Below are 51,091 nucleotides of genomic sequence, written 5' to 3'. Positions count from 1 at the left end.
GTGATTGGTTTGCAGTAACGCCAATGTTTGATTTTGCTCAAGTCTTCTGCCCAAGGGAAATGCAGACTAAAACGATAGCCGTGCAGCCTCGCACGTTGATCGCGCCATGCAGTACTGAGCTACCGGCCGATCCGTAACGGGTGACCGGATGAAGTCTCGATATTTTGGGAGCTGCTGTCATGAAGTCGATGCCTTTACAGATACTCCTGCTCGCTCTTTCGGCCTGTGTGTTGCCACTTGCCGTGAACAGTGCGGAATCCGAAGTTACCGCCATTGATATCCTCCTGGAACCGGACGCCACGATGCTCCAGCACGCGCAAGCGGTGAACGACCGCCTGCTGAAAGTATTTCCGAAAGGCTTTGCGCTCGATGCCACGCACCGTCCCCACATCACGTTGGTACAGCGTTTTGTTCCTACCGAGAATCTCGACAAAGTGTATGCCGCCGTCGACAAAGTCTTCGCCAGCAACAATGTGACCCGCCTCAAGCTGGAAGCTGTGAAGTACTACTACATACCGGACAAGGACCTCGGCCTGTCGGGCATTGTCATCCAGCCGACTCCAGAATTGATCAAGCTGGAAACGCAAGTGATTGAGGCTGTAACTCCATTCACGGTCAACACCGGTACTTCCGCGGCGTTCGTCACTGGCGACGTTCCTGAAGTTCTACCGGCCTTGATCACCTATGTTTCGGACTTTGTGCCGAAGTCGTCCGGCGACAATTTCCATCCGCACGTCACGACCGGTCTTGCCCCCAAAGAGTACCTGGACAAGATGGCCGCCGAGCCGTTTGAGCCGTTTACGTTCTCGCCGGCAGGTGCGGCGGTTTACCATTTGGGGCACTTCGGCACAGCTGCGGTAAAACTCCACCAGTTCGATCTGAAGCCTTGAGCGAATACCCAGGGAGCTCATCATTGGCGGGCACCGTGACAGCTCCTTTAGCCCATCAACGCCATGTGCCTCGTAGCGTGCAAGCCATTTGTCCAGCGTAGGCCGACTGAGCCCGTAGTGACGGGCCAGTTCGCTTTTGGAGTAGCTGCCTTGCAGCCAGTCGCCTATGAGTTTGATTCGTTGATCCATCGGGGACTCTCGATTCCAGGACATGGTCAGGCACCTCCTGACCGTATTTCACACCTGTAAAGGATGTCTCCGGTTTAAAACGTAAAGGATGTCCCCGGTTTCTACCCGGGCAAGCCCGCTCCCACTGGGCGTGGTGTCGTTCTTGAGTGTTGGGACGGCACAAGCTCCTGTGGGAGCGGGCTTGCCCGCGAAGGCGGCGGCACAGATGAAATGCTGTAAATCTCGCCTGGTAATCCCTCAAGCCGTGGGCGGCAGCTCGCGTGTGGAGCGCTGCAAAGGGTTGTGGGACTCGCCATCTGGAATCGACAGCGTCGCGCACAATCCGCCTTCCGGTCGGTTGACCAGGGTGATGCGTCCGCCCAGCCGGGTGGCGATGGTGTTGACGATGGTCAGGCCCAGTCCGGCGCCGTGAGCATTGCCGCGACTGTAGAACCGTTCGAACAATCGCCCGCGATCCGCTTCGTCGATGCCCGGGCCTTGATCCTCGACGCTTAGCATATAGAAACCGTCCACCTGGCTTAACTGCACGGTAATGACGCCGTGTTCGGGGGAAAAGTTGGCGGCGTTGCTGATCAGGTTGTTCAGGGCGATGTCGATGGCGGAGGCGTCCGCTACCACTTTAAAGGGGCGGTCGGTGACGTCAAAGGCCAGCTCAAGGTTCTTGCTCAGCAGCCAGGGAGTGAGCTGGGCCAGGCTGTCGCGCACGGTTTCGGCCAGGTCAATACTGGTTAACACTGGTGCCAGGGCTTTGGGCTCCAGGCGCGCCATGGTCAGTAACTGATTGACCAGGCGGCTGGTGCGGTCGACGCCGGCCATCAGAAATTGCAAAGACTCACGGCGCTCCTGTTCGGTGCCGGCCTCCAGCAGGTTTTGTGCATGCACGCGCAACACGGCCAGAGGCGTGCGCATTTCGTGGGCGGCATCGGCGATGAAGCGTCGTTCGCGGCCCAGCACTTCCTGAATCTGCGCGAGCATGCGGTTGAGCGCCGCTTGCATTGGCTCCAGCTCACTGGGCAACGGGTTCAGTTGCAACGGCTCCAGCGAACCGCTGTGACGCGCGCGCAGGGTCGCTGCCATGTTTTCCAGCGGCTTGAGGCCCCAGCCGATGGCCATCCAGATCATCGCCGCCAGGATCAGGCTGCCCAGTACATTGGGCCAGAGGGTATGACTCACGATCCGGTCCACCAGGTCCGCACGCACATCGTCCAGTTCGCCGACCCAGATCCTCAAGTCATTTTGTTTATCCAGCAGCAGGAACGCGCGCCAGTGGCGATTGTTAAGGTCGACCACGTCACTGAATCCGGGGGTTGCCGGCGGCGAGCTGAAGGAGGGTGCGCTCGCCGTGTGCACCAGCACTTCGCCGTTGTGGCTCCAGACCTGAAAGGCCAGTTTGGATTCATAGGGATGGCCATCGACCCGGGGTTCCGCTTCGCCCAGCGCCTTGTTGAACGCCTGGTACAGATCGGCGTGTTGCTTGCCGGCCATCGGCATGCGCATCACGCCCTGCAATAGCCGGGCGTTCTGGGCCAGTTGGGCATCGTAGACTTCGGCGATCTCGTGATTGCTGTCGTGCAGGTTGAACAAGCTGATCACGGCCACCCCCACCAGCATCAGGCCAATGATCAGCGTGAGCGTGCGGCGGCGGATCGACGTCATCGACGCTCCTCCACCAAATAACCGACACCGCGAATGGTGCGGATCAGGTCGGTGGAGAATTTTTTGCGCAAGTGATGGATGTGCACTTCCAGGGTGTTGCTTTCAGCTTCCTCGTTCCAGCCATACAGCAATTGCATGAGGTGATCGCGGGTTATGACCCGGCCTGGTGGCGAGAGCAATTCGTGCAGCAGTTGGTATTCCTTGGGGGTCAGCGCCACAGGTTCGCCCTGGTAACTGACTTGCTGGGTGCCGGGGTTCAGGCTGATGCCGGCGTGTTCGATCAATAGTTGGGCGCGACCGGCACTGCGGCGCAACAAGGCCCGCAGGCGCGCTTTCAGTTCGGCGAGGTCGAAGGGCTTGATCAGGTAATCGTCAGCCCCGGCATCCAGCCCGGCAATGCGGTCTTCGGTCGCGTCCCGAGCGGTGAGGATCAGCACCGGCAGGTTGGAACCGCTGTCTCGCAAGCGCCGCAACACTTCAAGCCCGTCCATGCGCGGCAGGCCGAGATCGAGCACCGCCAGGTCAAAGTTTTCGCTGAGCAATGAATGCAGGGCGCTCGCGCCGTCCTGCAGCCAATCGACGGTGTAGCCCTCTCGGCCCAGGGCTTGATGGATGCCTTCGCCCAAGGCCACGTCGTCCTCGATCAGTAATAAGCGCACACGAACTCCTGTCAGTCGAGTTTCTTGTTGATGTCCATCAGCAACGCTGCGATCTCTTTGCGCCGCCCCGCATCGGCGGTTTCCCGGCCTGGCCTTGGTTCGGCCTGCAATGCTTTTTGCAGCGAGGTCCGAGCTTCGGCGTAACGTTTTTGACGGTAAAGGTGATCGCCCCAGAAGTACAGACTATCGATGCCGGTCGGGTTGAGTTGCAAGGCCTGCTTGAGTAACTGTTCGGCCTTGTCCGAGTCGCCGAAACCGATGGGCTAGCTCGGTACACGGTCATACAACGCGAATTTTTTCAGGGTTCGAGATTCTCGTTATCGGGCTTGTGACTCAGGCGTCGAATCAGTGGCAACTGCTTGCGCAAGCCTCGATCTACCAGATGCGGCAGCAGGCTGTTGAGGCGTACGAAAAAGCGTTCCGGCCAGCCCAGGTACAAGTCGCGGCGGTCACCGGCGATCGAATGAATCACGGCGGATGCGACGGTTTGCGGGTCATCGACGTTGGCCTTGAGCGCATCATTCAGAGCCTGCGCCGCCGGGCTGTTCATGCTTGTGCGGGTGGCGCGCGGGGCGACATAGAGCACGCTGACCCGGGTGTCCGCCAGTTCCCGGCGCAGGGCTTCTGAAAACCCGCGCAAGGCAAATTTGGTGGCGCAATAACTGGCGTAACCGGGGTAGCCGATCGAGCCGTAAGTCGAGCCGACGTTTACTACCATCGCGCTGTCGGCTTGCTTGAGCAGCGGCAGCAAGATTTTGGTCAGGCAAATGGGCGCGCCAATGTTCACCGCCAGCATGGCGTGGATGTCGCTGTCCTCCAGCTGTTCGAGCATGGCGAAGTGGTTGACCCCGGCGGCGTTGATCAGCAGGTTGATCCCGCCGATGGCTTCGGCCGCGCTCAGCACCTTGCGCCGGTCGGACAACACAGTCAGGTCCGCGCCGATCCAGCACAAGTGCTGCGGATAACGTTCAATCAAGGGCGTCAGTGGTTCCTTGTGCCGAGCCACCGCCAATACCCGGGCGCCGCTGGCGCACAGCGCGGTGGCGATTGCCAGGCCGATGCCGCCACTGGCGCCGGTCAATACCACGCGAGCCTCAGACAGACGCACGCAGATTCTCCCCGTTACGCGGCAAGCCACGGAACATGTCGGTGTAGAGCGTGTACACCACTTTGGAGGCGTGAATCACGGCGGCCTGGTCGGCCGGGTCTTCGAGCGTGTTCATCAATCGGCGATAGGTCTGCATGTGTTCAATGTCCAGAGCGCCATGGGAGCTGAGGTAGCTGAAGGCGCTTTCGGGCAAGTCCAGCCGTTCGCGAATGCTGCCCGCCGCGTGGGTGGCCAGGGCGATGCTGGTGCCTTCCAGCACGTTTACCATGCCGAACAGGCCGACCGGGTTATCACGGGCGATCAAGTCGTAGAGATAGCTGACCATCAATTCGATTGGCAGGCCCGGCTGGCCATCGCGTACGGCGTTGCGGTCTCCACCGCAGGCTTCGATATCGTCGAGCACCCACTGTTCGTGGCCGTATTCATCCTCGATGTATTCGCACACCGCTTTGCGCAGCCATTCCAGGCGCGTTGGCAGACGCGCCCCGCAAGCCATCATCAACGGCACGGTGTGGCGCACGTGGTAATAGGCTTGCGTCAGAAAGGCCCGGTAGCTTTCCAGGCTGACCCTGCCTTCAAGGGCGTCGAGAATGATCGGCAGGTTGAACAACGTGTGGCGTTCCTGGTGCGTGGCTTCTTGCAACGTGTCGAAAAAACTCATGATGCGGATACCTCGGGAAATACCGATTCAGACAGTTGCGCCCGGTAACGCTCGACGATGGCGTCACGGCGCGGACGGCCATTGGCGGTGAGCAGGCCATTGGCGGGGGTAAAAGGTTGATCCAGACGGGTCCAGTGATGGACCTGGGCGTAATCGGGCAAGGCCTCGTTGGCCTGGGCCACGGCGGCAGCCAATTCTTCGTCGGTGCAGTCCGGGCTGTGAGGCCAGAGCAGCACATGGTTTTGCGGCATGGCTTCGCCGTAGACGAAGGCCTGGGCAATATGGCGGCGCTGGGTCAATTCGGCCTCGACCCATTCCGGGTTGACGTTGCGCCCGAAACTGGTGACGAATTGATGTTTCTTGCGCCCCTTGAGGTAGAGAAAACCTTCGGGGTCGAACTCGCCGAGATCGCCGGTCGGCCACCATTCATCGGTGTGCGGCGCCTCGCCCAGATAGCCGAGCAGGGTGGAACCCTTGACCAGCACTTCGCCGTCCTCTGCCAAACGAATCTCGAGGTGGGGCAGGGGCCGACCGACACTGCCGGGGCGGCGTGCTTCAGGTCGATTGAGGCACACCACCGAGGCGCACTCTGAAAGGCCGTAGCCTTCGTAAACCGGCACGCCGATCCGTTGTGCGCGATGCAGCAATTCTTCGCAAACCCGCGCGCCGCCGACGGCGGCAAAACGCAACGCGCCGGGGTTGTAGGCTTTCTGTTCGGCGGCGCTGACCAGTAGTTGTAACAACTGCGGCACCAGGATCAGGCTCTCGGGCGCACGGGTCATCAGGCAGCCGAGCAACCGTGGAATATCAACACCGCTGGCTCCCTGAATCCCCAGGGTTTTCTGACTGGGCACGCTCAAGGTTGCACCGGCGTACAGCGCGGCGTAACAACCGAGGTTTTCCAACAGGATCGCCAGCGGCAACAGGGCCAGATGATGCTGTGGATCGGTGGGCGTGCTGGCTTGATACAGTTCGCGAGCGACGGTCAGAAGGCTTTCGGCGCTCAGGCAAACACCTTTTGGTGTGCCCGTGGTGCCGGAGGTGAACGTCAGTTTGGCTGTGCTTTTGGGCATCCGGTCCGGGCCGCTGGACGAGCGGCGCCAGAACGCCCCGGCTTTCTCGTAGCCGCAGGCTAGAAGTTCGGCGTCGAGTTCCGGCTCGGCAATCACCAGCTCGGCCTGGCTCTGTTCCAGGCAATGGCTACGTTGCGCCGGGCTGAAAAACGGCGGCAACGTCAGGCACGTCAGGCCTTCAAACAACACAGCCAGGTCCCAGAGCATGGCTTCGACGCCATTCTCCAGCGCCAACGCCACCACCTTGACGCTTTCATCGCGCAGTCGCTCCTGGCGATACACCACGTCGGCGTACAGCTCGGAGTAATCCACTTTGAGCTGATCGCCCCACAAGGCGATGGTGTTGGGCTTGTGTGCGGCGTGGCTGCGCAGGATCTGTTTGAAACGCTCGGTTTCAGGCGACATGGCTGGAATCCTCGATGGACGTTGGCAGCCCCAGGCGATTGAACAGGCCGATGTTGCGTAAATGGATGAAGCCGGCGCGGATGTTGCCGACGTGCACCCAGGGTTTGCTCTCGTAGTAACTGCCCCAATGCTGGCGCTCATCCCCCAGCCGCTCGGGATCGGCCGCGCAGAGCGTCACGGGTTTCAAGCCCAGGCGATGAAAGCTGTTGACCAGGCCGACGTTGCCGGTGAACGCCACCCATTCCAGGCCGCCCATGGCCAGCAGATAAGTGATGGCGATGATGCTCATACGTGCGCTGCCGGTGTCGCTGGCGGCCAGGTTGCCGACTTCGACAATGCCGGCGCGGTCTACCGGACACTCGGCGGTGGCACTGATCAGTGGCTCGATCGACTCGTCCAGATAACGCTCGAGAAACAAGTCCCCAGCGTTCGCCAGACGCACACCGACCACCGCAGTGAGCGCGCCCGAAACATCGCTCATGCCGAACAGCTCGGGCATGAAATGGCGAATATCGGCACCGTGGGCCTTGCGAAAACGATGCTGGATAAACGCTTCAAAGACAGGACGCTCGATGTCGTCCGGTAACGCCCTGGCCAGATTCATCGGTGGCGTTTCGGCGTGGCCGAAGTGCAGGGGCAGAGGAATATTCCATTCAGAATCAAGCATTGGAAGACGCCTCCCGGGTAGATTTTCGAGGAGTATTGGCGGTGTTTCTTAACGGAATCTGAAGGTGGTATTCGCGGTGTTATCGTCCCGATCTTCAGATTGCCTTAAGACTTCGCGGGCAGGGTGTCGCCCTTCGGTGCGGTAACCCACCGGACCCGGACGCACGAATGACTCGGCAGCCGGCAATAACGTTTTTGAGGCCCTTTATGACCCGCGATTCAGTGACACATCGGTATGGAAAACTCTCGATCACCCTGCACTGGCTGATGCTGGCGCTGTTCGTTGGCGTGTATGCCTGCATCGAGATCAAGGGGCTGCTGCCAAGAGGAGGCGCGTTGAGGGGCTTGTTTTTGGGGCTGCACGGCTTGTTCGGGCTGAGCATTTTTGCGCTGGTGTGGGTGCGTTTGCTTGGGCGCCTGACGCCTCGGCCTCCGATCACGCCGTCACTGCCCAAATGGCAGATGGGGATTTCGCACCTGATGCACTTCGCCTTGTACGGGCTGATGATCGCCACGCCATTATTGGCCTGGCTGCTGCTCTCGGCAGAAGGCAAGCCGATGCCTTATTTCGAGTTCTATCTGCCATCGCTGGTGGCGGTCGATCCGGACCAGGCCAAGCTGTTCAAGCATTGGCACGAACTGCTTGGCAGCGCTGGTTACTGGTTGATCGGCTTGCACGCGGCGGCGGGGCTGTTCCATCACTATTGGGTCCGTGACAACACCCTGACCCGCATGCTGCCGGGCCGATCCGCCGATGTCGTCAATCAGCGTCAGCGCTGATTGCGGATCCGCTGCCGCACCGCTTCTGTGGGAGCGAGCTTGCTCGCGATGGCGTCAGCCCCGACGCCATCGATTTCAGACTGGAAATCGCCGCTCGATGTTTGATGCCTTAAACAGGTTTCAATGCGCACGTTTAAAGACACCCGGTGTTACGTCCCAAGGGCTACAACGTCTTGCGTCGTTACCTACGCGTACGCCAGAATCCGCCGGCTTGTGCGTCTGTGAGGTGGGCTATATCGTTTCTCGGTCACTGAAAAACAGTGATCGGGTTTGGTAGCCCGGTTTCGTATCACGGCGCATAGCATCACCTTTTATGGTGGCCATGCGCGGGGTCCTTTCGAGGGCGCCGGGAACTGATACGACCGGTCTACCAACCTGCGTATGGCCGCCACCTTCGTTTGGTAGCGAGCGTGATGGCTCCCTTTTAAATAAACTCGTATCAGGAGTTTTATCCATGACCAAACCCACACCCAACCCACCGGATACCGATCCGGCATCTCCCTACGAATCCGTCGACTCCTAGAAATTCCACGACGCCGAGCGTGCCCTCGATCACTACTTCAACCCCGGCGCCCACATCATGGCCGCAGCCAACGAGCCCGAGCGCATGTTCCTCGTCAATCCCAAGTACGACACCGAATCCCAGCTGGCCAACGCCAGCGAATCACTGGGCTCGGCCACCACCATGCTCAGCAACTTCGCGGCGTTGCTGGACCACTCACGCCGCAAGACCCTGCTGGGGATTACGCAGGTGGTGATGCTGGGGGAATTGGCGGTGAATCAGGCGTTGGACCAGGTTGAAGTGAAGGAGTAGGGGGCCAAACCCTCTGTGGCGAACGGGTCGTTCGTCGTCACAGAGGGGCGAGTCAATCGACAACCGTATCCATTGGATTTCAGCTGTCAGGTATCGGTGCATCAGCCAAAGCCTGTCTCGACGCCTCGAAAAAATTTGAACCGCTCCTGGACGCGCTCGCCTAATGATCAGCTTGTGGAGAATCGCACAGGCATTTTGCCAATACCGGCACACTCCAAGAGGTGGTCAACGTGGCTAAAGACGAGAAAAAAAGCAAAGGTGAAGCTTCAAACGCCAGCAAGGATTTGAAGGACAAAAAGTCTTCATCGACAAAGAAATCAGCTGCGGCCTCGGCTCTTTCGAAATCTTCCGATAAGAAAGACAAGAAGAAAGATGCCGAGCCAAAGAAATCTGCAAAAAAAGCTGATAGCAAGCCAGAAAAGGCTAAGAAATCAGAGAAGGCAGAAAAGCCGGCGAAGAAGAAAAAGTAACTAAAAAGGGGCGGATTTATTTTCCTCAAAATAAATCCGCCCCCTTACTTTTCAGCGGAACCGGTTTTAACGCTTGATCAGGGAAATCTTGGTGCCCTCGATGCTGATCCCGGCCATTAATCCTTGCTGATCGAAGATAAACGCATACGCGTCGTCCTTCAGCGTCGAGCTGGACAGGTTCTTCGCAACCCCTTCATCAACCACCACAACCGTCGGTCCTACGCCGATTTCCCAACCCTTGGTTTCAGCGACATATTTCACGGCTTTGTCGGTCATCAGGAAAACCACATAGCCATACGACTGGGCGCCTGCCTGTAGCCCCCATGAGCCGCTGACTGAGTTGTAGTAATTCTCTACTTTCTCGCCTTTCATCAACACGCCTTCGCCATAGCTGCCACCGAATACCAGGCCTGCCTTGATGATTTTCGGGAAGACAAGCACAGCCTTGGCTTTTTGCGAGATCGTTTCAGAGAAGGGATTGGACTTGTAGAGCGTATGTAACGCTAGCCGGGATTCGGCATTCAGATCTTCGGCGGTGGCCGCACCCGCCGTGTTGAGGAAACTCGCCGAGGCCAGTGATGCCACTGCGAGGAAGATCGACAGGAAGAAGCGCATTGATTGAGTCATTTGCGTACTCCGACAAGGGAGCATTGGATCAAAGCAGCAGTCCGCGCCTGCGTTGGACAGAACCGAACTCTCTGAACGTTATCCGCCGCACCCTAAAGTGTGTGATTGGCAAGCGTCGCGCTTGAATCGAGCAGACTGAGGGCCTTTGATCAATCGCGATGCCGTCATTGGTTGTGACCACTGGGTGAGGGCCAAGGTTCGTTGTCAGGGGCGCTTGCCGTCTAACTCATCCCTTGCTCTCAGGAAACATGCAGCCGCCACTGCGGACCAGCGTCTTCAACTCTTCGCTCACCTGCGTGGGGTTTTCACTTAATCGAGTAACGAACTCCTCAAGGTCCCGTGCGTACGACATCGAATCGTGCTTCGCGCTCCAAAGGACGATGTTGAGCACGATGGGAATGAGGTCCAGCCCTTTCTCCGTCAGCGTGTAGAAATCCTTGCGCCTGTCGTCGGGGTTGGGTGCCTTCGAGAGAACGCCTTGTCCCTCAAGAAAGGCGAGGCGGGACGCAAGGACATTGGACGCGATGCCTTCTTCCGATTTCAGGAACTGGCCATACGTCTTCTTACCCGCAAAAACGATGTCGCGAATGATCAAGAGCGACCAGCGGTCGCCGAAGATCTCCACGCCATAGTTCACTGCGCAATGGGACCGAATGTCTTCTTTAGATGTGGTTTTCATGGCGGGATCTTAACATCGCTTGCATGGTGCAAGTAAATTCCTGTTATTTGCTTGCGTTTTGCAAGTGAGGCGACCAGCATGATTAGGACATTGAGCGCGAATACCCAGCCGTAAAGGAGATTCCCATGTACGACACAACCAAGTTATCCGAGTTACTCCGGTTCGCACGCGTCGATGCAGGCTCCACCGTCATCGACGTTTACCCAGGCGACGGCGACTGGACCCGTCTGTTCTCCGACACCGTGGGACCAAAAGGACGGGTCTACAGCTTCGTGCCGGCCGAAGTCGCCCACTTCAAGAACGATCCGCTCGGCAGCATGCAGACGCTCGCGAAGGAGCCGGGCCGGGAGAACGTCGAAGCCGTCTGCGCCGACCTCACCGCGATGCCGGAGGTCACGCAACCGGCGGATGTCCTGTGGCTGCACCTGTTCTACCACGATCTCCACACCGCGCTGATGCAGGCGAGGGGCGCCACGGCCGCCGACTTCAATCGAGCCGTCTATGAGCAGCTGAAGCCTGGCGGCTCCTACGTCATCATCGACCACGCCGCCGCCACCGGGGCGGGCGCGAGCGATGCCCAATCGCTGCATCGGATTGAGCCCGCATCCGTTCGCGAGGAGGTGGAAGCGGCCGGTTTCGTACTGGACGCGCAAAGCACTTTGCTCGCGAACAAGGACGATCCGCACTCGATCAAGGTGTTCGATCCCGCCATCAAGGGCGAGACGGATCGCTTCGTCTATCGGTTCGTGAAGCCCTGACAGGTCACGACGCCGTCTTCATGTTTGTCAGTCAAACGGGCCGAAGGAAGGTAGGTGGTAGCAGTCGACCAGGTGGCCCGGACAGGGCCATTCTGGTCGCGAGTTTCTGCCTCGGGAAAGATACATCCGCCATTGCGGACCAGCGCCTTCACCTCTTCGTTGACCTGCCTGGGGCTTCGACTTAGTCGAGCCACCACCCCCTATGATCAAGGGCGACCACCGGTCGCCGAAGATATCCACGACATAGTTCACCGCGCAATGGAACCGAATGTCTTCTTTAGATATTGATTTCATGGGCGATTCTTAACATTGCTTGCATCGTGCAAGTAAATTTCCGAAACTCACTTGCGTTTCGCAAGTGAAAAGATCAGCATGGCTCGTAGGTTGAACGCAGTCGCCGGATCACGCCGGCATTCCTTGAATGGTCAACCCATATCTGTAAGGAAACTGCACATGAGCACTATCAGCATCATCGGCTCAGGTGGCATGGCCGCAGCAATCGGCGGCCTTGCCGCCAAAGCCGGACACACCGTCGAGGTGATGAGTCGTGACGCCGCCAAGGCGCGGGCGTTAGCCGGGCAGATCGGAGCCGGCGCGACGACAGGAGCGTTCGGCGCCGCCCCGGCAGGGGATATTGTGATCCTGGCGGTTCCGTATTCAGCCGTTCTCGACGTGGTGAAACAGTACGGCGAAGAGTTGGCAGGCAAGCTTCTTGTCGACATCACCAATCCCGTCGCCCCTGACTTCAAAAGCTTTGTGACCCCTGAGGACAGTTTCGGCGCGCAGGAAATCGCCAAGGTCGCGCCAGCCGACGCCGAAGTCATCAAGGCGTTCAACACCCATTTCTCCCACGTCCTGGCTGCTGGTCCTGTCGAGGGCCACTCGCTGGACGTGTTCATCGCTGGAGACGGCGCGCAGGCAAAGGCACGCGTCTCGGCATTCATAGAAAGCCTCGGACTGCGTCCGATGGACGTCGGGCCGCTGCTCATGGCGCGAACGCTGGAGCACGCCTGCCTGCTTTCGCTAGGCCTCATTGCCCACTCCGTCAAGCACTCCCACTTCTCAATCGGCGTCAGCCTTCTCGGCTGAGTGCACCCGCAGCACCCTTTTTTATCTCACTGACAAGGAACACCAACATGCGCGTTTTCGTTACTGGCGGGACCGGCCATTCCGGTCCGTACATCATTTCCGACCTCATCGCTGCCGGCCACGAGGTCACCGCTTTGGCACGTTCGGACAGTTCGGCGCAGGCGCTCACTGCGCTCGGCGCAAAGGTGCGTCGCGGTGATCTCGATGATCTCGAGGGGCTCAAGGAGGCGGCTGCAGCCGCCGACGGCGTAATCCACGTCGCGCACAGACAAGATCTGCTTCCGGTCGGCGGGATCGACGCTGTTGCCGCAGCGGAGGTTCAGATCATGCTCGCATACGGCGATGCACTGGCTGGAACGGGAAAGCCGCTGGTCGTGTCGGGCAGCATCGGTTCGCCGACTAACGAGGGTTGGCCGGTTCCTGGGCCGCTCCAGAGCCGACCGGCAACCGAGGAGGACCCGGCTCTTTCTCCGGCTGGCGATCAATACAAGGGCTCCCTGCGGGTTCGGAACATCGTGGAGTTGACTGTAATCGGTCTGGCAGAGCGGGGCGTGCGGTCTTCGGTCGTGCGCATTTCTGAAATCATGCACAGCTCAACCGACAAGGCCGGTTTCCTTCAGGTCCTCATCGGGCAAGCAAAGGAAAAGGGCGTCGTTGGCTACCCCGGCGACGGCTCCAACCGGTGGGCGGCAGTGCATGCCCGCGACCTCGCTACCCTGTTCCGCCTGGCGCTGGAGAAGGGGCCCGCTGGCAGATCCTGGCATGCGGTTGCTGAAGGAGCTATCCCGTACCGCGAGATCGCGCAGGCCATTGGCAGCCGTCTGAACCTTCCCGTCGTACCCATTCCTGCGGACGTAATGATGGGGCCGGGTTTCTTCGGTTTCCTCGCGAATTTGGTGACGCTGGATACCCCGGCGTCGAGCGATATCACGCGCCAGACGCTTGGCTGGACACCAACGCAGCCCGGCCTGTTTGCCGATATGGACAATGGCCATTACTTCCCTGTCGCCTGAGTGAGCTGAGGCTGTTCGCCGGGTCGCAACGAGCCCGGCACCCACGGAATATTAGCCGGGGGAAGCCCGTTCAGAGATGGCAGGCAATACCCCAACTCATTTGGAGATTACACATGAGCACTATCAGCATCATCGGTTCAGGAGGCATGGCCGCGGCCATCGCCGGTCGTGCCGCCAAAGCAGGACACACCGTCGAGGTGGTGAGCCGCGACCCCGCCAAGGCGCAGGCGCTGGTCGACAAGCTCGCAGCCGGAGCGACCACAGGAACCTATGGGGCCGCGCCCGCCGGCGACATCGTCATCCTCGCCGTGCCGTACACCGGAGCGGCGTCGGTGGTGGCCGAGTACGGGGACGCGCTCGACGGCAAGGTGATCATCGACATCACTAACACGGCCTCGCCGGACCTCACGGGCCTCGTTTCTCCCGCCGGCAGTTCTGGTGCGCAAGAGATTGCCAAAATCGCCCCCGCCAGCGCGCATGTCGTGAAGGCATTCAACACCCTTTTCGGCCATGTCCTTGCCAAGGGAGGTCCCCTCGACGCGTTCATCGCCGCCGACGATTTGGAGGCCAAGGCACGCGTTTCGACGTTCATCGAAAGTATCGGGCTACGTCCGTTGGATGTCGGTGGCCTGCACATGGCCCAGACGCTTGAGGCGCTCGGCCTGATGATGATCGGCCTGGCCAAAAACGGCGCCGGCACTTGGGACATCGCCTTGAACGTCGATATCGGTTGAGTCTCCGACACCACGCCCTTCACCGGCAGGTTCACAAGGTATCTGATCAGAACGGACGCGATCAGATACGAGAGAAACGGAGAGATTTCGATGAACGCACAAAAAAATGTCCAGGTTGTTAAGGACTTCTTCACCGCAATGGGCCGCAGCGATAGGCAAGGTCTGCAGGCGCTGACTTCCGAAGACATTGAATGGATCATTCCGGGCGAGTACTGGCCGCTGGCTGGCACGTATCGCGGGCACACGGGATTGGCAGATCTGCTTCAGAAGGCCTCCGAAAAGATGGAAACATCCGTCATGGAGTTCCACGAATACGTGGCGCAGGGAGATCGGGTTCTGGTCCTCGGCTTCGCCAGGGGGAGAATCAAAGCCACGAATAAAACGTGGGAGGACGATTGGGTCTTCGCCATTACCGTGCGAAATGGAAAGCTGACGAACATCCGGGAGTATATCGATACGCAAGCACTGGCGCGGGCTTCCGAGATGGGCGCGGGCTCCAGGCTCTGACCATCGGGATCGATACCACACGACATTATTCCCCAAGTCCGTGAATACGTTTGAACGGCGGCAAAGTTTTGTGCGAAGCGCCAAACAGCAGGTAACTCATTACGCGGAGGATTGATGATGCTGAACAACAAAGAAATCATCAGAGAACTTTACGCAACCGGGGAGTGGTGCGGGGAGCCGCATCAACGTCGAGGACGCTCATCCATTTCCTGCTGCTGCCTCTGACGCAGTAAGCACCAAACGAAAGCCCCCTGAATCGAGAAACTCAGGGGCTTTCGTTTAACCGGATACTCGTCTTGAGAGCGTCTGGTTCTGACATGGACTCAATGAGGGACCGGTCACTCAGACCAGCCGAGCGCCGCCGTCGATGTTCAGCGTGGCGCCGTTCATGAACGTGTTGGTCATCAGGAAAACAGTTGCGGCGCCTGCTTCAGTGGCGGTGCCCACGCGATGCAGCGGCAGCGACTGCTCCCATGCGCTGACGTACGCATCGCGCCCCTCGCCCAAGGCTTTGCTAAAGATGGGGGTGTTGATCGGGCCTGGGGACAGCGTATTGACACGAATGGGCGCCAGCTCCAGGGCCAGGCCACGTGCCAACGCTTCCATTGCTGCCGACGCGGCAGCGAGCACGGCAGTGCCATGAGCATTGGGCCGGTCGGCCAAACAGCCAGAGATAAAGGTGATGGAGCCGTCCTTGGACAACCGATCACCAAGAGCGCGAATGGCGTGCACAGAAGCCCACATCCGCTCTTCAAACGCCCGACGCAGGTAATCGATTTCAGCGTCCATAATCTTGCCCGCCACAAATGTGCCGGCGAGTAGTACCAGATGATCCACGTGCGGGATTTCTGCCAAGGCGGCGTAGATGGCTTCGCTGTGGGTGACATCAGCGGCACGCCAGCCGGCGAGTCCGTGTTTCAGAGCCGCTTGCTCGGCACGCTCGGCATTGGAACCGATCACCGTTACGGATGCCCCGGCGGCTTTGGCTTGAATCGCGGTCGCTAAACCGATGCCGGACGTGCCGCCGAAAATCACCACGGTTTGGCCTTCCAGTTGGGCGGGAAGCGGTTGGGAGTATGCGGTTTGGGTAACAGTGGAATAGCTCATGGTCTATCTCCTTGAGCGCCTTGATGGCGCCGACGGGTAAACACTAAAGGCTCGAGCCAATATTGATAATTAGGGCATATGTCGCTTTACTAGTGCCATGAAGGAACAAATAGGGTTGGACCGCCTGACCGGTCTTATTGCCTTTGCCCGCGCTGCCTCTTTGGGCAGCTATACCGCTGCAGCGCGCGATTTATCAGTATCGCCGTCCGCCATCAGCAAGAGCGTGCAACGCCTGGAGCAGCATTTTGGGCTGAGTTTATTCAGCCGCACCACCCGTTCGCTAACACTGACAGTTGAAGGACGGGATCTGTACGAACGGGCGCTACGGATTCTGCGCGAGGTGGAGGACATCGAGCAGGCCGCAACGGCCTCGCGCGCTGAGCCCTCCGGCACCTTGAAAGTTACAGCGCCACCGCCAATCGGGCTGAACATATTGGCGCCGGCGATTCCCAGGTTTCGCGAGCGCTACCCCAAGCTCACCATCGACCTGCGCTTGGGCGATCAGTTTGCGGACATCGTTGAACAAGGCATCGATGTGGCCGTGCGCGTAGGCAATCTGGCCGACTCACGGCTTATCTCTCGTACGCTGGGACCGCATCGACTTTGCGCTTTTGCCTCGCCAGCCTATCTGGCCAAACGCGGCACGCCGCTGGAACTCAGCGATCTGGCCGACCATGACTGCGTGAATTTTCGCTACCAGAGTTCGGGCCAAGCGCTGCGTTGGCCATTCAGCGTGGGGGACCGAATGGTGGAAATAGCCCCCGACGCATCCATCGTCATCGACGCGAGCGATGCGGTGGCTGCGGTACTTGCAGCGGGCGGTGGCATTGGCATTTCGCCCACCTATGTCGCGGCGCCCTATGTCACTCGGGGAGAACTGAAGCCGCTATTTCCACAGTTCGCGGCCGACCGTTCCTCCATCACGGCCTTGTGGCCAGAAAGCCGCCGGGGAAGCCCGAACGTTAAGGCGTTTGTGGGGTTTCTCAACGAGCTGTTTCCCACACCTACCGCGTGGGACGAGATTGTCGCGAAGGGGTAGGCGTTGGTTTTCTTTTTTTCCAAATATAAACGTCCGTTCTGGCCGAAAATGATCAGTGGTGAGAGTCCGTTTTCGGCCAGAAGCAGTCATCCGATACTGCCACTCTCAGATAACGAGTTGGCGATTGCGGTAGTTGGAGCTAGCCATGCTCGTTGCCCCATCCATGCAACCCGTTTCGTCCTACTGCTCAAGCATCAAACTGCGCCAAACGATCACTGGCGGTTCAACAGACACAACGTCCGGTTGCAGCTCTTCCTGCTTGTGCAACTCTGGCGAAGTCACCCTGGATGATGACTGCTGAAGCGGCAAACGTTGCGCAGCCGGTGCGGTCGACTCATCGAAAGGCGGCGTCTTCATTTGATCGTAACAACGACCTTGCCCTTGGCTCGTCCCTGTTCGACGTACTTCAATGCCTCTGCTGTAGATTCAAAAGTGAAGGAGCGATCAATCACAGGTTTGATGATTCCGGCCTCAATGAGCGCGGTGATCTGTTGCAGTTGAGCGCCATTGGCCCGCATGAACACAAACCTGTAGCCAACGTTCTTTTTACGCGCCTTGTGTCGAATGCCCAGGCTCAGCAGGCGCATGACTTGCTTCAATGGCCAGGACAACCCTTGCTCCTGCGCGAACAGCGCAGTGGGTGGTCCTGAGATGGAAATGAGCTGGCCACCGGGCTTGAGGACCTTGAGTGATTTCTCCAGCACGTCGGCGCCGAGGCTGTTCAACACCACGTCGTAATCGTGCAAGGCACTTTCGAAGTTCTGCTGTGTGTAGTCGATCACCAGGTCGGCCCCCAACGCCTTCACCCACTCGACATTGGCGGTGCTGGTGGTGGTCGCGACAAAGGCGCCGAGGTGTTTGGCAAGCTGGATGGCAAGGGTGCCGACGCCACCAGAGCCTGCGTGAATCAGCACTTTCTGGCCTTTTTTCAATTGGGCTGCTTCGACCAGCACTTGCCAGGCGGTCAGTGCGACCAAGGGGATGGAAGCCGCTTGCGCCATGTCGATATTGGCAGGTTTCAGGGCGATCGCGTTTTCGTTCACTGCTATCAATTGAGCAAACGTCCCGATCCGCGTTTCGGGCGGGCGAGCGTAAACGTTGTCCCCCCGTTTGAAGCGTTTCACTTGCGAGCCAACCTCAACCACGACGCCCGCCAGATCATTGCCCAGTACCAGCGGAAATGAATAGGGCAGGATCAGTTTGAATTCACCTTTGCGGATCTTCGAATCCAGCAGGTTGACGCTGCTGGCGTGAACCTCAATCAATACGTCGTGGGCGCCCACGTTAGGGACGGGCACTTCGCCAATGCGCCCGGTGTTCTTGCCATAGCGATCAATTAGAAATGCCTTCATCGTGGTGCGGCTCTTGTCGGTTGTGAGGAGGGTAGCCGGTGCGTTGCGATATTGCGGTGCCGCGTTGTCAGGCATCGAGGAACGCCAGTGCCTTGGCCACAAAATCAGCGTAGTGCTGGAAAATGCCGCCGTGGCCGGCATCTTCGTAAATCACCAGTTGTGCGTTGGGGATACGCTTGGCCAGCTCAGACGAGTTAACGCTGGGCACCATGATGTCGTTATCGCCGTTGACGATCAGCGTCGGCATCCGCAAGCGCCCGAGGTTTTGAGGTGACTGCTTGCCCCACGCAGTGATGGCCTTCAACTGCCGCAGGAAAGCGCTGGGCGTCGGGCCTTTGTCGCGATTTTTTTTTTCGTGCTTTCAGGCGCTGTAAATACTGCGAGGCGGCTCGACGGCCATTGGTCGTCGACGTGAAGAACAGGTAGAACTTGGGATCGCGCAGGGTCAGCAAACCTTTGAGCATCAATGGCCACGACACCGAGCCGACCTTGTCGATACCGGTGCCGCCGGCCGGCCCGGTGCCGGTGAGAATCAAGCGGCGCACCAATTCTGGCGCTTTCAGGGCGATGTCTTGAGCAACAAAACCACCCAGTGAAAAACCGAGCACATCGACGGTCTCGAAACCCAGCGCGCGAATCAGTTGAATGGCATCGTCTGCCATTTCACCGACAGCCAGTGGCGCAGTTCCACCAGAGCCGCCGATACCGCGATAGTCGGTAGTAATGACGCGTCGTGTTTGTGCAAGGCCATCAATGATCGCGGGATCGAAGTTGTCCAGCACCGCTCCCCAATGGTTGAACAGCACGAGGGGCAAGCCGATCGTGGGGCCGATGTCGCGATAGGCGAAGCGAACGCCGTTGACCGTGATTGACTGGTTCGCCGCGTTGATGAACGACGTCGGCGAGCCAGCGTGGTTATTTGTAAGGGGTGGATTCATTTCTACTCCGGACAGCGGGCCGGATTCGATGTTATGCCTTGCGCCAACATCGAATCCGGCGCGAATGCTCGCTACCACAAGATCACTGTTGGATTTGGTAGCGCTGGGCAACCGCAGCCTGGCGGATTTGCCCCAGCAGTCCCTGGCGTGCGCTCTGCAGGTCATCCCAGCGTTCAGCTTCGTGCAGAGGCGGGATCGTCACCGGTTCGCGACGGTCGAAACCGACCAGTGCGGCATCCACCAGATCGTCCACTTCCATGATTTCGTTCAAGGTGTTGATGTCGATGCCGGAGCGATCCCAGATCTCCGTGCGGGTGGCGGCCGGCAGTACGGCCTGCACGTAGACGCCCAGAGGCGAAAGTTCCAGGCTCAGGCCCTGGGAAAGGAACAGCACAAATGCCTTGGTCGCACCGTAGACCGACATGCCGAACTCAGGAGCAAGACCCACCACCGAACCGATGTTGATGATCGCGCCTTCGCCTGCTTTGGCCATACGTGGGGCAATGGCGCTGGCCAGGCGCACCAGCGCTGTGGTGTTGAGGGCAACCAGCTGCGCGACGCTGTCGGTGCTTTGGTCGATAAAGTTACCGGATAGCGCGGCGCCAGCGTTATTGACGAGGATGCCGATACGGGCGTCTTCACGCAGGCGGGTTTCAACGCTTGTCAGATCGCCGAGTTGGGTCAGGTCCGCCGGAATCACTTCGATAGTGACGCCGTGTTCGTTGCGCAATTGGGCTGCAAGTGCGTCCAAACGTGCCTGGTCGCGGGCAACAAGGACCAGATCGTGGCCGCGTTGAGCGAAGCGTTCGGCGTAGACGGCGCCAATGCCGGTGGAAGCGCCAGTAATGAGAACAGCGGGGCGAGTGCTCATGGGTAATCTCTCTTTCAGGATGTGTGAAACAGAAAGCGCGATCACTGATCGCTCAGTTTGCGGTGGCGCTCGATTCAGCCAACGTCGGGTAGTCGATGTAGCCTGCTGCACCGCCGCCATAGAGCGTGGCGGGATTGAAGGCGGACAACGGCGCGCCACTTTTGAGGCGCTCTACCAGATCTGGATTGCCAATGAACGGGCGACCGAATGCGATCAGATCGGCCTGGTCTTCGGCGAGCCTTGAAGTTGCCAGGTCCAGGTCATAGCCATTGTTGGCGATGTAGGTGTTTTTGAAGCGCTGGCGCAGGGCGCCGAAATCGAATGGCGCCACGTCACGCGAGCCACCGGTCGCACCTTCGACCACGTGTAGATAAACCACGCCGAGGGCGTCGAGTTGCCCGACGACGTAATCGAATTGCGCCTGCGGGTCACTGCTGGATACGCCATTGGCCGGCGACACCGGAGACAAGCGCACACCTGTGCGATCCGCGCCGATTTGATTGACGACTGCCGCCGTTACTTCGAGCAACAGACGCGCACGATTTTCAATCGAGCCGCCGTAAGCATCGGTACGCAAATTGGCGCTGTCCTTGAGAAATTGATCCAGCAAATAGCCGTTTGCGCCGTGAATTTCCACACCGTCGAATCCGGCGGCGACAGCGTTTGCCGCGGCCTGGCGGAAATTGGAGACGATCCCTGGCAGTTCGTTGATGTCCAGCGCCCGCGGCTTGGAGACGTCTTCAAAACGATTGTTGACGAATACTTTGGTGGCGGCGCGCAGCGCAGAAGGGGCCACGGGAGCGACGCCGTTTTCTTGCAGATCAACGTGCGACACGCGGCCGACATGCCACAGTTGCAGAAAGATTTTTCCGCCCTTGGCATGGACGGCATCGGTCACTGTGCGCCAGCCGTCTATTTGCGCCTGCGTGTAGATCCCGGGGGTGTCCTGATAGCCCTGGCCCTGCTGTGAAATCTGCGTGGCTTCGCTGATTAGCAAGCCAGCGCTGGCGCGTTGGCTGTAATAAGTGGCCGCGAACTCGCTGGGGACAAAGCCGTGACCGGCGCGGTTACGTGTCAGCGGCGCGAGGACGACGCGGTTCGACAGCGTGAGGGCGCCAAGTGCGTAAGGGGTGAACAGATTTTGGTCGGTCATCTGGTATGTCTTCCGTGCCCGTTGTTGGAGGTCGGTGGTGCGTGCAATTAGGATGATGATCGAAATCTAAACTGTCAATGATTTTGATTATGACCAACATCTATGTATTATTGGGCACATGATTTCCCAGTGGACATGAGGTATTGCACGTGAGAGTCACCAAGGCCCAGGCGCAGGCCAATCGGGAGCACATCGTTGAAACGGCCTCTGAGTTGTTCCGTGATCGCGGCTTCGACGGCGTCGGTGTGTCGGATCTCATGGCGGCTGCCGGTTTCACCCACGGAGGTTTCTACAAGCATTTCGGTTCGAAGGCCGATCTGATGGCCGAAGCCTCGGCCAGCAGCCTTTCCAAATCGCTGGCAGGTGCTGAATCGCTATATATTCCGGACTTCATTGACGCCTATGTGACGAGGGAACATCGGGACGGACGTGGCAGCGGTTGCACCATGGCGGCGTTGTGTGGCGACGCGGCGCGTCAATCGGATGATTTGAAAGCGACGTTTGCCGAAGGAATCGAGCACACCCTGCAAACACTGGGGGACAAATATCCGACTAGGCCGGATGCCGCGCCGGGTGAGGGAAGAAAGAAAATGATCGACCTGCTGTCTCGTGCTGTTGGTGCGATCATTTTGTCGCGTGCCTGCCCGGGTGATTCCGCGCTGGCGGATGAGATCCTTGAGGTGTGCCGCGCTGAAATGTTTGCTTCGTTGCCGGTCAATGAAGTGGAATCGGTGTAGAGGGATGATTCACTCAAATCGTGGTTTTCGGTAGAACTTCGATTCTGACGCTCAGATCCGAATGTCAACTTTGGGTCAAAGGCTGCGGTTTATGAAGGGCTGCTTCTGGCCGAAAGCGGTCATACGCGCTGGGCATAAAAAAGCGCTATACCGACGGAAAGTTATTCCGCCAATCAAGATCTCAGTTTTTATATTTGAAAAAAACGGGCGCCTTCCGGGCCCGTTTTCATTCTTTTTTCTCTATTTATTCTCTTAGGCCGTTTTAGGTTTCGTTGATATCGACCCAGCACACTCCTGTGACGATCCCCCAATTACCCTTCTCATTAGGCCTGCGCCAGTAAGCCGAAGGTTGGGCTCTCAAATAAGCCAGTGCTTGTTCATAGTCAGCCATTTTGCGCTCGTCTCCTTTGCGCCCTACGGTAAATCCTCCGGCGCTTTTTAACTTGGGCGAGAAGATGGAGCCATCTTTTGCTTTCGGTACCAAGAGAGACGAGGCCACTACTTTTTTGATTCGATTACCTGGTTTTCTTCCTCTAACGGAGTGGTCGTTTCTGCAAGCAATGCGTCGCCGAATCCGAGAATTTCGGCGTAGCGCTTGCGAAGTAAAACGTCCCTCGCGTCCAGGAAATCCCGGAAGCGCTCGATTTTGTAAAGCTCCGGCTCTGCCGGAATCGAATGCTGATCAATGAACGCGGGGCTGCGGTCTGCCAGCCAAACCTCAAAAGCTGTATCCGATTTCTCGATGTTGTCGAGGTAAGGCAACAATTGCAGATTGCTTAACCGGTCTTTTCCGTGAAGGTAAGCGTCCACCTCCGACTCGGGAATACCTTGGCTGAGCAGCTTCACCTTGGTCAGGCTGCCCTGAGGAAAGATGTGATCGACATGGTACTGCGCGGTCCCCCAGCGGGTGTCCGGATGAAGCAGGGATATGGCGAAAAAGCAGGTCCATTCCTGATAGGTCAGAGACAGCAGATCGTCCAGGCTACGAGGGTCGGTGAAATCAATTTGGCTCTGCCTGCGTAAACCGATGAGTAACGCTTGCTCCGGGAAGTCATTGGAGGTGGCCATGCTCTCCTGAATGATTTTTCGTGACTGACTGATGGTCCCGTCGGACGACCCGCCGAATGTACTGGCCAGCAATGCCTTGACGAGCCATCGGTGCATGGCGCGGACGGCTTCTACGTGCCTGGATTCGGTCGAATTGAAACGCATGGAGGTTTGAAAGAAATAATAAGCGATCGGCAATAGAGCGTTGGCGCTTGTCAGTGTCTCGCGGTCAATCCCGAAGTCGTTGGTAAGGCGCACGGTCATTTCGAGGGCGGTTTTGATTCTGTCCCAGTTCTCGCGGATCAGGTCCAGATTTTTTTTGGTGAAATTGGACACCTTGTACGCGTTCGGCAAATCCGAGAGCACCAAACAGGCCTTCATGACCCAGTCTTTGTCGAAGTTGTTGTTGCGGGCCAGACCGGTGTTCAAGTAATCCACAAACCCATAAATTTCTTCTCGTGCGTTGAGATCTCCCCAAGTCGTCGTGATGGTCGACAGCAACAGGTCTGACTTGCTGAGCTTGGTACCGCCTTCATTGGCACGGACAAAAATGTCCAAAACTCGCTCCAGGGATCGACTGGTTTCGGTAAAAAAGGCGATGGATTCGTCCACCCAAATGGCGTGGTAGAGCTTCTTCAAGTTTCGCTCGATGATCTTGCGATCCACACGACTGACGTCTTTCTCCTCCAGGGTTTCCAGAATTTTTTCCAGGTAAGCGTCGAATTGATCCTTGTCCGCAAACTGCATAATGCTGCTTACAGGGAACCAGTGCGCATTTTCTTGATCGGTCGGTGGCGAGGTGAAGAATGATAAGCCGAAGGAGACATCAGATTCGGCCTCCTCGTCGCTGGCATCCTTCATCAAGTCGAGGTATAGATTTTGTCGAACCCAAGAGTCGGGGTTTTGCCAGCGCTTCCCCTTGAGCTTGACCTTGTAACTGCCCCGCAATCCAATCAGCAGGGACGTCAGGCGTTGCTGGCCATCCAGTACCAACGTCAGGTGTTGGTCGTTGATCTTGGCCTCTTCGTTATGGAAGTCGCCAAATTTGAAATCTTCGACAAACTTATAAATGTCGAGCTTCTCAGCTTGTGAAGGATCTATGTCCCAGAACAGAAAAGAACTGATGGGGTAGCCTTTGAGCAAGCTGTCGAACAGGCGAACAATCTGTTCCGGTGTCCATACGTAGGGACGCTGGATAGCTGGCAGATAGTAGTCACGATTCAAGCGGCGGATGACGCCCGCAATGGTGCTGGATTTGTAGGCCATAGTTCGTCCTTGGAGTGCGCGTGAAGCAGAGGGGGCAAAGGGGAAGTTGAAATCCGGGATCGACGTTAGCTCAGGCACTTGAAGGCCGCAACAGAATGAGTTGTGAGAGTGCACATTCATTTTTTCGCTGGTATCGAACTCAATCACCGGTTCTACTTTCGCTACGGCTTGTCTGAGGAACCACTCCTCCTAAGTGCAAGGTCTTACGCAAGCTTAGCGACTCCAAACCGGGTTCATTAGGTAAGGCGACTCCAACGCTTATGGTCTAGTAGCTGTTGTCATCCGGCGACAAATCATCCGTCCAATACCAGCCCCGCCACGAACAACGGAATAAAAACTCTTCAACAAACCCGACACGCATTAATTTTTACATTTTTTGGGCTCGCTTCGGGTTGCGCTACCGACCCGCAGGTCAGCAATCCTCTGGAAGATCAAGCCTACAAAACCGCGCTGGAACAGCAAAAGCAGGCTGTTAGATCCATAACTGTCTACAAGGCAGTGCCAATTGATGCCATCGGCGTCCGACCTATCATGGCTGGAGCCTGCGGTGGTGACACCACAATGAAAGAAGCCAATGCGCCCATCAAAGCTGTTGTTTTGGAGGATGACCATTTGGCCGGACATAATTCAGCTTTTGCAGAAAGCTGGTCGAAACTGTGCGGAGCGTAAAGCCTTCACTTGGGTGCAAGATCTTCTGACTGATGTTTGATGGCTTCAAATGATTTCAGATGCCAGGTGAAGCTTTTGCCCATTATTTTGCTGATCGAACAAAGGAAGCTCCGATGCGTCGCGGCATTCGCAGTATTCCGGCGCGGTTCCACTTCGTTTTTGAGAGATGGCCCGTGAGCCCCAAACCTAGCCGCCAAAAGCAGGATTGGGTCAGTAGAAGAGCGCCCATTTACGCGTCCGCCAAAAACAGATAGGGGAATCCGCAAATGATGAGTAGATGGCAACACATCGCCCAGGTTGGAGAAAGCCAGTTGGGCATTGAGGCTTTGAATTGCTGGCCCGGCTTAAACGCAGTGAATCGGCCCTGGTTTTATAGACACATCCGAGCGGCTGCTCCTGGCCGTTTTCTGCCTGTCGCGGTGCTGCTGAGCCCTCAGCGCCATGGCAGTTACGGGTTACCCCCAAAGGACAGAGTCAAGCGCTGGCGTCATGTCAATTGAGGTGACAGCACAGAACCAGTCACTTCAAAGCTCATCGGCTTTGTGAAATAACACCACCCATGTATTGGTTTAAATCGCGCAAATCCTTAACGCTCCATGAGTGCGGCAATAGCTTTATTCCATTCTCACGCAAGGTTCTTGGGATTAAGTCGCCATTTGGGCGAAGTATTATCGAAGATACAATCACACCCGGATAATCACTTAATCGTTTTTTGAAAGCGGACGTTGTTAGGTTAGGTGTAGGCGGATTGCTTTTATTAGCCAGTGGTCCTGTTGCTTTGAGATCCAATCCGTGGCACATGCTGCATCGCTGTAGATAGAGATTTTTTCCATTAGCATTATCCGCGAAGGATAGTGATGGTTGAGTCAGCGATAAAATTCCTAGCGAAGCGATGAATAACATTTTCATTGTTTTTATCTTCCATGATGGGATCAGCGTCGATTGGACGCGATTTGGAGCGCGGGAAAATATCAGCCATCGCTTCGGTACACACAGTCATTTCTGGTGCCCATTAAACCAACACGTTTTCCCGGCGCATCCAGGTGACATGCGCAGGGCATCCGACTCAGTAATTCTTCAGCATCCTGCTAGGGCCAAAGCATCGCGCTCGGCGAAGATGCTTGCCATTTCCGCCGCGTTCTCGGTTCCCCAGGTACACAGGGGGATGATCGCTTCAGCCAGGCTGCGACCGATCGGGGTCAGCGTGTAGTCCACGCGCGGCGGCACTTCTTTGTAGTCGGTCCGTGCCAGCACGCGGTCGGCTTCCAGGTCCTTCAATTGCTGGATCAGCACCTTGTCGCTCACGCCCGGGATCAAACGTTTGAGTTCGCCGTAGCGCTTCGGGCCGTCGCGCAGGAAAAACAAGACCAGTGGTTTCCACTTGCCCGAGATGATGCGCAGCGTGGCGTTGAGCCCACAACCGGTGTCGCAGATTTCAGAAGTTTTCGTCATTTTTTGATACTTACCAAAAGGTGCATACTTGTCCTTAGGTTATCAGAGCCGCATCCTCGTTCTCAAGCAAGCAATTTCCTGCTTGGGTAAAACTCCAACGAAGGATGCATGACATGACCAGATTGAATGGAAAGACCGCCGTGATCACCGGCGGCGCTACTGGCATCGGCCTCGCCGCAGCAAAGCGCTTCATCGAGGAGGGCGCCTTTGTCTTTATCTTCGGTCGCCGGCAGGAAGCGCTCGACGCTGCTGTAGCCGAACTCGGGCCCAATGCCCGTGCGGTGAAGGGCTCGGTCTCCAATGAGGCCGACCTCGACCGACTTTACGCAGCGGTGAAAGCCGAGCGCGGAACCCTCGACATCGTCTTCGCCAATGCCGGGGCGGGAAGCCCGCTTGCGCTCGGCAACATCACCGCCGAACACATTGATGAAACCTTCGACACCAACGTGAAGGGGACGATCTTCACCGTCCAGAAGGCGTTGCCGCTGATGGGGCAGGGCGGTTCGATCATCCTGACCGGTTCGAGCGCCGGCACTACGGGCGCCCCGGCTTTCAGCGTCTACAGCGCAAGCAAGGCGGCGGTGCGCAACCTCGCGCGGACCTGGGCGGAAGACCTGAAGGGTACAGGCATCCGGGTAAACGTACTGTCGCCCGGGCCGACTGCGACCGATCTCGCGAAGGCAGCGCTAGGCGAGGAAGGCATGAAGGTCTTCGCCTCGATGAATCCGCTCCAACGCATGGCCGAGCCAGCGGAGATCGGAGCGGCAGCCGCGTTTCTCGCATCGCAGGACAGCAGCTTCATGACCGCCAGTGAGGTCGCCGTCGACGGCGGCCTGGCGCAAATCTGACTCGCCACGCCCGGCGCGTTATTTACCACCGCCGGGCGTTGTAAACCTGAGGAAAATATATGAGTTACGCAATTATCGGCTTCGGCAGTATCGGCCAGGCCCTGGCCAAGGCGTTTGCCCGCAACGGCATCGAAGTATCCGTTGCAACCACGCGCGACCCGCAAAGCTTTGCCTCCACCGCGGCCGCGATCGGACCCCAGGTCATTCCCAAAACACTGGCGGAAGCCGTCAAGGCGGACATCATCTTTTTGGCTGTCCGTTTCGAGTCGCACCCGGATGTCGCGAAGGCGCTGCCGACCTGGAAGGGAAAGACCATCATCGATGTGACCAACGCCTACGGAGTGTCCCCTGAGAAACTGGGAGGACAGCCTTCTTCCAGGTTCATCGCGCAGGCTTTTACTGGCGCAAGACTGGTGAAGGGCTTCAATCATTTGGGCGCTGCTGTCCTTGGTCAAGATCCGGCCGAGAGGGGTGGCCGGCGAGTCGTGTTCCTGGCGAGCGACGATGACGGCGCCGCAGAGGAGATTGGTGCGCTCGCGGAAAATCTCGGTTTCTCGCCGATCAAACTTGGCGGCCTTTCCGAAGGCGGGCTGCTTGTGCAAGCGCGCGGAAATAGCTGGGGTCAACTGATCTTCAAGGACTTGGTCAAGTTCGACTGATCGCCAATTTTGATTCGGTGCTGATGTCGGTCCAGCCACCGACATCACTCACCGGTCGGTCCAAAACATAATCGATTTCTTAAGTGCTTAATCATGAAGATAAGGAGTGACCGTGCTTAATAATGAAAAAATAATCAGAGAACTCTGCGCCGCCGCAGAAGGGCAAGGAACGGATATCGAGAAGTTTGTCTCCATGTTCTCTGAGGAAGGGTACATGTGGGATATGGCGTCCGGGATGAAGTTTCGCGGGAAGGCCATTGGCGAGTCTATCGCGAGTCTGGTAAGGGCGTTCCCCGATGTCCACCGTGAGTTGTTTGACATCCATGTCGCGGGAGACGTTGTCGTTGTCGAGCTCGCCATTCGTGGAACGCACAAAGGTGATCTGGCTCTTGCCTCCGGGACTCTGGCTCCCACGGGCAAGACGATAAATGTCCCGTCCTGCGATGTTTTCCGTCTCGAAAATGGAAAGGTCGTCTCTTTCCATTGCTACAACGAGGCTTGCGTCATGCAGCAACAACTTGGCTTCGTCCCCGGCTGATTTGCAACGCAGAGGTCTTAATGAGCATTGAAGAGAATATCCAGATTGTGAAAGACTTTTTTGCAGCAATAGGCGGCGATAGGGACGCTCTGCTAGCGCTGGCTGCCGAAGATATCGAGTGGATCATTCCGGGAGAGGGCTGGCCGCTCGCCGGTACGCACCGCGGCCACGCGGGATTGGTGGACTTGCTTCAGAAGGCTTCCACAGAGATGGAGATTTCATCCCCGGAGCCCCCAGAGTTCGTAGCGCAGGGAGACCGGGTTCTGGTCGTCGGCGTCGCCACCGGGAAGGTTAACGCCACGAACAGGACGTTTGAGGACTATTTTGTTTTCGCCATCACTGTTCACAATGGCAAGCTGACGAACATTCGAGAATATGTCGACACGCAAGCCCTGGCGCGAGCCTCAGAGATGAACTCAAGTCCCAGGCACTAAGCCATCGGGCCCGATACTCCCCGGCGCTCGCTAAATGTGCAGTTTGCACGTCATGGAATCACGATGGATCTAGCCCCTCAAAGGCCTGAAGAATGCCCTGATCTCTTCAGCAAGGATTTCGGGCTGCTCCAGCGCTGCGAAATGACCGCCACGTTCCATATGCTCCCAACGGTGGACATCAAATACGCGCTCGACCCATCTGCGTGGTGGCATGGGCAGCTCTTTTGGAAATAACGCCACACCCAACGGAGTCTCCACTCGTTCATTGGCTTCGAAAACGAGCGGATCAAGTCGATTTTCCTTGTATAGCCTCAAGGTTGCTTGAATGCTCCCGCTGAACCAATAAAGCGATATATCACCGAGGAGCGCGTCAAACGGCACCACTTGTTCAAGATCGTCGGGATGATCTACCCATGAGTGGAATTTTTCGATAATCCACGCAGCAAGGCCGGCTGGCGAGTCCGCCAGTGCGAAAGCCAGGGTTTGAGGTTTCGTACCGTGCAAAGCCGCGTAAGCACCTTCGGTCGCCGCGAATTGGCTGCTTCGATTCAGAAAGTCCTGTTCTTCTTCGCTCAAGGCGTCTTGGCCCACTCCTAAAGATGGCCTGAAACTACCCGGGATGTAATTGAGATGGGCACCTATCAAGTTGGGGCCGTGGTTACGAGCGAGCCACATTGATACACCCGCACCAATGTCGCCTCCCTGAGCGCCAAATCGATCGTAGCCCAGTTCTCCCATCAACGATGCCCATAGTCCTGCGATTTGCTTGGAGCTGATACCCGCTTTGGTGGGTGCAGGGGAGCAACCGTAGCCAGGTAGAGACGGCACAACTACATCAAAGGCATCTGAAGCATGCCCCCCATATTTTGCAGGATCAGTTAGAAGCGCAAGCAACCGTTCCATCTCCAGGAACGAGCCCGGCCAGCCATGGGTAATTATCAGTGGCATGGGCTTTGGCCCAATCCCCCGCTGATGCAGAAAGTGAATCGCCTCACCGTCAATTTCCGCCATGAACTGTGGCAACTGATTGATCCGCTGCTCATGAATGCGCCAATCAAATTGGTTGCTCCAATAATCCAGGAGGCGCGCAAGAAAATTCACAGCAGTTCCGTCCTCCCAACTCTCCGCTGCCAAGGTGTCCGGTAAGCGTGAAGCGCGCAGGCGTCGATCAAGGTCGTCTAGCTGCTCAGTGGTAATGGCAAGCGTGAAAGGGCGGATAGACATGACGATTCTCTATGGGATGGGAGCGTTCCCGCTCGAATGCCGACTGAGGCTACTGGCGCAGGGCAGAGCTGATGGAAGGTCAGTGCGATGACACGAAAGGCGAAGCGGTTGTCGGTGCCGGCAAAGCATAGGTCCGTTTCATCCATGCCACTTCCGCTAACGGTGTGCGGCCGAAGAAGCGCTTGAAGTCGCGGCTGAATTGCGAAGCACTTTCATAGCCCACCAGAAATGCCGATTTGGCGGCTGTCAGGTCGTTGCGCAGCATCAGTAAGCGCGCCTGATGCAACCGTGTCGACTTGAGGTACTGCATCGGCGAGGACTCAGTCACTTTGCGAAAGTGCAGATGAAAGTTGGGCACGCTCATCTGCGCTTCCTGGGCCAGGGCTTCTACATCCAGATGCTCGTGGTAGCAGCTGTGGATTTTGTGAATGGCGCGTGTCACCTTGCCGAACTGGCCCTGTTGGGCGATGGCCGCGCGCAGGGTGCCGCCTTGTTCGCCGGTGAGGATGCGGTAATAGAGTTCGCGCAGCATCGCCGGGCCGAGGATTTGCGCGTCAGTGGGATCGCTCATGATCTCCAGAAAACGCAGGGTCGACTGGCTGAGCGGTTCGTCCATGGGCGAGGCGTACATGCCCATGGGCTGAGCCGCGCTGACGCCCCATACCTCATCGACCTGCTGAATCAGCTCGCCGACCAGGGTGAAATCCAGACGCAGGTACACCGCCAGCATTGGCTCCGCCTCGCTGGCGTCGGTCTCCATCGTGAACGGCACCGGCACCGACACCACCAGATAATGCTGGGCGTCGTAGACGTAAATGTCGTCACCCAGATAGCCGCGTTTCTGCCCCTGACAGAGGATGACGACGCCCGGCTCATACAAAACCGGCGTGCGCGTCAGCGGCCGGTTGGAGCGCAGAAAGCGCACATCATCCAAGGGGCTCAGGTTGTAACCCTCCAGCGGCGCAAGCTGGCCCATCAGCTGCACCATACGCGCGGTGCTCGGGTCCTTGGGTTTAGCCATCGGCTGCACGTTCTCCACATTTATGCTCAGCCATCCGTAGAGCGGCTAAGCGTCTCCCATTGCTCAATACTCTCCGCCGTCCGGTGTAGCTTGTCACGCACAAGGGCGAGGGCGTCGCTGCCCAGCAGCAGATGAGCCGGCGGGGCAGGGCTGGCGATAATCGTCAGCATGGCGCGTGCGGCTTTCTGTGGGTCGCCCGGTTGATGGCCGCTTTTTTCCTCGCGGGCTTTGCGCACCGGGTCGAAGCTCGCATCGTAGTCACTGATACTGCGCGGCGTACGCTGCATCGAACGGCCCGCCCAGTCCGTGCGAAACGACCCCGGCGCCACGGCCGTGACAAAAATGTTGAAGGGGGCCAGCTCCTTGCTCAGCGTGTCAGAAATGCCCTCCAGCGCAAATTTGCTGCCGCAGTAATAGGCAATGCCCGGCAGGGTGATATAGCCGCCCATGGACGTGATATTGAGGATGTGCCCCACCCGCCGCTGGCGAAAATACGGCACAAACGCCTTGGTCATCGCCACCGCGCCAAATACATTCACGTCGAACTGGCGGCGCATTTCCTCCAACGACGACTCCTCGAAAATACCTTCGTGGCCATAACCCGCATTGTTTACCAGCACATCCACCGGGCCGAACCGGTCTTCGACGTCGGCGACCACCGCGTCGATGGCCTCGAAGTGGGTAACGTCCAGCACGACCCCATGGGCCCGCTCAGGCGAGAGCGCCTCGAAGGTTGCCAGCGCGGATTCGCTACGGACGGTGCCAATCACACGATGGCCCTGGGCGAGCGCTTCCTTAGCCAGAGCCTGGCCAAAGCCGCTGCTGACACCAGTGATAAAGAGGGTTTTTGCTGCACTCATGTGGCGCACTCCTGAAGATATAAGGTGAGGCCATGCTAGGGCGAGGAGGGGGGAGGGACTATGCCGGATTGGATTTTAGTATTGCCTGATCCTATCAGGGCGGCGGCGGGCAACTTGAAATCGGGTGGCGAAAAATGGGGCCAAAGAAAGAAGGGGGGTTGGATTTTTTGCCCTGCTCTAAATGTCTGCGATTGGCCGATTGCAGCCTGCCGCGCGTGACCACCTTGGGCGGTTCTGACCGTAACTAGCCCTTTGGATGTGACGTTGAAGGAACACTGAAGACGGTTGCGGAGTAAAAAATTCACAGATAAGTGTTATTGAAATAAATAATCCATTGATTTACTCTCGATCCCACGTTGTACGAGATCAACCGCTGTTAGCACCTAATAAAACAAACAATCGGGAGCAAACATGAAAGCGAAAGTGATGTTGGGATTGTTCATGACCGCCGCAGTTGCACTGCCAGCATGGTCAGCTGACTGGACTGTAGGAGCTAACGTTGGCAACGTGCCCTGGGAGTTTCAGGACGCCAAAGGTGAATTCGTCGGATTCGAAGTCGATGTAGTAAAAGAGGTGGCAAAGCGCGCCGGGAAAACCGTCGAGTTCATCAATATTCCTTTCAACGGCCTGTTCAGTGCCGTGCAATCAAAACGTGTCGAGATAGCAATTTCATCGATCACCATCACCCCTAAACGGCTGGAGTCGGTCGCCTTCGCACAGCCTTACTTCGACAGCGATCAGTCCCTGACCTCGCTGACTACGTCCAAGGTCAAGAGCCTGACCGACATGAATGGCAAAGTGGTTGGCGTCGATACCGGCTCGACTGGTGACATGTGGATCGGTCAACACAAGGACGAGTACAAGTTCGCCGATGTCTCGCGTTATGAAGGGCTATCGCCGGCCATGCTCGATCTGGCTTCCGGGCGCATCGATGGCTACCTCAGCGACATTCCAGCGGTGCTCTACTACATCAAGGACAAACCGCAATACACCATCGTGGCGCGTGTTCCCACCGGTGAGCGCTATTCGTTGATGCACGCCAAAGGCTGGGCGATGAGCGATCAGGTCAACGACATCATCAGCAAGATGAAAGAAGACGGCACACTCGGAAAGATCCACAAAGAATGGTTCGGCACCGAAGCAGCTAAAGACTCGAGCACTCTGCAAGTGACCGCTGTTCTCAAGTAAGCCTTGCTGCTGTTGCTGGTAAGTGGCGACGCCCGTTCGCCACTTGTATTGACCGAGGTATCCCATGGATCTTTTGCAAACATTTTTTAATTGGAATGTGCTCGTCGAGTCGCTTCCGCTGATGATGCGTGGTCTGGGCGTCACCATTTTGCTTGGGGCGGTAAGTATTGCCCTGGGCCTGGTGGGCGGGCTGTTGCTGGCATTGTTGAGGTTGTATTCCTACGCACCCGTGCGAGCGCTGGCACGTATCTACATCGATATCATGCGCTCCATTCCTTTGCTGGTTTTGCTGGTACTCATCTATTACGCATTGCCTTTTGTCGGCATCCGACTGTCGTCTTTTGCTGCCGCTGCCAGTGCGCTTTCGCTCGTGTCATGCGCCTACAGCGCAGAGATTTTTCGTTCGGGTATCGAGGCCATTCCCCGTGGGCAGTTCGAAGCATCGGCTTCTCAAGGCATGAGCTTCTTCAACACGATGCGCGACGTTGTTTTGCCGCAAGCCATCCGCATAGTCATGCCGCCCATGACGAGCAATTGCATCAATGTCATGAAAGATACGGCGCTCGCCTCGGTGGTCGCGATGCCTGACTTGCTCAAGCAGGCGACCCAGGCTCAGGCGCTGGCTGCTAACCCGACACCGCTGGTTGGGGCTGCCTTGCTATACCTGTTGCTGCTGTTACCGCTGGTGCAAATGGTCAGCTGGGTTGAGCGCCGTAACGCCTCGGGAGGAAAAACCGCATGAGCACGTTGATCGACATTGAAAAGCTCGACAAATACTACGGCAGCTTCAAAGCGTTGAGTGACATCAACCTGCAGGTTGAAGAAGGTGAAGTGGTGGTGATTCTGGGCCCGTCCGGTTCGGGGAAATCGACTTTGATCCGCTGCATCAATCTGCTTGAAGACTACCAGCAAGGTCACATCCGCGTGGCGGGTGAGCGGGTTGAAAACGGCCCGCGACTGTCGGCCATCCGCAGTGAAGTCGGCATGGTATTTCAGAGTTTCAACCTTTATCCGCATCTCACTGTTCTCGACAATGTGTCGCTGGCACCGATTCGTGTTCGCGGACTGAGCCGGCGTGATGCGCACGCCAGGGCCAAAGAGCTATTGGTGAAGGTCGGCATGGCCGATCACGCGCACAAATACCCCAGCCAATTGTCTGGCGGCCAACAGCAGCGTGTTGCCATTGCCCGCACCATGGCCATGGAACCTCGGGCGATTCTGTTCGATGAACCGACTTCCGCGCTGGACCCGGAAATGGTGGGCGAGGTACTTGATGTCATGCAAAACCTCGCGCGCTCCGGCGTCACGATGGTCGTGGTCACCCATGAAATGGGCTTTGCCCGTCGGGTCGCCGATCGGGTGATCTTCATGGAAAGCGGACGCATTGTTGAGCAGAACATCCCTGAACCGTTTTTTACCGCCCCTAAGGAAATACGCACACAAGCGTTCCTGCAGGCCATCCTGCATCATTGAATCCGGCTGGAGAAAGTAGAGTGAATCCTCTCGATATCGATTACGTTCGCAAGCAATTTCCAGGTCTGGCCGGTGGCTATGCCTATATGGATAACGCCGGTGGTTCGATGGTGCTGGGCGCCGTGGCGCAGCGGGTCAGTGATTACCTGCTCAATAACAGTGTGCAACTGGGCGCGTCCTACGCACCTTCCGTGGAGGCTGGCGAGCGAGTGATGCAGGCACGCCACTCGGTCATGCAGTTGATCAACGCCGAGCATCCCGAAGAAGTGATCATGGGCGGCTCGACCACTCACTTGTTGCAAATCCTGTGTCGCGCCATTGCCCCGTCAATCGTCCCAGGCGATGAAATCATCGTCACCAATTGCGATCACGAGGCTAACATCGGCCCATGGGTCAAATTGTGCGAAAGCCGTGGTGCGACCCTGCGTGTATGGCAGGTCAATCCCGACAGTTGTGAACTGGAGCTGGATGACCTGCAGGTGTTGCTTAATGACAACACCCGTTATGTGGCGATGACCCACACCTCGAATATTCTCGGCTCAGTCAATCCAGTCGCCGAAGTCGCGCGGCGTGTCCATGCAGTAGGCGCCAAGCTGTGCGTGGACGGGGTCGCTTATGCGCCGCACCGTCTGGTGGACGTGCAGGCCTGCGGAGCCGATTTCTACGTCTACAGCTTCTACAAAACGTTCGGTCCGCACTTTGCCGTACTCTGGGGGCGTCGTCATCTGTTGCTGGAGTTGCCAAGTCTCAACCACTTCTTTATCGGCCAGGACGTGGTGCCCTACAAATTGCAGCCTGGCAACGTCAACTACGAGTTGTCATTCGGCTGCATCGGTATCACCGACTACCTGCTCGACATCGGCACCCGGCTCGGCGCGCAAGGCAGCGAGCGCCAGTGCATGCAAGCTGCGTTCGATGCCTTCGAGGTGCAGGAAGATTTGCTCGCCGAGCGCCTGTTGGCATTTTTGCGCCAGCGCGAGGGCGTTCGGATCATCGGCAAGGCGCATACCCGTAATCGGGTGCCAACGATCAGTTTCGTGGTTGAGGGCGTTCAGTCAGAGGCTGTTGTGCGCAAGGTCGATGATCACCGTATTGGTATTCGCTTTGGTGACTTCTATGCGCGGCGACTTATCGAAGCCCTTGGGCTTGACCGGTTTGGCGGGGTAGTGCGGGTGTCGTTGGCGCATTACAACACGCTGGAAGAAGTCGACCGCCTCATCACTGCGCTGGATCAAGCAATCGATGCGTTGCGTTGACAGGCGTATACACTTCTCATTTCACGAGCCTTCATCATGGCCTTACCTGAAAACCTTGCAGAGCTGCGTGACTGTATAGCGGTCCAGCACGAACAACTGACCGGTCGTCTGCGCGATGCTGCCCGATACCTGATTGATAACCCGCATGAGATCGCTCTCAACACGGTAGCCGAACTGGGAAAGCGCTCGAGTATCGCGCCTGCCGCTTATATTCGGCTGGCTCAGGCCCTTGGTTTTGCAGGCTTCAAGGATTTGCAGCGGTTGTTCCGTGCACCGCTGCAACAGGCGGCCGACACACAAAGCGAGCGCATTCGGCACTACGGCGGTGAGACGTTGCTGGAAGACCCGAGTGACGTCGGCGCGATTCTGCGTGAGTTCAGTCAGGCCAATATCGTTTCCCTGGAGCACCTGGCTGAAGGAGGGGAGCAGGCCAATATCGAAGCGGCCATCGCCCATCTGCAACTTGCGCGTACGACCTTCGTTATCGGCATGCGCCGTGCCTTTCCCGTTGCGGCGTATCTGAGCTACGCATTGAGTCGTGTGGGCCGGCGAACCGTACACATCAGCGGTGCCGGTGGCACCTTGCCGGAGCAGGTCAGCGCCATTGCCGATGATGATTTGTTGATAGCTGTCAGCTTTCCGCCTTACGCCCATGACACCGTTGAGGCTTGTCGTCAGGCGCGCCAGGCAGGCGTGACGCTGGTGGCGATTACTGACAGCGTTCTGAGCCCTATCGGGCAGATGGCCGACACGGTGATTGAGGTCAACGACGCCGAACTGCTGGGCTTCCGCTCGCTCACCGCTTCGTTCTGTATTGCCCAAACCCTGGCGATGGGGCTGGCCTTCAGCGAGTGGCAATCGGATAGCACCTTCAATCATGACCGGCTCAAAGATATCGACTGTTAAGTCGCTACCTTCGCTACGTACTTATTTAACCAGTGACTTCAGGAGAAGATCCCGATGGTTTCACCTGCACGCGATTTAGTGGGTTACGGTAGAAAACGCCCGCAAGGCACCTGGCCCAATGGCGCACGATTGGCCATTAGCCTGGTGATCAACTACGAAGAAGGCTCCGAACGCTCGCTCGCCATGGGCGACCCGGACCAGGAGTCAATGACCGAATGGGGTAGCTATTCAATACCCGACGGCACGCGCAATCTGGCGATGGAATCCATGTATGAGTACGGCTCGCGCGTGGGGATCTGGCGAATTCTGGATATTCTCGACCAGCAATCGGTGCGGGCGACGTTTCATGCGTGCGCTGTGGCCTTTGAGCAGAACCCTGATGTTGCACGCGCTGCCGTGGCCGGCGGTCATGAAATTTGCAGTCATGGTTATCGCTGGGAGGAAGTGTTTCGCCTGACTGAAGAGCAGGAACGTGAACACATGCGTTTGGCCATCGAGTCATTCGAGCGCACCTGTGGCAAGCGTCCTGTTGGCTGGTATTGCCGCTATGGCGCCAGCGTCAACACCCGTCGCCTGGTCGCTGAGGAGGGTGGCTTTCTCTACGATTCCGATGCCTACAACGACGATGTTCCCTACTTCGTCGAGGTCGAGGGCAAGCGTCATCTCGTGGTGCCTTACACCGCCGACGTGAATGATTTCCGCTACTGGAATTCTCCAGGGCTTTCCCAGGCATCGGACTTTTTCGAGTACATGAAAGAAAGCTTTGAGGTCCTTTATGAGGAGTCCGCTGAAGGGCCTCGCATGATGTCGATCGGTCTGCATCCACGTATGGTGGGGCGTCCCGGGCGAGTAAGGGCGATCAAACAATTCATCGAGTATGCCAAGCAACACGGCGGTGTCTGGTTTGCTACGCGCGAAGAAATCGCCCGCGCCTGGCTTGAACGAACTTGATTGTGTGGCTATCACGCCGGGCCAAAAAATGATGGGCTATTCCCCACTGTGGTGAAAGGGTTCAAGGGAACAGCCAGCCGCTCGACAGAAGTCGCTCAATCCCGGGCCATCTTGTCATTTGCCAAGTCTTGGGGCAGGGTCGATACCACTGACATCTCTGCCAAAGGAGTCACCCCATGTCAAAGCTATATCCCAGTATCGATCCTGAAGGGCTGGTCGAGTACTCGGTGGTCTACACCGACCGCTCGCTCAACCACATGTCCCAGTCATTTCAAGGCGTGATGAAGAACATTTCCACGACCCTGAAACAGGTCTACAACGCCCAGGCTGTTGCGGTGGTCCCGGGCAGCGGCACATTCGGTATGGAAGCGGTGGCGCGACAGTTTGCCACCGACCAGCAATGCCTGGTGATACGCAACGGCTGGTTCAGTTATCGCTGGAGCCAGATCCTGGAGATGGGCAACATCCCGGCGGCCACCACGGTGCTCAAAGCCCGGCCGGTCGACACTGGACGCCAGGCAGCCTACGCACCACCGCCTCTGGACGAAGTGCTGGCAGCCATTGCGGCGCAGAAGCCGCAGATTGTCTTTGCTCCCCACGTTGAAACCTCATCAGGAATTATCCTGCCCGATGACTACCTGCGGGCCGTCGGTGACGCCGTGCATGCGGTGGGTGGCCTGTTCGTGCTGGACTGCATCGCCTCCGGCACGATTTGGGTTGATATGCACAAATGCGCAGTCGACCTGCTGATCAGCGCACCGCAGAAAGGCTGGAGCGCGTCCCCTTGCTGTGCCTTGGTGATGCTCAGTGCTTTGGCCCTCGAGCGCATCGAACAGACGCATAGCAGCAGCTTCGCCTGCGACCTGAAAAAGTGGCTTCAGATCATGCAGGCCTACGAACAGGGTGGACATGCCTACCATGCGACCATGCCCAGCGATTCCCTCGCGCGATTTAACGAGGTGATGAAAGAGACGCAAGCCTACGGTTTCGAGAAGGTGCGCGACGAACAACAGGCTCTGGGCGATCGGGTGCGCGCAATGCTGACCGGCAAAGGCATCAAAAGCGTGGCCGCAGCCGGCTTTCAGGCCCCTGGCGTAGTGGTGAGCTACACCGATGATGCCGACATCAAGAACGGTAAGAAATTTGCCGACCACGGCCTACAGATCGCCGCCGGAGTGCCGTTGCAATGCGACGAGCCGGCCGACTTCCAGACCTTCCGCATCGGTCTGTTCGGACTCGAAAAGCTGCACAATATCGAGCGCACGGTCAGTACCCTCGAGCAGGCACTGGACGAGGTGATGGTTAGCTAAGCCGGTATCGACACCGTTACCACATGGGTCCGGGACATGTTGAAAACCACGGGCGTTGACACGCGCCGCCTGACCGGCTGGGGCCGGTTGCTTCTGGAAGAGGCCTGATATGCAACCTTTTGATACGGTGATCCGCAACGCCCGCGTGGTAACCGCCGCGGACACGTTTACCAGCGATATCGGCATTCGTGATGGGCGCATCGTCTCCCTTGGCCTGGACCTGCCGCAAGGTCACCAGGAAATCGACGCGGCAGGCCGACATGTCACCCCCGGTGGCATCGACAGTCACGTGCACCTCGACCAGCCGACGGGCGACGGCTCGGTGATGGCCGATGACTTTTTCAGCGGCACGGTCTCGGCGGCCTGCGGCGGCACCACCACCGTCATCCCGTTTGCCTGCCAGCAGAAGGGCGAAAGCCTGCGCTCTGCCGTCGATGACTACCATCGTCGCGCGGGTAACAAGCCGGTGATCGATTATGCCTTCCACCTGATCGTCACCGACCCCACCCCGCAGGTACTGCGTGAAGAACTGCCGGCCTTGATTGCCGAAGGCTATACATCGTTCAAGATCTACATGACCTACGATGCGCTGAAGCTGGGCGACCGGGAGATTCTCGAGACGTTGTCGGTCGCGCGCCGTGAGGGCGCCATGGTGATGCTCCACGCCGAGAACAGCGATTGCATCGCCTGGCTTACCGAGCGACTACTGGCGGCCGGGCTGACTGCGCCGCGCTACCACACCGCGTCGCGGCCGATGCTGGTGGAACGCGAAGCGACCCATCGTGCCATCGCCCTTGCCGAGTTGGTGGATGTGCCGATCCTGATCGTGCACGTGTCGGGTCGCGAGGCCGTGGAGCAGATTCGCTGGGCCCAGAGCCTGGGGTTGAAGGTGTACGCCGAAACCTGCCCGCAGTACCTGTTCCTGACCGCCGACTCGCTGGGGTGTGACGACAGCTTCGAAGGTGCCAAGTGCATCTGCAGCCCACCGCCGCGCGATGCTGCAAACCAGCAGGTGATCTGGGATGGCCTGGAGAACGGCTCGTTCGAAATTTTTTCGTCGGACCACGCACCCTTTCGCTTCGATGGCCCCAATGGCAAGAAGGCCCACGGTGAAGCAGTGTCGTTTGACCAGATCGCCAACGGCATTCCCGGTGTCGAAACCCGCATGGCACTGCTCTGGTCCGAAGGCGTGCGCAGTGGGCGCATCACCGCGCAAAGCTTTGTTGCGCTGACCTCCACCAATGCCGCCAAGATGTATGGGTTGTATCCGCGCAAGGGCAGCATCGCTATTGGTGCTGATGCCGACCTGGTGATCTGGAACGAAGGCGAGCCGGTGCACCTGTGCAACGAAATGCTGCACCACAACGTCGATTACACGCCTTATGCGGGCATGACGCTGAGCGCCTGGCCGGCCATGACCCTGTCTCGCGGAGAGGTGGTCTGGGACGGCGAGCCGCGCGGTGAGGCTGGTCGCGGCCGGTTTCTGCCGTGCGAGCGCCCGGCGCCTGCGCAACTGCGCCGACGTAAGACCGAGTTGCCATTGTGAGTGCGGTCGCGCAGGTGGCCGCCACGCTGATTCGTGGTTGGCGTGAGGGGCGCCAACAACCGTTGCCAACCCTGGAACTGGCGAGCGAAGCCCAAGCCTATGCCGTGCAGCACCGGGTAGCGGATGCCCTCGGCTGGTTCGCCTGCGGGCCGCCAGCGGCCTGGAAACTGGGCGGCGCTCCGGGAGGGCTGATCAGCGCCGCCGGGGTACCGGCAATGTCGGTACACACGTCGGGTTGGCAGGTTCCGCCGGGCGATGACTTCGGTTTCGGGATCGAGGGAGAACTGATCGTGCGCCTGTCGCGCGACCTCGACCAGCACACTGATCTGGCCATGGCCCGTGCGGCGGTCGATGCGTGGATGCCGGGCATCGAGCTGTGTGGCACGCGCTGGCTGCAAGGCGATCAGGCCGCGCCACTGCTTCGGCTGGCCGACCAGCAACTCAACCGCGCGCTGGTACTCGGTGCACCGCAAACGCTGGGGGACATGCCGGATTGGTCAAAACAACAGGTAGCGTTGCGGGTGGACGGGGAGCCTGAATTCGTCGGCGTTGGCAGCCATCCATTCGGTGAGCCGCTGAGTTCGCTGCCGTGGCTGGCGCGTCATGCGGCAGCACTCGGTAGCCCTTTGCGAGCCGGCGACCTGGTGGCTTGTGGCAGCTGGACCGGTATCTACTGGGCGTCGGCCGGGGTGCAAGTGGAAGTTGAATTTGCCGGGATAGGACGGGTGGCCTTGTCGACTTGATGCGTTTCAAAGGCTTGCTGATTTCCAGCTAAAACTATCGGGCGGTCAATCTCTGGACGAGGGCATTACGAAGCCGCCCTTTCCTTGTCATGAAATGAAAATTCGCTGTCGTGGGATGCGAAGTAGCCGCAGCCTCTGCTGCCCTAGAGTCGGTGCAAAACAACACAGCGCCCCCGAAACACGAGAGCCGACATGAGCAGATCCCCCCGAACGAGCGAGACCGCAATCCCCACCCAACGCCCCCCGGCGACCAGCCGAAAACGTCGTGCTCGCAAGGCTATCGATCTCCCGGACAATACCCCGCAACCAGAGCTGATCGGCACGGCTCCCAACCACACTCTGGCGGGCAATCCGCTCGTCAGTGTGCGCGCGGCGGACCTGGCCAGCTCGGCCGGTTACCTGCTCAAGGCCGTGGGTAAGTCGCCGCTCAAGGCTGGCACTCATCTGGGTGGCTACCTGAAAGAGCTGCGCGGTATCGTCGGCGGCAAGTCCAGCATTGCGCCGGAACCGAAAGACAAGCGCTTCGCCGATCCCGCCTGGCAATCCAACGCCTTCCTGCGCGTGCTGCTGCAGAGTTACCTGGCCGGCCAAAGCAAGCTGACCCGCTTCATCGATTCCACCGACCTTGCCCCGCGGGAAAAGAGCCGAGCCCGGTTCGTCGCAGCGCTCCTGGCCGATGCGATGGCTCCGAGCAACTCGCCGCTGACTAATCCAGCGGCGCTGCGCAAGATGGTGGATACCGGTGGCATGAGCCTGGCCAGGGGAATACGTCAATTTGGCGAGGATATGCTGAACAACCGCGGACTCCCCCGTCAGGTCGACAGCACGCCGTTCAAGGTTGGGGAAAACATCGCCACGGCCAAGGGCGAAGTGGTGTTTCGCAACGAGATGTTCGAGCTGCTGCAGTTCGCGCCGACTACCGAAAAGGTGTATGCCCGGCCCTTGGTGATGTCGCCGCCGCAGATCAACAAGTACTACGCCATCGACCTCTCGCCGGAGAAAAGCTTGATCAAGTGGATCCAGGACAGCGGCGTAAACCTCTTCGTCATCAGCTGGCGCAATCCCACCCGCGAGCACCGCGACTGGGGCTTGTCCGATTACGCGTTGTGCCTGGACCAGGCTGTGGACGTAGCGCGCAAGATCACCGCAAGCCCGGATGTGAACATGTGGGGCTCCTGCTCGGGCGGCATCACCCTTGCGGCCTACCTGGGCTGGCTGGCGGCCCGTGGCGAAGGCCACAAGGTGGCCAACACCAGCTGGGCCGTGTGCGTGCTCGACATGCCCTCGGCGCTGGACGACACCACCTTGGGGCTGTTCACCAGCCCATCCGCCCTGCGTGCAGCCAAGGCCAGCTCCCGGCGCAAGGGAGTGTTGAGCGGGCAGGGCATGGCCCGCATGTTTGCCTGGATGCGACCCAACGACCTGATCTGGAACTACTGGGTCAACAACTACTTGCTTGGCAATAAACCGCCAGCCTTTGATATTTTGGCCTGGAACAACGACACCACACGGCTACCCGCCCAACTGCACGCGGACTACCTCGACCTGGTTCAGCACAACCCCTACAGCAACCCTGGCTCCCTGGAGATTGCGGGCGAGTCGATCGACATGACCCAAGTAAAGGTGGGCGCCTATGTGATTGGCGGCACAACCGACCACATCACCCCTTGGCAGGGCTGCTACGGCACCGCCCGGTTGTTTGGCGAGGACACAACCTACGTGCTGTCCAATGCTGGCCACCTACAGAGCCTGGTGAATCCGCCGGGCAATTCCAAGTCGTTCTACTATGCAGCGCCTGCCGACGCCGAGTCCCCGCAAGCCTGGCTGCAAAACGCCGGGGAGCGCCAGCAAGGCAGCTGGTGGCCGCATTGGCGCGAATGGATCGGGCAGCGCTCGGGCGACAGCCTGCCGGCGCCGAAGAAGCTCGGCTCGCGCAAGTACCCGCCACTTTGCCCCGCACCTGGCACTTATGTCATGGAACGTTGAGGCTGCCATCTCTTCGTCGAGCTGATCCCACGCCAGCCGTGGGTTTCAGCGTGTTGTGCAGGTGAGGATCGACTGAGCGGCGTGGCCCTCGAGTGGTGGAATGATCGGTTGAATCCACAGCCAGAGGACGCCAGTCATGTGTGTCTAAAAAATCAGCCGCCCTTCATAATGCCGATCCTCTCTACTCACCCATCCGAAGCCGACAGCCATGCCTGAAGAGTTCGAAGTCCCCAGCCCCCACGAGCAACATATTGAGCACACCACCCATCATGCCCATGCACAAGGCGATCGCTTTGCCAGCAAGGTGGCGGTCATGACGGCGATCATGGCGACTGTTGGCGCGATGATGAGCTATCAGGCCGGCTCGACGGAGAGCGAGGCGGCCATGGACAAAAACAACGCCGCCATCCAGAAGACCGAAGCCGCCAACGAATGGAACTACTACCAGGCCAAGTCCAGCCGGCAGAACCTGTCAGAGCTGGCCAGCCATCTGCCGGGCCTGGATTCCGCCCACTATGTTGCAGAAGTGCGGCGCTACGCAGAGCAGAAAGAGGAGGCGCGCAAGAAGGCGGAAGCACTTGAGCAACAGGCGCGCGAGTGGGACGAGAAGTCAGAGCAGGTGCTGCATCAGCATCACCGCTGGGCCCAGGCCATGACCGCGATTCAAATCGCCATTTCACTGGCGGCCATCACCTTGCTGACGCGTAAGGAATGGCTCAAGCGCGTCTCGTTTGGGGCCGCAGGTGTGGGTGTCATGTTGGGTTCGCTTGCCTGGCTGCATATCTGAGCGAACATCTGCTTGCGAACCACTCAAGGAGCGCTAAAGCGTGCGAGCGCAGCATCGATGAATCGTCGGAGTTTGGCCGTTCTCTGGCGATTGGCCGTGTAGAGCAAATGCATTTGTCGGCTTGGTGCTTCGTAATCAGCTAACAGTCGAACCAGCTCGCCGCTGCGCAACGCGGGCTCAAGAAAGTCTTTGGGTCCAAGGACAATCCCGAACCCGTCCAACGCTGCCGACAGCAGTGCTTTGCTCTCGTTGACCTGCAATCGACTGGCGACGTTTACCCGTTCAACGACGGAGCCTTTGCAGAATACCCATTCGCGGTCGGCCGGCCGGGACCAATAGGCGTACCCCAGACATTCATGATTCTTCAGATCAGCCGGTATTTGCGGCACACCACGCTCGTTCAGATAGCTCGGTGCCGCACAGGCGACCAACCGATAAGGCGCCAACGGTCTGGCGGTCAAGCTGGATGAGGTCAATGGACCGATTCTGAAAGTCACTTCGTAACTTTCCTCCACCAGATCGACGAAGCGATCGGTTAAATGCAGATCGATTTCGACTTCGGGGTGTTGACGCAAAAACTCCGTCACAAAGGGCATGAGGCTGTAGGAGCCAAACGTTACGGGAGCGCTGATTTTCAGTTTTCCGCGCGGGGTTTCGTTCATGATCTGCGCAAGAGAGTCGGCAGCCTGAGCTTCACTCAAGATGTGTTTGCAGCGTTCGTAGTAAGCGCTGCCCAACTCAGTCAGGCTCTGGCGTCGGGTGGTACGGTTCAGTAGTCGCGCACCGAGCCGCTGCTCAAGCGCCGCAACATGCTTGGCCACCATCTGCGGCGAAAGGCCCAATCGCTCGGCAGCACTGGCATAGGAGCCGGATTCCGCGGCCATCACAAATGCGCCCATGCTCGTCAGACGGTCCATCATTCAACACTCCTGGTAACGAGACTAAGTAGCCGATGATTATTTATCTGCCGTTGGTTGGCAATCATCATGGTTTTCTCTTACTCAACCAGCGGTGCAAGAACATGCGTATCGGCATTATCGGGGCAGGCTTCATCGGGCGGGCAGTGGCGCAATTGGTCATCGCCGCGGGACATGAGGCGATGCTCAGCAATTCACGTGGGCCACAAACCATGAGCAGCGTGCTGAGTGGCATTCCTGGCAGTCAGGTCGGCACTGTCGAGGACGCCGCACAATTTGGCGAAGTGGTGCTCGTGGCCATTCCTCTTGAGCATTACCGAAGCGTGCCGGCGAAGTGGCTAGAGGGTAAAACGGTGCTGGATGCCAATAATTACTACCCGGAGCGCGACGGTCACATTGCCGCTCTCGACCGATTCGAAACCACCACCAGCCGCCTGCTTGCCGAGCATCTGCCTCACTCCCGCGTGGTCAAGGTGTTCAATGCAATCCTCGCCCGAGACCTGGTGCAGCACTCGCGCCCGACAGCAGCGCCAGACCGACGCGCACTCCCGATCGCTGCGGATGATCCAGCAGCGAAAGAATTGGTGATCAAGTTGCTGGACGAGATTGGGTTCGACGCGGTCGATGCAGGCAGTCTTGATGAAAGCTGGCGGTTCGAACGGGCTAAACCCGCTTACTGCCTACCGCTGGATAAAGAGGGGCTGAAGGTTGCCTTGGCTGCAGCCCATCGGCAGGTCGAATTGCCCGACGGATCATGGCGCCGCTGAATAGCCTGCAAGGCTGGTGCGGGCGCCCATGTTGTCCGCGGATTGCTCCCGTGGCGTCGCACTAGCGACGATAGTAGCGGTGATCGTCCTCGTAGCGGTGACGCATGGCCCGATCTTCGCGGCGCTCCCATTCACGACGGCGTTCGGCTTCTCGGTAGGCTTGCTCTCTGCGCCACTGATCCCTACGCCAGTCGTCTCGGCGCCAATCGTCTCTACGATCATGCCAACGGCCGTCACGCCAGTATCCATCGTCATGCGCCAGCAACGGCCCTGACGGCTTGCCGGCCATGCTGGCCAAGGAAGGCCAAGGGTTGTTGGCAGCCTGGGCCGGAGTCTGAACGGCTGTGACTTCAGCTTTGAAATCAGGGGCTGAGGTCTTCATCTGTGTTGCTGATGCCGAGCCCACTACCGCGAGCGCGAACAGGCCGAAGAGCATCATTCGTGGGTCATGGAATTTCATGAGCGAAGCCAACCTCTGATTGACATTTGGACGTATGGCCATCCGGTTGAGGAGCCCTGAGGGTTCGCGCTTACCGAGCGGATGTGCCTATCCACATAGACCGATAAATAAGGAAAAGTTCTAGACGACCGCTGCTTTAAATAGCTAACGGCCTTAGTCTTCGATCCCCTTTGAGGTTCGTTCTCTCGAAGTCCACTTCTGGCCGACTGCTGTCCGTCCTGGAGCACGGCAGTCGACGGCGGACTCAGCCGGTTGCTGCTACCAACCGAACAGGTTGTAAGCAGGGGACTCTGCTTCAGTTGGTTAATATTCACCCCGTTGGCTGCTTTACTGTAAGTCGCCATTATCCACTGGCTGTGAGTGTTAGAGAATTTCTCCCGTCTATAAGTCGTGGATGTCAAAAATCACGTTTTCAGCTCATCGGTATTTGATAGTTCGATATTTTATTCATCAGGCAGGGGAGTGAACTCGGATCCATTGATCTGGCGCCCTTTTACATAGGTGACTAGATAAAAATATACGTTCGAGTATGAGCACCCAATTACCCCTCAACTTCGGTGTAAACCTCTCCCGTTTATGGGGGCAGTTCCCAGCAGGTTTTTTGTCCAGACCGAAACGTGGTGGTGGCTAAAACCCTTGGTCAGCAAGGCTTCCAGTCGTCAAGACTATTTAACTGAATGTTGGCGTAGTAATTGCTGAATGAGGTTGTCCCGCCCCAAAAAAGTTGGGCGAGATGGGGCGTTTTAGGTGTCCCGGTGGTTTGACATTAATCGTAGGTGGCATGAATAAAAATCTCTCTCAGTTCGAGTTTGAGGATACCGTCATGAGTCATCATAAATACACATGGGCGCAAGTTGCACTGCATTGGCTGTCCGCGTTTGTAATTCTATGGTCGTTATGCACGGGGTCTTATGTCGCGTTGTTCAATGTGTCACCACACATGAAATCAATAATGACGGCCTTGAATATTTCGATGACGACCTTGTTCATTCCTTTTTTCCTGATGCGTGTAGTTTTGCGCATCAATCATCTACGTCACTACACGGTCGTGCCGGGTGAATTATTGGCGACCTTTGTTCATAACCTGATTTATCTGATAACGGGGATGGTGTTGCTCACGGGTGTGCTGATGATGGATCGATCGATTACGGTATTTGGCGCGCTGAGCATGCCACCGCTGATCACCAACCCTGAGTTGCTGAGCGACTTCCATGCTGCGCATCAGGACAGTACCGCCATGCTGGGGGGGCTGGTGTTGTTGCATCTGCTGGCGGTGGTCAAGCATGAGTTGAGTGGCAACCGGATTTTGAAGCGGATGAGCTTTCAGACATCGGCTTGGGAGTCGCCGCTGCGTGCCCGCGAGGATATCGGTCGTCAGACCGCCACCGATCACAGCTCAATATGGACGCCACCTGCTACTGCTGCTGCCGCGCCGTCGCCAGGCAGTGCGCGACAGTCAATACCCGCGATGGCTGATGATGTTCGAGATCGTCGGCGCATTCGTAGGAACTAGCGGTGGATGGACTCAAAGAACACCAGAGTCGTACCAGCGAGTCAAAAGCATCCAGCGGATGGAGCGAAGGAAAATGAGCGCTAAGCTTTCATCTACTGTCGGGCTTATTGAACAGATGGCAAGCGAGAGAGCGGGGGGAATGCAATCGACCAACCCCGCAAAGGCACTATCAACCCGTTGCGGTCTATTTATCGTTAGCCCTTCACAACAAACCTCGGAGGGGAACCAATGAAACGCTTCGTGACGCTCATCGCGATTTCTTTGCTGACCACTGCTTGTCAGAGCAATAACGGCATCACCCGAATCGACAATTGTGTTTGCTATAAAACCGCCGAGGCACAACCTCTGCAAGCATCGGAAATAGCATGGAAAGACCCCGAAGCGTTGCAGAAACAGTTCTCACATTGCATTTGCCGAGCCTTGGTTGACCTGAAGGAGGCCAAGGATCCTGGTAAATATTTTGTGCCCGGAACGGAAATAAGAACTGAGCTGAAATAGATAAGTGGGTTGGTTTAATAGGCTCGGTTTCAGAGGTGTTCAGTGAGTGTTGATGCAGCCTTTGATTAGGATCGTTTCGACGGTCCGGTGTTGGCCGATTGGGCCTGTTGTGAGGGGCAGCAATCGACCTGAACAGGTCAAGCCCCATTGTGTGTGCTGGGCCGAGCGGCCAGTTGCGAGCGGGGCGTCAAGATGGCCAAGGCAACCGCCACGATGAAGAGCGCCGGCACGTCACCTATCAAGTGCCCCATTTGCCCCGGTTGGGTGACCGACTGGACGGCCATGATTCCTGCGTGTACGACGCTAGACCACACGGCGAACCAGATCAGGCTCAGATTGGCTAATGGATCACGTGCGGCCAGGATCAAGAACACGCCAAGTGTGGCGTAGATGCCGACGATCATCATCGGGTAGTCCGAGTGACCGACGTGCCAGGCCCAGCCAGATGGCCAGAACAACATTAGTGGGTAGAGAGCAAGGCACGCGAGGCCAGCCAAAACTAGAATGACACGCAAATACCTGAGGCGATCGACTACGGTCATGGCGGACTCCTCTTTGGACGTAACTCTAAATTGACCCCAAGTGGGGTGACAACACCTTCACGGGCTTAGTGGATAACATTGCTTGTTATGTCGTCTAGCCGCCATGGACGCAAAGCCCAATCTGCTCAATTAGTCCCGGCAGTAGACCAAGCATAGCTACCCATTAGCTATCGCTGCGTCCACTGGCTGCTTCTGTCCCTATCAGACATCTCGTCCAGATCCCGACATTCGATGGTGCGTATCAGCGAGGAACATATTTTGCCAAATCGGTGTGCCTCGACCCTTTATAGCGGCCGGTTGAGCACCAGCAATCGTACCGCCAGAGCTGTCATCACCGCAGCGAAACCATAAGCACCGAGGCGTTTGGATATCAAGCCTTTGCGCAGGCGCCCATGCAGTCGCCCGGCGCAAAATCCGAGCAGGGAATGGAAGATCAATGCGATCAGCGCAAGCAACAAACCTAAGAACATCAATTGCGAGGTGACGCTGCTGGCACCTACGGTGACGAACTGCGGCAGGAATACCATGAAGAACAACAGCGCCTTGGGGTTTAACAGGCTGTTGAACGTGGCTCGGGCAAAGATTTTCCGAAACGGAGCCTGTGTAGCTTGAGTGTCAGTATCCGCAGGAGGGGTCTTCAATGCCTGCCAGGCCAACCACATCAGATAACAAGCCCCGGCCCACCGTAGCAAGTCAAAGGCCGGCGCCCAACTCATCACCAGCGCACCGAGACCTGCGCTGACCATGACGGTCATAAGCACATCGGCCAGGGATATTCCCAGTGCTGCGGCGAGGCCGGCGCGCCAGCCGTGGGCAACTGCATGGCTGCTGACAATAGCCATGTTAGGGCCAGGCACGATCAGCAACAGCAAGGCGGCAACAATGAATAAGTAGAGGTTAGTGGCGTCCGGCATTGAGCAATACCTCCTTGGATGAGGAGCAATGCTAACCGGTAGTCGTTAGGCAGAAGCAGATACAGTGGGGATGGATTTGGCCGCAACAGTGTGGTGTAGAGAGGCAAAATAGTTCGTTCCACAGCATGGTGGAACAATTCGAGCGACTGCTATTGCCTGAACCATACGACTGGATTGCGAGATAAAGAAATTCCCAACCGGTGATTAGTCATGGACTATAGGGGTTTTTTTTAGCTGCCTCTTTATGAGGCAAGCACTGGTAGCTTCGGGAGCCCGTGGATGAACATCAAGATTGAGGCGCTGATCGCTCGTAAGATCGGCTTCGCTTCCCACCAGAATGCCATTCCGCTTGTACGAGAATTGAGCATTTGGAACCAGGAAGAATCAAGTCTTGAAAATCTGATACTGACTTTAAGCACCGACCCAGATTTCGTTGAAAGCCGGTCTTGGCCTATTGACCGGATTCATGCGGGTGATCGCCTTAGCATTTCTGAGCGCGACATCAAGCTCAACGCTGGCTATCTGTCCGGGCTGAGTGAAAGCCTGAGTGCCGATGTGGTGTTGCGCTTGTCCCAAGGCGAGAACGTACTCGTCGAGCAGCGCTTTCCCACTGAGCTGCTTTCTCGCACTGAATGGGGTGGTTTGAGCGCCATGCCAGAGTTGCTGGCAGCTTTCTGCATGCCCAATGATCCGTCGGTAGACCGAGTGCTCAAAGCCGCTTCTCAAGTCTTGCGGCGAGCAGGAAAGAAAGACGGCATTGATGGCTATGAAAGCAAGTCGCGCACGCGCACGTGGGAGCTTGCCTCCGCCATTTGGTCCGCGGTGTGCAGCTTTCAGTTGAGCTATGCATTGCCTCCAGCCAGTTTTGAGCAACAGGGCCAGAAGATCAGGCCGCCAAGCGTCATTCTGGAAAACGGTGTGGCGACCTGCCTGGATATGGCATTGCTGTTCGCTGCGGCGTTGGAGCAGGCTGGACTGAATGCCCTGCTGATCATGACAAAGGGGCACGCCTTTGCAGGCGTTTGGTTGCAGCCTCAAGAGTTTTCCCAACTGTTGACTGACGAAGCGTCGGCTGTACGCAAGCGCTTGGATCTGAAGGAGATGGTGGTTTTCGAGACCACCTTGGCGACCCAATCGCCGGCACCGAATTTTAGCCAAGCGGTCGCCGCTGCGCAGCGGCAACTAGATGATGATCAGTTCATCATGGCAATCGATTTGCACCGTGCTCGGATGCAGAAGATCCGCCCAATGGCGCTGGTGTCCGCAGTCAATGCATCGGATCTGGCAGACGATGCTCCGCCTGCCGCTGAAAGCTTGGAGGAGGCCCCAGCACTGCCAGGG

At 57.8% G+C, this 51,091-nt stretch carries 51 protein-coding genes and 4 pseudogenes (1 of these 55 only partly in view); 30 read left to right on the top strand and 25 right to left on the bottom strand.

Translation table 11 applies throughout. The features are described from left to right. Positions 1–179: 179 nt before the first annotated feature. A complete protein-coding gene (locus ACM6I0_RS04115; protein WP_414921529.1) occupies positions 180–890 on the top strand; it encodes a hypothetical protein in 711 nt (236 codons plus the stop codon). A 27-nt stretch (positions 891–917) separates the two neighbouring features. On the opposite strand, the pseudogene ACM6I0_RS04110 reads toward ACM6I0_RS04115, so the two are convergent. From ACM6I0_RS04110 to ACM6I0_RS04075, 8 genes and pseudogenes are all read right to left on the bottom strand, one after another. After that, positions 918–1,103, bottom strand: a pseudogene (locus ACM6I0_RS04110) (helix-turn-helix domain-containing protein); the annotation flags it as partial. A gap of 213 nt (positions 1,104–1,316) precedes the next feature. Continuing rightward, a complete protein-coding gene (locus tag ACM6I0_RS04105) occupies positions 1,317–2,735 on the bottom strand; it encodes an ATP-binding protein (protein WP_414921525.1) in 1,419 nt (472 codons plus the stop codon). After that, complete coding sequence (locus ACM6I0_RS04100) at positions 2,732–3,394, bottom strand: response regulator (protein ID WP_285432035.1); 663 nt, start codon at positions 3,392–3,394, stop codon at positions 2,732–2,734. Before ACM6I0_RS04100 ends, ACM6I0_RS04105 begins: the two co-directional genes overlap by 4 nt. Before the next feature lie 11 nt (positions 3,395–3,405). After that, positions 3,406–3,684: pseudogene (locus ACM6I0_RS04095) on the bottom strand (tetratricopeptide repeat protein); the annotation flags it as partial. A gap of 8 nt (positions 3,685–3,692) precedes the next feature. Beyond that, positions 3,693–4,502 (bottom strand): SDR family oxidoreductase, encoded by an 810-nt coding sequence (locus tag ACM6I0_RS04090; protein ID WP_285432036.1) that lies wholly within the window; start codon positions 4,500–4,502, stop codon positions 3,693–3,695. Then, positions 4,489–5,163, bottom strand: a complete 675-nt coding sequence (locus ACM6I0_RS04085) for a TenA family transcriptional regulator (protein ID WP_414921524.1) — start codon at positions 5,161–5,163, stop codon at positions 4,489–4,491. The genes ACM6I0_RS04090 and ACM6I0_RS04085 overlap by 14 nt, the downstream gene beginning before the upstream one ends. Next, positions 5,160–6,641: an AMP-binding protein gene (locus tag ACM6I0_RS04080; protein WP_414921523.1), complete on the bottom strand. Its 1,482-nt coding sequence runs from the start codon at positions 6,639–6,641 to the stop codon at positions 5,160–5,162. The genes ACM6I0_RS04085 and ACM6I0_RS04080 overlap by 4 nt, the downstream gene beginning before the upstream one ends. Then, positions 6,631–7,308, bottom strand: a complete 678-nt coding sequence (locus tag ACM6I0_RS04075) for a thermostable hemolysin (protein ID WP_414921522.1) — start codon at positions 7,306–7,308, stop codon at positions 6,631–6,633. The genes ACM6I0_RS04080 and ACM6I0_RS04075 overlap by 11 nt, the downstream gene beginning before the upstream one ends. Positions 7,309–7,514: 206 nt before the next feature. Here ACM6I0_RS04075 and ACM6I0_RS04070 point away from each other — a divergent pair, with 206 nt between their 5' ends. The 3 genes and pseudogenes from ACM6I0_RS04070 to ACM6I0_RS04060 all read left to right on the top strand — a co-directional run bounded on the left by ACM6I0_RS04070 (position 7,515) and on the right by ACM6I0_RS04060 (position 9,371). Further along, a complete protein-coding gene (locus tag ACM6I0_RS04070) occupies positions 7,515–8,087 on the top strand; it encodes a cytochrome b (RefSeq protein ID WP_285432040.1) in 573 nt (190 codons plus the stop codon). Positions 8,088–8,541: 454 nt separating this feature from the next. Further along, positions 8,542–8,901: pseudogene (locus tag ACM6I0_RS04065) on the top strand (DUF6124 family protein). A gap of 221 nt (positions 8,902–9,122) precedes the next feature. After that, complete coding sequence (locus ACM6I0_RS04060) at positions 9,123–9,371, top strand: hypothetical protein (RefSeq protein ID WP_285432095.1); 249 nt, start codon at positions 9,123–9,125, stop codon at positions 9,369–9,371. Between the two features lie 66 nt (positions 9,372–9,437). Here the strand turns inward: ACM6I0_RS04060 and ACM6I0_RS04055 are convergent, their stop codons facing one another. Next, positions 9,438–9,998, bottom strand: coding sequence for a lipid-binding SYLF domain-containing protein (locus ACM6I0_RS04055; protein ID WP_285432041.1), 561 nt, complete (start codon positions 9,996–9,998; stop codon positions 9,438–9,440). A 226-nt stretch (positions 9,999–10,224) separates the two neighbouring features. Beyond that, positions 10,225–10,677, bottom strand: a complete 453-nt coding sequence (locus tag ACM6I0_RS04050) for a winged helix-turn-helix transcriptional regulator (RefSeq protein ID WP_414921521.1) — start codon at positions 10,675–10,677, stop codon at positions 10,225–10,227. 125 nt (positions 10,678–10,802) lie between these two features. On the opposite strand from ACM6I0_RS04050, the gene ACM6I0_RS04045 reads away from it, so the two are divergent. From ACM6I0_RS04045 to ACM6I0_RS04025, 5 genes are all read left to right on the top strand, one after another. Further along, a complete protein-coding gene (locus ACM6I0_RS04045) occupies positions 10,803–11,435 on the top strand; it encodes a class I SAM-dependent methyltransferase (RefSeq protein WP_414921520.1) in 633 nt (210 codons plus the stop codon). Positions 11,436–11,888: 453 nt separating this feature from the next. Then, positions 11,889–12,524 carry an NADPH-dependent F420 reductase gene (locus ACM6I0_RS04040; RefSeq protein WP_414921519.1) on the top strand — a complete coding sequence of 212 codons (636 nt, stop codon included), beginning with the start codon at positions 11,889–11,891 and terminating at the stop codon, positions 12,522–12,524. Between the two features lie 47 nt (positions 12,525–12,571). Beyond that, complete coding sequence (locus ACM6I0_RS04035) at positions 12,572–13,537, top strand: SDR family oxidoreductase (RefSeq protein WP_414921518.1); 966 nt, start codon at positions 12,572–12,574, stop codon at positions 13,535–13,537. A gap of 113 nt (positions 13,538–13,650) precedes the next feature. After that, a complete protein-coding gene (locus tag ACM6I0_RS04030) occupies positions 13,651–14,271 on the top strand; it encodes an NADPH-dependent F420 reductase (RefSeq protein ID WP_414921517.1) in 621 nt (206 codons plus the stop codon). Between the two features lie 90 nt (positions 14,272–14,361). Then, positions 14,362–14,778 carry a nuclear transport factor 2 family protein gene (locus tag ACM6I0_RS04025; RefSeq protein ID WP_414921516.1) on the top strand — a complete coding sequence of 139 codons (417 nt, stop codon included), beginning with the start codon at positions 14,362–14,364 and terminating at the stop codon, positions 14,776–14,778. A 342-nt stretch (positions 14,779–15,120) separates the two neighbouring features. On the opposite strand, the gene ACM6I0_RS04020 is transcribed toward ACM6I0_RS04025, so the two are convergent. Further along, entirely contained in the window at positions 15,121–15,885 is a 765-nt protein-coding gene (locus ACM6I0_RS04020) for an SDR family oxidoreductase (protein ID WP_414921515.1), read from the bottom strand. Between the two features lie 97 nt (positions 15,886–15,982). On the opposite strand from ACM6I0_RS04020, the gene ACM6I0_RS04015 reads away from it, so the two are divergent. Further along, complete coding sequence (locus ACM6I0_RS04015) at positions 15,983–16,924, top strand: LysR family transcriptional regulator (RefSeq protein WP_414921514.1); 942 nt, start codon at positions 15,983–15,985, stop codon at positions 16,922–16,924. A 353-nt stretch (positions 16,925–17,277) separates the two neighbouring features. Here ACM6I0_RS04015 and ACM6I0_RS04010 read toward each other — a convergent pair whose 3' ends face one another. From ACM6I0_RS04010 to ACM6I0_RS03995, 4 genes and pseudogenes are all read right to left on the bottom strand, one after another. Next, positions 17,278–18,276 carry an NADP-dependent oxidoreductase gene (locus tag ACM6I0_RS04010; protein ID WP_285432050.1) on the bottom strand — a complete coding sequence of 333 codons (999 nt, stop codon included), beginning with the start codon at positions 18,274–18,276 and terminating at the stop codon, positions 17,278–17,280. A 67-nt stretch (positions 18,277–18,343) separates the two neighbouring features. Further along, positions 18,344–19,214: pseudogene (locus tag ACM6I0_RS04005) on the bottom strand (alpha/beta fold hydrolase). Between the two features lie 82 nt (positions 19,215–19,296). Continuing rightward, positions 19,297–20,085, bottom strand: coding sequence for an SDR family NAD(P)-dependent oxidoreductase (locus ACM6I0_RS04000; RefSeq protein ID WP_414921513.1), 789 nt, complete (start codon positions 20,083–20,085; stop codon positions 19,297–19,299). Between the two features lie 52 nt (positions 20,086–20,137). Then, positions 20,138–21,238 carry an alkene reductase gene (locus ACM6I0_RS03995; protein ID WP_414921512.1) on the bottom strand — a complete coding sequence of 367 codons (1,101 nt, stop codon included), beginning with the start codon at positions 21,236–21,238 and terminating at the stop codon, positions 20,138–20,140. Positions 21,239–21,387: 149 nt separating this feature from the next. Here ACM6I0_RS03995 and ACM6I0_RS03990 point away from each other — a divergent pair, with 149 nt between their 5' ends. After that, complete coding sequence (locus ACM6I0_RS03990; protein WP_414921511.1) at positions 21,388–21,975, top strand: TetR/AcrR family transcriptional regulator; 588 nt, start codon at positions 21,388–21,390, stop codon at positions 21,973–21,975. A gap of 498 nt (positions 21,976–22,473) precedes the next feature. Here the strand turns inward: ACM6I0_RS03990 and ACM6I0_RS03985 are convergent, their stop codons facing one another. From ACM6I0_RS03985 to ACM6I0_RS03975, 3 genes are all read right to left on the bottom strand, one after another. Continuing rightward, positions 22,474–24,288 carry a DUF262 domain-containing protein gene (locus tag ACM6I0_RS03985; RefSeq protein WP_414921510.1) on the bottom strand — a complete coding sequence of 605 codons (1,815 nt, stop codon included), beginning with the start codon at positions 24,286–24,288 and terminating at the stop codon, positions 22,474–22,476. Positions 24,289–25,488: 1,200 nt separating this feature from the next. Continuing rightward, positions 25,489–25,866 (bottom strand): c-type cytochrome, encoded by a 378-nt coding sequence (locus ACM6I0_RS03980; protein WP_414921509.1) that lies wholly within the window; start codon positions 25,864–25,866, stop codon positions 25,489–25,491. Positions 25,867–26,034: 168 nt separating this feature from the next. After that, positions 26,035–26,409, bottom strand: a complete 375-nt coding sequence (locus ACM6I0_RS03975) for a winged helix-turn-helix transcriptional regulator (protein WP_414921508.1) — start codon at positions 26,407–26,409, stop codon at positions 26,035–26,037. Between the two features lie 113 nt (positions 26,410–26,522). On the opposite strand from ACM6I0_RS03975, the gene ACM6I0_RS03970 reads away from it, so the two are divergent. From ACM6I0_RS03970 to ACM6I0_RS03955, 4 genes are all read left to right on the top strand, one after another. Beyond that, positions 26,523–27,257 (top strand): SDR family NAD(P)-dependent oxidoreductase, encoded by a 735-nt coding sequence (locus ACM6I0_RS03970; protein WP_285432058.1) that lies wholly within the window; start codon positions 26,523–26,525, stop codon positions 27,255–27,257. A 59-nt stretch (positions 27,258–27,316) separates the two neighbouring features. Beyond that, positions 27,317–27,916 (top strand): NADPH-dependent F420 reductase, encoded by a 600-nt coding sequence (locus tag ACM6I0_RS03965; RefSeq protein ID WP_414921507.1) that lies wholly within the window; start codon positions 27,317–27,319, stop codon positions 27,914–27,916. Between the two features lie 112 nt (positions 27,917–28,028). Beyond that, complete coding sequence (locus tag ACM6I0_RS03960; protein WP_414921506.1) at positions 28,029–28,454, top strand: nuclear transport factor 2 family protein; 426 nt, start codon at positions 28,029–28,031, stop codon at positions 28,452–28,454. Between the two features lie 20 nt (positions 28,455–28,474). Next, positions 28,475–28,888: a nuclear transport factor 2 family protein gene (locus ACM6I0_RS03955; protein ID WP_414921505.1), complete on the top strand. Its 414-nt coding sequence runs from the start codon at positions 28,475–28,477 to the stop codon at positions 28,886–28,888. 69 nt (positions 28,889–28,957) lie between these two features. Here the strand turns inward: ACM6I0_RS03955 and ACM6I0_RS03950 are convergent, their stop codons facing one another. From ACM6I0_RS03950 to ACM6I0_RS03940, 3 genes are all read right to left on the bottom strand, one after another. Beyond that, a complete protein-coding gene (locus ACM6I0_RS03950; protein WP_414921504.1) occupies positions 28,958–30,112 on the bottom strand; it encodes an epoxide hydrolase family protein in 1,155 nt (384 codons plus the stop codon). A 79-nt stretch (positions 30,113–30,191) separates the two neighbouring features. Beyond that, positions 30,192–31,133: an AraC family transcriptional regulator gene (locus tag ACM6I0_RS03945; RefSeq protein ID WP_414921503.1), complete on the bottom strand. Its 942-nt coding sequence runs from the start codon at positions 31,131–31,133 to the stop codon at positions 30,192–30,194. Between the two features lie 26 nt (positions 31,134–31,159). Further along, complete coding sequence (locus tag ACM6I0_RS03940) at positions 31,160–31,993, bottom strand: oxidoreductase (protein WP_414921502.1); 834 nt, start codon at positions 31,991–31,993, stop codon at positions 31,160–31,162. A 411-nt stretch (positions 31,994–32,404) separates the two neighbouring features. Here ACM6I0_RS03940 and ACM6I0_RS03935 point away from each other — a divergent pair, with 411 nt between their 5' ends. The 11 genes from ACM6I0_RS03935 (at position 32,405) to ACM6I0_RS03885 (ending at position 44,139) form a co-directional block, all read left to right on the top strand. After that, positions 32,405–33,181, top strand: coding sequence for a transporter substrate-binding domain-containing protein (locus ACM6I0_RS03935; protein ID WP_285432064.1), 777 nt, complete (start codon positions 32,405–32,407; stop codon positions 33,179–33,181). A gap of 64 nt (positions 33,182–33,245) precedes the next feature. Continuing rightward, positions 33,246–33,923, top strand: coding sequence for an amino acid ABC transporter permease (locus ACM6I0_RS03930; protein WP_218424951.1), 678 nt, complete (start codon positions 33,246–33,248; stop codon positions 33,921–33,923). Beyond that, positions 33,920–34,654, top strand: a complete 735-nt coding sequence (locus ACM6I0_RS03925) for an amino acid ABC transporter ATP-binding protein (protein WP_285432066.1) — start codon at positions 33,920–33,922, stop codon at positions 34,652–34,654. Before ACM6I0_RS03930 ends, ACM6I0_RS03925 begins: the two co-directional genes overlap by 4 nt. 20 nt (positions 34,655–34,674) lie before the next feature. Further along, positions 34,675–35,910 carry a cysteine desulfurase-like protein gene (locus ACM6I0_RS03920; protein WP_414921501.1) on the top strand — a complete coding sequence of 412 codons (1,236 nt, stop codon included), beginning with the start codon at positions 34,675–34,677 and terminating at the stop codon, positions 35,908–35,910. A 36-nt stretch (positions 35,911–35,946) separates the two neighbouring features. Further along, positions 35,947–36,816, top strand: coding sequence for a MurR/RpiR family transcriptional regulator (locus ACM6I0_RS03915; protein WP_285432068.1), 870 nt, complete (start codon positions 35,947–35,949; stop codon positions 36,814–36,816). Positions 36,817–36,870: 54 nt separating this feature from the next. Continuing rightward, positions 36,871–37,767 (top strand): allantoinase PuuE, encoded by an 897-nt coding sequence (locus tag ACM6I0_RS03910; RefSeq protein ID WP_110963374.1) that lies wholly within the window; start codon positions 36,871–36,873, stop codon positions 37,765–37,767. Between the two features lie 176 nt (positions 37,768–37,943). Then, positions 37,944–39,077: an alanine--glyoxylate aminotransferase family protein gene (locus tag ACM6I0_RS03905; RefSeq protein ID WP_414921500.1), complete on the top strand. Its 1,134-nt coding sequence runs from the start codon at positions 37,944–37,946 to the stop codon at positions 39,075–39,077. Positions 39,078–39,186: 109 nt separating this feature from the next. Continuing rightward, complete coding sequence (hydA, locus tag ACM6I0_RS03900) at positions 39,187–40,623, top strand: dihydropyrimidinase (protein ID WP_414921499.1); 1,437 nt, start codon at positions 39,187–39,189, stop codon at positions 40,621–40,623. Further along, the gene (locus ACM6I0_RS03895; RefSeq protein WP_414921498.1) at positions 40,620–41,366 is read left to right on the top strand and encodes a 2-keto-4-pentenoate hydratase; all 747 of its coding nucleotides are present in this window, start codon (positions 40,620–40,622) and stop codon (positions 41,364–41,366) included. The genes hydA and ACM6I0_RS03895 overlap by 4 nt, the downstream gene beginning before the upstream one ends. 192 nt (positions 41,367–41,558) lie before the next feature. After that, the gene (locus ACM6I0_RS03890; RefSeq protein ID WP_414921497.1) at positions 41,559–43,352 is read left to right on the top strand and encodes an alpha/beta fold hydrolase; all 1,794 of its coding nucleotides are present in this window, start codon (positions 41,559–41,561) and stop codon (positions 43,350–43,352) included. 208 nt (positions 43,353–43,560) lie between these two features. Then, a complete protein-coding gene (locus ACM6I0_RS03885; protein ID WP_285432073.1) occupies positions 43,561–44,139 on the top strand; it encodes a DUF4337 domain-containing protein in 579 nt (192 codons plus the stop codon). A 23-nt stretch (positions 44,140–44,162) separates the two neighbouring features. Here ACM6I0_RS03885 and ACM6I0_RS03880 read toward each other — a convergent pair whose 3' ends face one another. Next, positions 44,163–45,059 carry a LysR family transcriptional regulator gene (locus tag ACM6I0_RS03880; RefSeq protein ID WP_414921496.1) on the bottom strand — a complete coding sequence of 299 codons (897 nt, stop codon included), beginning with the start codon at positions 45,057–45,059 and terminating at the stop codon, positions 44,163–44,165. Positions 45,060–45,160: 101 nt separating this feature from the next. Between ACM6I0_RS03880 and ACM6I0_RS03875 the strand changes: the two genes are divergently transcribed. Continuing rightward, positions 45,161–45,823, top strand: a complete 663-nt coding sequence (locus ACM6I0_RS03875; RefSeq protein WP_414921528.1) for an NADPH-dependent F420 reductase — start codon at positions 45,161–45,163, stop codon at positions 45,821–45,823. 61 nt (positions 45,824–45,884) lie between these two features. Here ACM6I0_RS03875 and ACM6I0_RS03870 read toward each other — a convergent pair whose 3' ends face one another. Then, the gene (locus ACM6I0_RS03870; protein ID WP_285432075.1) at positions 45,885–46,283 is read right to left on the bottom strand and encodes a hypothetical protein; all 399 of its coding nucleotides are present in this window, start codon (positions 46,281–46,283) and stop codon (positions 45,885–45,887) included. Between the two features lie 781 nt (positions 46,284–47,064). Between ACM6I0_RS03870 and ACM6I0_RS03865 the strand changes: the two genes are divergently transcribed. Continuing rightward, entirely contained in the window at positions 47,065–47,796 is a 732-nt protein-coding gene (locus tag ACM6I0_RS03865) for a cytochrome b (protein ID WP_285432077.1), read from the top strand. 228 nt (positions 47,797–48,024) lie between these two features. Beyond that, positions 48,025–48,294, top strand: a complete 270-nt coding sequence (locus tag ACM6I0_RS03860; RefSeq protein WP_285432078.1) for a hypothetical protein — start codon at positions 48,025–48,027, stop codon at positions 48,292–48,294. A gap of 137 nt (positions 48,295–48,431) precedes the next feature. On the opposite strand, the gene ACM6I0_RS03855 is transcribed toward ACM6I0_RS03860, so the two are convergent. Together ACM6I0_RS03855 and ACM6I0_RS03850 are read right to left on the bottom strand one after the other, a co-directional pair. Beyond that, positions 48,432–48,836 (bottom strand): DUF6632 domain-containing protein, encoded by a 405-nt coding sequence (locus tag ACM6I0_RS03855; RefSeq protein ID WP_285432080.1) that lies wholly within the window; start codon positions 48,834–48,836, stop codon positions 48,432–48,434. Positions 48,837–49,120: 284 nt separating this feature from the next. Then, the gene (locus ACM6I0_RS03850) at positions 49,121–49,750 is read right to left on the bottom strand and encodes a LysE family translocator (RefSeq protein WP_285432081.1); all 630 of its coding nucleotides are present in this window, start codon (positions 49,748–49,750) and stop codon (positions 49,121–49,123) included. A 279-nt stretch (positions 49,751–50,029) separates the two neighbouring features. Here ACM6I0_RS03850 and ACM6I0_RS03845 point away from each other — a divergent pair, with 279 nt between their 5' ends. Then, a protein-coding gene (locus ACM6I0_RS03845; protein WP_414921495.1) for a DUF3320 domain-containing protein crosses the window boundary here: on the top strand, positions 50,030–51,091 show its 5' end (the start). Its footprint extends 4,776 nt past the window's final position; the window shows 1,062 of its 5,838 coding nt (coding positions 1–1,062); the start codon lies at positions 50,030–50,032; its stop codon lies beyond the right edge, outside the window.

It is taken from the genome of Pseudomonas sp. IT-P294, assembly GCF_949767865.1.
Lineage (GTDB): Bacteria > Pseudomonadota > Gammaproteobacteria > Pseudomonadales > Pseudomonadaceae > Aquipseudomonas.
The sequence above is the reverse complement of the archived record's forward strand: the minus strand, read 5'-3'. Positions and strand labels throughout refer to the sequence as shown.

What these genes read in the sequence shown, in the direction of transcription:
- ACM6I0_RS03985 (WP_414921510.1), bottom strand. Translation starts at nt 24,288, where the DNA reads ATGGCCTACAAATCCAGCACCATTGCGGGCGTCATCCGCCGCTTGAAT.
- ACM6I0_RS04010 (WP_285432050.1), bottom strand. Translation starts at nt 18,276, where the DNA reads ATGAAGGCATTTCTAATTGATCGCTATGGCAAGAACACCGGGCGCATT.
- ACM6I0_RS03945 (WP_414921503.1), bottom strand. Translation starts at nt 31,133, where the DNA reads ATGGCTAAACCCAAGGACCCGAGCACCGCGCGTATGGTGCAGCTGATG.
- ACM6I0_RS04040 (WP_414921519.1), top strand. Translation starts at nt 11,889, where the DNA reads ATGAGCACTATCAGCATCATCGGCTCAGGTGGCATGGCCGCAGCAATC.
- ACM6I0_RS03955 (WP_414921505.1), top strand. Translation starts at nt 28,475, where the DNA reads ATGAGCATTGAAGAGAATATCCAGATTGTGAAAGACTTTTTTGCAGCA.
- ACM6I0_RS03870 (WP_285432075.1), bottom strand. Translation starts at nt 46,283, where the DNA reads ATGAAATTCCATGACCCACGAATGATGCTCTTCGGCCTGTTCGCGCTC.
- ACM6I0_RS04000 (WP_414921513.1), bottom strand. Translation starts at nt 20,085, where the DNA reads ATGAGCACTCGCCCCGCTGTTCTCATTACTGGCGCTTCCACCGGCATT.
- ACM6I0_RS04055 (WP_285432041.1), bottom strand. Translation starts at nt 9,998, where the DNA reads ATGACTCAATCAATGCGCTTCTTCCTGTCGATCTTCCTCGCAGTGGCA.
- ACM6I0_RS03875 (WP_414921528.1), top strand. Translation starts at nt 45,161, where the DNA reads ATGCGTATCGGCATTATCGGGGCAGGCTTCATCGGGCGGGCAGTGGCG.
- ACM6I0_RS04080 (WP_414921523.1), bottom strand. Translation starts at nt 6,641, where the DNA reads ATGTCGCCTGAAACCGAGCGTTTCAAACAGATCCTGCGCAGCCACGCC.
- ACM6I0_RS04050 (WP_414921521.1), bottom strand. Translation starts at nt 10,677, where the DNA reads ATGAAAACCACATCTAAAGAAGACATTCGGTCCCATTGCGCAGTGAAC.
- ACM6I0_RS03850 (WP_285432081.1), bottom strand. Translation starts at nt 49,750, where the DNA reads ATGCCGGACGCCACTAACCTCTACTTATTCATTGTTGCCGCCTTGCTG.
- ACM6I0_RS03935 (WP_285432064.1), top strand. Translation starts at nt 32,405, where the DNA reads ATGAAAGCGAAAGTGATGTTGGGATTGTTCATGACCGCCGCAGTTGCA.
- ACM6I0_RS03855 (WP_285432080.1), bottom strand. Translation starts at nt 48,836, where the DNA reads ATGACCGTAGTCGATCGCCTCAGGTATTTGCGTGTCATTCTAGTTTTG.
- ACM6I0_RS03885 (WP_285432073.1), top strand. Translation starts at nt 43,561, where the DNA reads ATGCCTGAAGAGTTCGAAGTCCCCAGCCCCCACGAGCAACATATTGAG.
- ACM6I0_RS04070 (WP_285432040.1), top strand. Translation starts at nt 7,515, where the DNA reads ATGACCCGCGATTCAGTGACACATCGGTATGGAAAACTCTCGATCACC.
- ACM6I0_RS03905 (WP_414921500.1), top strand. Translation starts at nt 37,944, where the DNA reads ATGTCAAAGCTATATCCCAGTATCGATCCTGAAGGGCTGGTCGAGTAC.
- ACM6I0_RS03910 (WP_110963374.1), top strand. Translation starts at nt 36,871, where the DNA reads ATGGTTTCACCTGCACGCGATTTAGTGGGTTACGGTAGAAAACGCCCG.
- ACM6I0_RS03865 (WP_285432077.1), top strand. Translation starts at nt 47,065, where the DNA reads ATGAATAAAAATCTCTCTCAGTTCGAGTTTGAGGATACCGTCATGAGT.
- ACM6I0_RS03925 (WP_285432066.1), top strand. Translation starts at nt 33,920, where the DNA reads ATGAGCACGTTGATCGACATTGAAAAGCTCGACAAATACTACGGCAGC.
- ACM6I0_RS04075 (WP_414921522.1), bottom strand. Translation starts at nt 7,308, where the DNA reads ATGCTTGATTCTGAATGGAATATTCCTCTGCCCCTGCACTTCGGCCAC.
- ACM6I0_RS03970 (WP_285432058.1), top strand. Translation starts at nt 26,523, where the DNA reads ATGACCAGATTGAATGGAAAGACCGCCGTGATCACCGGCGGCGCTACT.
- ACM6I0_RS04115 (WP_414921529.1), top strand. Translation starts at nt 180, where the DNA reads ATGAAGTCGATGCCTTTACAGATACTCCTGCTCGCTCTTTCGGCCTGT.
- ACM6I0_RS04085 (WP_414921524.1), bottom strand. Translation starts at nt 5,163, where the DNA reads ATGAGTTTTTTCGACACGTTGCAAGAAGCCACGCACCAGGAACGCCAC.
- ACM6I0_RS04030 (WP_414921517.1), top strand. Translation starts at nt 13,651, where the DNA reads ATGAGCACTATCAGCATCATCGGTTCAGGAGGCATGGCCGCGGCCATC.
- ACM6I0_RS04045 (WP_414921520.1), top strand. Translation starts at nt 10,803, where the DNA reads ATGTACGACACAACCAAGTTATCCGAGTTACTCCGGTTCGCACGCGTC.
- ACM6I0_RS04020 (WP_414921515.1), bottom strand. Translation starts at nt 15,885, where the DNA reads ATGAGCTATTCCACTGTTACCCAAACCGCATACTCCCAACCGCTTCCC.
- ACM6I0_RS03860 (WP_285432078.1), top strand. Translation starts at nt 48,025, where the DNA reads ATGAAACGCTTCGTGACGCTCATCGCGATTTCTTTGCTGACCACTGCT.
- ACM6I0_RS03965 (WP_414921507.1), top strand. Translation starts at nt 27,317, where the DNA reads ATGAGTTACGCAATTATCGGCTTCGGCAGTATCGGCCAGGCCCTGGCC.
- hydA (WP_414921499.1), top strand. Translation starts at nt 39,187, where the DNA reads ATGCAACCTTTTGATACGGTGATCCGCAACGCCCGCGTGGTAACCGCC.
- ACM6I0_RS04015 (WP_414921514.1), top strand. Translation starts at nt 15,983, where the DNA reads ATGAAGGAACAAATAGGGTTGGACCGCCTGACCGGTCTTATTGCCTTT.
- ACM6I0_RS03980 (WP_414921509.1), bottom strand. Translation starts at nt 25,866, where the DNA reads ATGAAAATGTTATTCATCGCTTCGCTAGGAATTTTATCGCTGACTCAA.
- ACM6I0_RS03995 (WP_414921512.1), bottom strand. Translation starts at nt 21,238, where the DNA reads ATGACCGACCAAAATCTGTTCACCCCTTACGCACTTGGCGCCCTCACG.
- ACM6I0_RS04035 (WP_414921518.1), top strand. Translation starts at nt 12,572, where the DNA reads ATGCGCGTTTTCGTTACTGGCGGGACCGGCCATTCCGGTCCGTACATC.
- ACM6I0_RS03915 (WP_285432068.1), top strand. Translation starts at nt 35,947, where the DNA reads ATGGCCTTACCTGAAAACCTTGCAGAGCTGCGTGACTGTATAGCGGTC.
- ACM6I0_RS04025 (WP_414921516.1), top strand. Translation starts at nt 14,362, where the DNA reads ATGAACGCACAAAAAAATGTCCAGGTTGTTAAGGACTTCTTCACCGCA.
- ACM6I0_RS03890 (WP_414921497.1), top strand. Translation starts at nt 41,559, where the DNA reads ATGAGCAGATCCCCCCGAACGAGCGAGACCGCAATCCCCACCCAACGC.
- ACM6I0_RS04105 (WP_414921525.1), bottom strand. Translation starts at nt 2,735, where the DNA reads ATGACGTCGATCCGCCGCCGCACGCTCACGCTGATCATTGGCCTGATG.
- ACM6I0_RS03940 (WP_414921502.1), bottom strand. Translation starts at nt 31,993, where the DNA reads ATGAGTGCAGCAAAAACCCTCTTTATCACTGGTGTCAGCAGCGGCTTT.
- ACM6I0_RS03975 (WP_414921508.1), bottom strand. Translation starts at nt 26,409, where the DNA reads ATGACGAAAACTTCTGAAATCTGCGACACCGGTTGTGGGCTCAACGCC.
- ACM6I0_RS03930 (WP_218424951.1), top strand. Translation starts at nt 33,246, where the DNA reads ATGGATCTTTTGCAAACATTTTTTAATTGGAATGTGCTCGTCGAGTCG.
- ACM6I0_RS03950 (WP_414921504.1), bottom strand. Translation starts at nt 30,112, where the DNA reads ATGTCTATCCGCCCTTTCACGCTTGCCATTACCACTGAGCAGCTAGAC.
- ACM6I0_RS03880 (WP_414921496.1), bottom strand. Translation starts at nt 45,059, where the DNA reads ATGATGGACCGTCTGACGAGCATGGGCGCATTTGTGATGGCCGCGGAA.